A 57,671-nucleotide genomic window follows, 5' to 3' on the forward strand; every position below is an offset into this window, starting at 1 on the left:
GTGGCTGTATTGACCTTGCCTATGATTGTGTTGAGCGGTATCGATGATGAAGATCCAGAGCTGGCTGAGATGCGTCGCGATGAAGATAAATTGGTGCAAATGGCCAATAGTATCGAAGGCAACTTAACTGAGCTGTTTTTATTGTTCCATACCAATGATTAGTATCTTTTACAGCAGCACTGACCTCTAGTCGCCGTTTGGTTGACTATTGTCTATGCTGCTAGATGCTCATGATAATCCTATTAAGTCACCGATAAGGTCGTACTATGACTGTGCAACTCTCTAACCTCGAGCACTTGCCTAACTATCAGATCACCGAGCGCCTCGATGTGGTGTACGGTAGTACCGTGCGCTCAAAGCATGTCGGCAAAGACTTGTTTGCTGGGCTAAAAAACATCGTCGGCGGTGAGTTGACGGCTTATACCGAGCTGTTAGAAGAGTCGCGCCAAGAGGCGATAGACCGTATGATTATTAAGGCCGAAGCGTTGGGTGCGGATGCCATCGTTGGTCTGCGTTTTTCGACATCTAGCATCGCTCAGGGTGCCTCTGAGTTGTTTGTCTACGGTACCGCTGTCAAAGCCGTGCCTATGTCACAGCAATCCTATCAAAATCCGCCAAATGATGGTCAACAGCCCACCATGCAAAATCCAGCACCTGTGCCGACGGATGATTTGCCACGTTTCAATCCTTTTGGTTAATGAACCGAGCTTCAAAGCATTGATGCTTTTTACGATAAGAGACGTGCCATGAATAACTCCCTCACTCAAATGCTCATCAACTATGCGCCGTTTATTTTATTGTTCGCCGCTGGTTGGTTTTTTGGGTCGCGTCATGAGCGTCAGCATTTAGCGCAGCTGCGTGTTGCAGAGCAAGCGCTTGGTGATATTGTGGTGTCAAGCGAGCGTTTTTATCGTCCCACACTTGCCGCTCATAGTGAGGGCGAGTTGGTACTGGGCAGCGTGGTCATCGGCCAAGATTACTTTAAAATGATTGTCGCGCGCGTGCTCAGTCTGTTTGGTAAAAACCTGACCACCTACGAGACGTTACTAGATCGTGCCCGCCGAGAGGCTATCGTACGTATGCGTACTGATGCCAAAGCCAAAGGTTATAACCATATTTATGGTTTACGCCTTGAGGTCACCAATGTCAATCAATTGGGCAGCATGGTAGAAGCCATTGCTTATGGGACGGCGGTTATCAGTAGCGACACAGCCAGTAGTACGACAACGGTCCCTCCTCATCTCACTACCTAGAACCCTGGCTATCTAAACTGCCTATCCCCGCTTATGTTATCCATTGTGAAAGATCCTTTCTTTATTTGACTGATGAGTAGTTGAATAAAGCAAATAATAGACTTTGACAGCGATATACTTACTTTTCTTGTACTCGTGTTTTTAGGATACGTATAGAGACGTCTCGTCTGAAAATAATACAGTATGAAAAACTCGATGGTATGAGAGACGAGTTGTACGAAAACGCTAATGACGTCGATGGCTTTTATCCAAACTATCAGCAGGATTGGCTGGTAGCCCATCACGGCATTGTCATAAACCGACCCAAAAGCGGGTCTTATCTACATGGATGTAGTTATGGAAGGTCTTGAGATAGTCACGTTAGTAAATTCAGTCGTCATTCCCATTTCTCTATTTTTTATCATGATGGGTATGGGGTTGAGTCTTGTTGTGAACGACTTCAAACGCGTTCTAAAGTTTCCCACAGCGGTTGGTATAGGTCTCACCAATCAGCTAATCATGTTACCGATCATTGGGTTTTTGTTAGCCAACATTATGCCGTTGTCGCCAGAGTATGCAGTAGGGGTGATGCTTCTTGTTCTGTGCCCAGGCGGCACAACCTCCAATTTGTTCACGTATTTGGCCAAAGGCGATGTTGCGCTGTCGGTTACCATGACGGCTATTGCTAGTGTCATTACGGTCTTTACGATTCCTGTGGTGCTCAGTTACTCCTTGATTCATTTTATGGGGGCAGGTAGTGAGTTTCAGTTACCAGTCGTAAAAACCATGCTTACCTTGATATTATTGACCATCGTGCCGATCTGTATTGGCATGATTATCAAGCGCTTTGCTCCTAAAGTCGCTGAAAAGTCACAAGTGTATGTGTCAAGATTTGGTGTGGTGTTTTTGGCGTTTTTGGTTTTGTTTTTAGTTTATGTCCAACGAGATATCATTGTTGGCTCCTTTATCGAGGTAGGGCCAGTATCCTTGTTACTAAATGTCTCAACCATGGCGCTGGGTTATTACACCAGTAAGTGGTTCGGATTGAATTTGGCACAAAGAACTTCTGTGACGCTAGAAGTGGGACTGCAAAACAGCACCTTGTCTATATTTATGGCGTTGACGCTATTGTCCAGCTACCCAATGTCGGTCACGCCTGCTATTTACACGTTAATCATGTTCCTGACGGCTGGCATTTTAGTCAGAGTGTTTAGTGCTAAATATAATAAGCGGAAGAGGTCTGAAGTAGAGAGTAGCGTTTTGGCCGCACGTCGACTTTAGATAAAGCTGGCATATACTTAGCGTAATTACCGCGATTGGTCGAGCCGTCATCTTGACCCGCCACATTGCCCCATAATAAGTTTATAACGTCTAAACTTGTTATGGGCGATAAGTGCTTCTATGGTCAGGGACTTTGGACGTCATAACCTCAATCAAACCCTAAGGCCGTCGGCCGTGTACGTGGGTTCTGGCGTCCGCTCTGTCATTGGCGGTTTGTTCTTTTACTTTTTCGACGTCAAATAAGAAGGTGCGGTTTTTGAGTACCGCGACAAACACCACGCCACCTATCGTATTACCGACCAATATCACTGCTAAAAACAGCAAATAGCGCCATAAGCTAACCGTGTTGCCATATAACAGGGCTGAAAATATCTCGATGTTACCAATGATACTGTGGTGCAGACCCAAAAACCCAATACTGCCAGTGATAACAGTGACTAAGACGATGCGGCTTAGGGTGTCGCGTGCTGAGGTCACAAGCCATGCGGTGACGCCCATCATCCAACCGGCCAATATGGCACTGCCAAATATGACCCACCATCGAAACCCCAAAATGTGCTCGGCATAAGCGTCAATATCACTCGCGCTAAACAGCTGCATATTTAAGCCCAAGCCAATCATCAAAGCGGCAAATAAACAACCGCCAACGACGTTACCCGCGATAACAATGCCCCAAAGACGTAGCAGCTTGTTTAAGGGTTCGATGCCATTGAGGACAGGTAGGCTCAAAAGAGAGGTTTGTTCGGTAAACAGTAGCGACTGACCAATCACCACAATGATAAAACCGATGGGATAAAGGAGCGAGGCAATCACAAGCGCGTAGTGATTGGGCAGCACGCCACTGAGTAGAGCAAAAGCGGATAAAATCATAAAAAAACTGATGCCAATCTCTAAGCCTGCGGTCAAGGCACTGGTAAATAGTGATCCCAGCGAGCGCCCAAAAGTTTTTTTGGCGTCCATTGCCTGCTCAACCAATATACTGGCATGGCTTTTTGCTTGACTCAAATTGTCATCGTGGGCGACCTTTTTGATGGTTTCTTTGTCTTCTTTGCTGATCTTTTCAGAGAAATCCTCATCTTCTAAATGCTCAGTGGCTTCGGTGTCTTCTAGAACGTCGGTATCATCTAGAGCACCAGCATCACTATCGCTTTTATCCCTGTCCTCTTTATCCCTATAATCGAAATCAGATTTATCTTGTGGCATAACGTCAGCGTTATACTCATGATTGCTAGCATCGTCAATGGCGTGCTTGTCGTCGACACTGTCAGTCTGAGAGTGGGTTTTATGCTCGGTATCTTGGGGCACGGTCAGCTCGCTGTTTATCAGATAATGCTGTTAGTAGAAAGACATCCACTATATTCTATAGCGTGACTCACATTTTATAGCATGGCGACGACTTATTTTGTTGAGTGTTCAGTCGATTGGGGTTGTTAATTGTTTAATGCCGCTTTGTCACGCTGATAAATTGCCATAGCATCTAACAAAATCTGGCTATCTGCGTTAAAATCACGGTATTAATTATTTCGCCTATTATGCAAATTTTTGTTTAACCCCATTCATTATTAACAAAAGACAATTTTACTATGAGCACTCCTAATACCAAGGCCAACCTGACCCAATCCATTCAAGCTGCCTTAAGCCAACTTGAGCACGCTTACAATCCTGCGGAGATCGAGGCCGGCATGTATCAAGGCTGGGAAGAAAGCGGTTACTTTAAGCCAAGCTTTGATAAAGACGAGTCGTTCTCTATCGCGCTGCCACCACCGAACGTCACAGGCTCGCTGCATATGGGCCATGGGTTCAATAATGCCATCATGGATGCACTCACGCGTTATCACCGCATGGATGGCGACAATACCCTCTGGCAGCCGGGTACGGATCACGCGGGTATTGCCACGCAAATGGTCGTGGAGCGTCGCCTTGAAGCGCAAGGGTTAAAACGCCGTGATATGACACGCGAAGATTTCATCGATAAAGTGTGGGAGTGGAAAGAAGAGTCGGGCGGCAATATCACGAGCCAAATTCGCCGTTTGGGCAGCTCGGTTGATTGGTCGCGTGAGCGCTTTACCATGGATGATGGACTGTCCAATGCGGTAAAAGAAGTGTTTGTCCGTCTGTTCGATGATGGTTTGATTTATCGTGGTAAGCGCCTCGTGAACTGGGACCCAAAATTCCAAACCGCGCTGTCTGATCTAGAAGTCGAAAACCACGACGAAAAAGGCAACTTATGGCATTTCCGCTATCATTTCACGGATAAAGACATCACCACTCAAGATGGCAAAAACTATCTGGTGGTCGCGACCACGCGTCCTGAGACCTTGCTTGGTGATACGGCAGTGGCAGTCAATCCTAGCGATGAGCGGTATGCACATTTGGTTGGCAAAACCATTACGTTGCCCATCACTGGTCGCGTCGTGCCTATCGTTGCCGATGATTATGTCGAAAAAGACTTTGGCACAGGCTGCGTGAAAATCACCCCAGCGCATGATTTTAACGATTATGAATTGGGTCGTCGTCATAATTTGCCGTTGATTAACATCCTCGATGAGCGCGCCAATATCTTACCCGCGATGGAAGTTTACCCTGATCTGCAAACGCGTGAGCCTAAGCTTGAGACCACACCTAGTGACCATTTAGGTAACAGCTATGCAGGGCTTGAGCGTTTTACGGCGCGTAAATTTTTAGTGGCGCAAGCAGGCGAGGAGGGCTGGCTAGAAGACATCGAAGACTATGCCCTAAAAGCGCCGCGTGCAGAGCGTGGCGGCACCATCGTTGAGCCGTGGCTGACCGATCAGTGGTATGTGGCGGTGAATAAACTGGCCCAGCCTGCGATTGATGCGGTAGAAGACGGCAGCATTGAGTTCGTCCCAGCCCAGTACAAAAACATGTATATGGCATGGATGACCGACTTACAAGACTGGTGTATCAGCCGTCAGCTGTGGTGGGGTCATCGCATCCCTGCGTGGTATGACGACGCAACGGGTGAGATCTATGTGGCGCGTGATGAAGCCGAGGTGCGCACTAAGTACAATCTAAGCGACGACGTGACATTGCGTCAAGATGATGATGTACTCGATACGTGGTTTAGCTCGGGTCTATGGACATTTAGTACGCTTGACTGGGCAGATGTGAACGCTGATCCGCGTGTGCTAGAGACCTTTCACCCAACCAGCGTGCTCGTGACAGGTTTTGATATTATCTTCTTTTGGGTGGCCCGCATGATCATGATGACCATGCACTTTGTGAAAAACGAAGATGGCACGCCGCAAGTACCGTTTAAGACCGTCTATGTGCATGGTCTGGTACGTGATAGTAATGGTCAAAAGATGTCAAAGTCAAAAGGCAACGTCTTAGATCCGATCGATTTGATCGATGGTATTGAGCTAGAAGCATTGGTCGAAAAACGCACCAGCAATATGATGAATCCCAAAGACGCGGCTAAGATTGAAAAGCAAACCCGTAAAGAGTTCCCAGAAGGCATCCCCGCTTATGGCACCGATGCGCTGCGCTTTACTTTCACCTCCTTAGCCAGTACTGGTCGCGATATCAACTTTGATCTAAAGCGTGTCGAGGGCTATCGTAACTTCTGTAATAAAATCTGGAACGCCAGCCGTTTTGTCCTCATGAACTGTGTCGATGGCGAAGGCAGTGCCAAGCCTATCGACCAGACTGCAAACCCTGACGTATGGGAATTACCAGAAAAATGGATCATGAGCCGTCTGAACTCAAGTATTAAAGACATCCATCAGCACTTTGCCCAGTATCGTCTCGATATGGTCAGCCAGGATATCTATGAGTTTATCTGGAATGAGTACTGTGACTGGTATGTTGAGCTTGCCAAAGCCAGCCTAAATGATGACTCGGTGTCGGATGAGCGCAAAGCGCAAATCCGCTATGTGCTCCTGCACGTACTCGAGACCGCGCTACGCTTTACGCACCCAATCATGCCGTATCTGACCGAGCAAATCTGGCAGACCATCGCGCCGCTACTTGGTCGTAAAAACACCGACAGCATCGTGGTCGCGAGCTATCCACAAACCGATGACAGCCAGATCAGTGAGCAAGTTGAGGCGGATATGGCGTGGCTACAAGAGTTGATCGCGAGCGTCCGTAACGTCCGTGGTGAGATGAAACTAGGTAATGCGGTACGTCTGCCTGTGCTCCTACAAAACGTCTCTCATGATGAAGAAGCGCGTCTATCACGTATCAAAAACCAGTTTAAAGTGCTTGCTAAAGTCGAGAGCTTAGAGATCGTCAAAGAAGGTGATGAGGTGCCACTGTCATCATCAAGTATGGTCGGGCAGCTACGTGTCCTCGTACCAATGAAAGGGCTAATCGATCCTACGGCTGAGCTGGCACGTTTGGGCAAAGCGCACGAAAAGCTACAAAAGCAAGCCGACGGTATCGCGCGTAAGCTGGGTAATGAAGGCTTTGTCAGTAAAGCGCCAGTCGAAGTGGTCGATGCTGAGAAGGCAAAATTGGCTGAGTTAGAAGGGCAGTTGACCGCGATGACCGCGCAGATGGAGCAGTTAAAGGCGTTGTAAATAAAGCGTAAATATCTATAGTAATAAAAAACGCTGTCACACTTGTGATGGCGTTTTTTATTGTTCATCACTTAACATTTTTTACTCTCCGTATTGCCCAATATTTGTATGCTAGAATAAAGTTAATATTATTAGGCTAGTTTTCAGGAGAGTTCTTTATGGCATTTTTGACTTTACAAGAAGTGCGAAACAAAGCTCGTAGTAAAACATCTACTGGACTTGAGTCAAGAGAAGCTCTAAACAGACAGTTTCAGTTCGATAGTATTAGTCCAGATAAAACTTACGATATTTTCTTATCACATGCATTCCTAGATGCTGAAACAATCTATGGTTTAAAAATCATTTTAGAGGAAGCAAAGTTTAGTGTATATGTAGATTGGTACGAAGATTCACATCTCGATAGAAGAAAGGTAACTAAAAAAACAGCAGAGATAATCAGAAAACGTATGAAAAGTTGTAAGTCACTGATATGTGCCATTACCGAAAATTCTGGAGATTCTAAGTGGATGGTGTGGGAGCTTGGGTATTTTGATGGATTCAGAGGTAAGGTTGCAATATTGGGGCTTACCGAAAATAGTGAAGATGGTTTTCAAAGTCAAGAGTTTTTAGAACTATATCCATTTGTAGAGCGTCATGACCTTGGTCTGGTGATGAAAGACGATCCTACTAAGCCTGCTAAATTACTCAGAGATTGGGTTAAATTCTAAAGGAACATAACTAGTGAAAAAATACTGTTATCAGTTGATAATACTGGGAAAAGATTTTGGTATAAAAAATGAAATTATTGAGATTTTTCAAAGAAGAGTAGAAGATTTAGGTATAGATTGGAGTAGTTTTATTATTATTGATAATGAAAATTGCGAAGAATATACAGACTCTAGTCCAGCTTTCTGTATATATCTAGGAGCTAAAACAGACGACAACAACTTTACCGACTCAGATTTTTTGACTCAAGTAACTAAAGATGCTTCGCTATTATTACCTGTAGTACAAGGAACACTTGATAATTTTGGAGACTGTATTCCTGAGATCTTAAATAACTACAATGGTATCAATCTTAGCGAAGAAGATAGAAATCAAAAGATCGAACAGATTGTAAATAATATTCTCGAAGGATTCTCTTTACTTAAAAAGAATCGAAAAATTTTTATAAGTTATAAGCGGAATGAATCTACCAATGTAGCTATACAGTTGTATGAGAATTTAGAGAAACATGGTTTTGATGTGTTTCTTGATACTCATAGTATTAGGAAGTCAGAGCCATTTCAGGATGAACTATGGCATCAAATGGCTGACAGTGAAATAGTGATAATTTTAAATACATCAGACTTTCTAGGCAGTTATTGGACACAACAGGAGCTGGCTACAGCAAGCCAGTTATTATTAGGTATTGTGATAATCTCATGGCCTGAAAATTCTGATGTCATTGCTAAACATGCACAGATATCATACCCCTTAAAGGTACAAAATAGTGACTTCGAAAACAGCTATATACATAGTACGTTGAAAGAAAAACCTCTCTCTAAAATTATAGAAAGTGTTGAGAGTATTAGAGCTAGAACTTTGGCTTCAAGAAGAGATAACTTAATTAGCAATTTTATGAAAATGGCTGAGGAGGAAGGCTACCAAGCATATCTTGATAGTTACAAAATAATTTCTATGGTTAAAAATGATAAAGATATTATAGTGATACCTGCAGTAGGCATTCCCAAATCACTAAATTATGAACTCTCTTCAAGCTTTGTTGAAGAAATTAAAAAGAAGAAGTTTGAGAATATATTTATACTTTATGATGCAACCTGCGTTCGAGATTTTTGGTTGAGGCATTTGAAGTGGTTAGACAGTAGTTTAGTGATAAAGTCATTAAATATCTTAGAGGTGCCAACATGGATAAACAATTAAAACAGATTTTTTTATCTGCAAGTATTCCATTAGTGGAACGTAATCCTTCATATTATGAAACAGCCGATGTGATTGCTATTCGAGACTGTGTTAGTAGTTTAGCCAAAATCATTTTACCTAATTTTCGTCTAGTCTGGGGTGGCCATCCATCCATTACACCTTTAATAAGCTCAGTCTTAGAGAGTATAGATGTAAATATTAAAGAGCACGTACATCTTTACCAGTCAGATTATTTCAGACCAACGTTTCCTGTAGAGAATGAGTCATTTTCTGAATCTCTTATTATTACGGATAATATTGGTAGTTGCGATGAAAGCTTGGCTTTGATGCGCGAAAAGATGATTGTTAATAATGACTTTATTGCTGGTATTTTTGTAGGTGGCATGGAAGGGGTAGAAGAAGAATTTGAATTGTTTACCCAGTCTAATCCTAAAGCTATGGTACTTCCAATGGCAAGTACAGGAGCTGCTGCGTTAGGAATTTATGAGAATGGCAATTTTGATGATTCTTTGAAAGATGACTATGCCTATATAGCTCTATTCTATAGATTATTTAAGGATTATTTGTGATGGCTAAAAAGATTTTTATATCGTATAAACATAGTGATAATAGTGTTTACCCTTTAAACAATACGTGGAGTTTACAGCCAGCTACAGCACGTGACTATGTTAATATAATTGAGTTACACTTTAAAGATACTGGCGATCATATATATAAGGGTGAGAGGGGCAATGAAAGCCTTGCAGAATTCAAAAGAGATACCATTAGGGGTAGATTGGCCGATAAAATATACGATAGTACAGTCACTATAGTTTTAGTATCTCCAAATATGAAAGAATGGATAAGTTTAGAAAAAGACCAGTGGATACCGTGGGAAATATCATATTCATTAAGAGAAAAAAGCCGTAGTGGTATTCCAAGTAAACCTAATGCAATTTTAGCAGTCATATTGCCAGATAGACATAATAATTATGACTACGTAAAAGCTGCGAATTTTGGATTTAATATTCTAAGAGTTAACCAAAATAATTTAAAACATCACTATCCAGCGCAAAGACTTCGTAATGGATGTTCTAGTTCCTATATCTTACAGCCAACATGGAAAGAGTTTACAAGTAACTATAATGGCTGGATTGAAGCTGCTTTAGAAATAAGGCAGAACATAGATAAATATGAAATATCGAAGTCTGTTGATCAAATTATTTTAAACTCTAAAAATCGTTCCAGCTCTCGCTGATAGCGGTTTTTTAATATCAGTAATCAGTCTATTACCTTTAAAGAAATAACACGCTAACGTAAGAAACACCATAAACCATCTCACCATCGGACAACGCGCGCCTTTAAGCAACCTTGCTATTAAGACAGCGCGCCAATCACGCTCAATTTTATCTGCTAAAGCCCGATAGAGATGGACATGTTCTAAAGCCACTTACCCAACCACTAACCAAACATACCTATTTATTGCAAAAACCTCGTAAAAATAGTCTTGTAGCATCTGTGGTGATATTGCATGCTAAATGTCCTATATAGGGAGTTATCGCAGGCAGCATGTTAGCCGCTTAACCTCTATGTATTAATAGCCGCCATTTAACATCAGCCACTTAATACGATCCAATGACATCATTTATGAGCCAAAACAAAAAAGTGTTTTATTATCGCCCAAAGACCAATCAATCCACTAGTCCGACAGTACGTTGGACGTTTGTGACACTCGGTTGGATATTTTTTGTATTGGGGATCATAGGGGTGCTGTTGCCCGTGATGCCGACCGCGCCGTTTATACTGCTAGCAGCAGGGTGCTGGGCGCGTAGCTCTAAGCGCTTTCATTTTTGGCTGATTAATCATAAATACTTTGGTAAATTTATTCGTGATTGGGAGGATCGCCACGCCGTACCGCTGTATGCTAAGTGGCTGGCAACGATCATGATGACCCTATCCACCGCCATGTTATTTTATCAGCTGCCTGCTGACATGATATGGGTGGCATGGCTGGTAGCGACCGTCTGTAGCGGGGTAGCAGTGTATTTGTTCCGTTTACCAAATGCCTAAAATGGTTGCAATTAGGGCCAAAAATAGCGAAAAATCGGCTTCAGTTACATGAAATATGAGATAAGGCTTGCGATAAGCGGCTGTTCCCCTTATAATACGCTCAAGCTTAAGAGCAGTTCTGCACCAAATCATTACCTCGTAGTATTAGTTATAATCCTTCGTTTTAATATTTATCGTTCAGTAGCTATTTGCAAGCGTTACCGGTCACTAGGCCATTAAATAAATTTAAAAGTAGGATTATCAATATGTCAGATACTCAAAAAGGTACAGTTAAGTGGTTCAACGAAGCTAAAGGCTTTGGTTTTATCGCTCCAGAAACTGGCGCAGACGTTTTTGCTCATTACAGCGAAATCACTGGTTCAGGTTTCAAAACTTTGGCTGAAGGCCAAGAAGTTGAGTTCACTGTAACTCAAGGCCAAAAAGGCCCACAAGCACATAACATCGTTGCTATCTAATTTGTCTTTTATAGATGAATAATTAGATAAACAGATGTATAAAAAACGGACCTTCGGGTTCGTTTTTTTTGTCTGCGATTTAGGGGTAGCAGCCCATAGAACTAACAATGCCTACAACCATCGCGATGGTCGTAGGCATTGTTAATGTTGAATCATAACAAATAGATCAGTGGTAGTAATATACTAAATCAAGCTAACCGCAATATTGATCAAACCCCCACCAAGGATAAGCCAAGCAAACATCATGGCACCCAAAATCAGCGGCTTAATGCCAGCTTGTTTGATGGCGCTTAAGTGGGTGGTCAGACCGAGCGCAAACATGGCCATCGTAAGCAGCACATCATCGAGCATGACCATACTACGCACCAATCCTGCATTCATCGGTACCCAAGTGTGTACTAGCACGACCGCAATAAAGATAAAGGCGAACCACGGGACTTTGACCTGTTGTATACGCTTTATGAGTGAAGGCCGATCACTATCGTCAATATTGTCGCTATTGTCTGTGGTTAAGGCAAAAGACAGCACAAGCAAAAAAGGCGCCAGCATCATGACCCGTATCATCTTGGTGACGACCGCCGTGTCACCAACCTCGGTACTGATAGCGTTACCAGCCACCACCACTTGTGCCACTTCATGTATGGTTGAGCCAGTATAAATACCATACTGCTGAGTGTTAAGCCAAGGTTGCAGCCAACCCAGATGATATAAGAAGGGGTAGAGGAGCATAGCGATAGTACCAAAAACCACCACGGTTGCCACGGCGATAGTCACCTTATGCGCTTCCGCTTTGACGACTGGCTCTGCGGCTATCACCGCGGCGGCACCGCAAATACTGGCACCTGAGCCAATCAGTAAGGTTGTCTGTTTATCGACCTTTAGCCATCTTGTGCCTAGCCAATAAGTGAGTAAAAAGGTCGATGTCAATACTAGGGCATCCGTCATAATCGCAGGCATACCTACGCTTGAGACTTGTGTCAGTGTCAGCTTAAAACCATAAAACATGATGGCAAGGCGCAGTACCTGACCTTTAGCAAAGCCAACGCCCATATTTAAGCGATCAGCAAAACTAGGGTAGATGGTATTGCCCAATACCATACCCAGCAAAATCGCCAGCGTTAAAGAGGACAAGCCGACAACCCGTCCGTCTGTCCAAACCTCTAGGCTCATATCCAGCCACAAACAAAACAAACTGCCGACAAGTACCACCACTAACCCAGCCAAATGGCGGTTATTTGGGCAATAATGGGTCACTGTTTGGGCTAAGGCGTGCATGACTGTCTGTCCTATTGTCTAAAATCTAAATAAGCATAAGCTTATGAATAGACAGTATAAGCCACCACAAACTATAATAAAAACAGATTAATAAGATAGAAACTATCGAATTTTTAGGTAAAATATAATAAAAACAACTGAAGGTCGTATAAAACATGAAGAAAGCAGTGCAAACCTTACCGAAAATTACGCTAAAGCAGTTATCCGTTTTTGTCAGTGTTTACCAGACGGGTAGTACCAGCCGCGCCAGTGAAGCGCTACACCTATCACAGTCAGCGGTCAGTAGCGCCTTGACGGAGCTAGAATCAAGGCTACAAATGCCGTTGTTTGAGCGGGTCGGGCGCCGGCTCAATCAGCATCCCAATGCCCATCCTATTTACGTGCAGGCGCAAGCGATCTTAGGGCAAGCGCTGACGCTGGAGCACTATCATAAGTACCAAGCAGGGCAGATTCATATTGGCGCCAGTACCACTATTGGGAACTACGTGTTGCCGCCGCTGCTGGCTAAGCTATATAAGGCGCTACCAGATGCGAATGTCGATATGTATATTGCCAATACCCAAGAGGTGGTTAGTGAGGTTGAGCAATTAAATATTGATATCGCTTTAGTGGAAGGGATGCCGCGCCCAACAGACATGAAAGCCATTGAGCAACGAGCGTGGCGGACAGATACCTTGATGGTCTTTGCCAAACGCGATAGTCAGTGGTTGTCAGGATTGGCCGCGTATCATGCCGATGAGCACTGTTATGAGCTTAATATTGAACAGTTGGCACGGCTGCCACTATTGGTACGTGAAGCAGGATCGGGTACGCGGCAAATTATCGATGAGCAGTTGCTCAAGCATCTACCCCATGCGGAGGTCGTCAGGGCTATTCAACAGTCGGAGGCCATCAAGCACATGGTCAGTGCCGACATTGGTCTTGGCTGTCTGTCGCAGCATGTGATTGAGACAGAACTCGCGGCAGGAAAACTGATACAAGTAAAAGTGGCGGGTATCGATCTGTCACGGACATGGTGGCTGGTGTGGCACAAAGCCCGCCATCAAAGCCCCATTTGGCAGACGTTTATTGATATTTTGATAGCAGAGTGATGGTCAAAATCGCCTGTTAAAAAGCGTCCCATAGTCGGTGTCTATACGACGCTTTACACAGGTAAGCTTTGAGGACGCTTTACACAAGTAAGCTTTGAGAACGCTTCATAAAGGTAAGTTGTGATACAAGCAACTAGCTGAAGCGTTATGTCTTAAGAGATTTACATGTCAAGAGCTTTATATTTTAAGCTATTTTATACTTTAAGCTAATTGGAAACTGGTTTGTCCAATCTAACCACTAAGCTGTCACAAGGCACGTTTGGCAAGATATTATCCGCTGTGGCACCGCTCAGCCAGGCAACAATGCCATGGCGTTCATGACGACCAATCACCAATAAATCAACGTCGTGTTTGTGGCAGTAATTGACGATCCCCTCGCTATTCGAGATGGCGGTGGTCACTTCAGAATTGACGGCGTGTAACTGGTTGCGCTCCAAAAACTGCGCCAGTTTAGCCCGTGCTTCTTGGCAGCGCTCGTCATCAATTTCATCGTATAGGCTAGAAGCGGGAACCAATTCATAGCCAAAGCCAACCATGGTATCTTTGACAATATGCAGTACCGATAGCTTGGAACCGGGACGGTTTTCAACGATACGCTTGGCCTTTTGAGCGACGATATCGGCATCGGACATTAAATCGGTGACCAATAAAATATGCTGGTAACTCATGAGCGGCTCCTTGTAACAGATGATTCTAACTATAGCACTACTGATAGCCGCTGTTAAGTAACATCATTAAACTGGGACAAATGAATATATGTAGGTTGCAGGTGGCGTCTTTTTGACAGTAGGCCTTTCTTGCTTATCTTTTAGAGCGTGCCTTGACTTATCAAACGCTTAGCCCCATCTAATACCGTTAGGCAAATTCCTATTGTTCGATGGAGCACTGCCACGAAATATGTAGCCATTAAATAAGAATATTACCCAAAAAGTTACTTAAAGATCTTTGTACATTGATGGATATCGATGACGGATCAAGTGGCTTATTTTGTACTCACTATTTTTACGTTTTTATTCATTATTGGTTTTTAACCAAGTACACCATACGATGTGCCACTTTTTATCAGCGTCACGTGAGTATTGGTTGGGTTAAAAACGCTTTATAAGGAACACTATGACTGACACGCTATTTACTGCTGACTTGACCCTGCATCCTGCTTTTGAGCTGATTGAGCATCGCCATATTGAGGCGCTTTCGATGGATGTGTTGATCAGTCAGCATGTTAAAACCGGAGCGATGCATTATCATTTGGCACACCCAAGTGATGAAAATGCTTTTTTGGTGGGCTTTCGTACCCAGCCTATGGATTCAAAGGGCGAAGCACATATTTTAGAGCATGTGGCTTTGTGTGGGTCTGAGAAGTTCCCTGTCCGTGATCCGTTCTTTTCGATGATTAAGCGCTCGCTCAATACCTTTATGAATGCGATGACTGCTGCTGATTGGACCGCGTATCCGTATGCCACGCAAAACAAAAACGACTACTTTAACCTGCTGGCCGTGTATTTGGATGCGTCATTTTTCCCCAATATTCATCCGCTTGATTTTGCCCAAGAAGGCATCCGTGTTGAATTAGACAGCGAGGACAAGCCGCACTTTAAAGGGATTGTGTTTAACGAGATGAAAGGCGCGATGAGCGGTGAGATTGATCAGCTATATCACGCGGTTGCCCATCATGTGTTTCCAACGACCACCTATCATTATAATTCGGGCGGTGATCCTGCGGATATTCCCGACTTGACGCACCCTGAATTAGTAGCGTTTCATCAAAGCCATTATCATCCCTCAAACAGCGTGATTATGAGCTTTGGTAATATCCCTGTCGCTGAGACGCAGGCGAAGATTCATGAAGATGCTTTAATCCAGTTTGAAGCAGGCAAAAAACACGTGTCGCGTCCAGAGCAGCGTCTGTCTGCACCGATTAGTGCAACCGACACTTATACCGCTGACGAAGCCGGTCCCGATCAAACGCACCATGTCGTTGCTTGGCTGCTGCCGTCTATTACCGATCCCAAGCAGCGTTTGGCGCTACGTTTATTAGAAGGGGTATTGGTTGAACATGCTGGTTCACCGCTGCGTGCTTATCTTGACAGCCATCCGCTGGGTAAAGCGCCAAGTCCGCTGCTAGGACTCGATGACAGTCATTATGAAATGGTTTTTTATACCGGACTACGTGGTTCAAACCCTGAGCACGCCGAAGCGGTCGAGCAGGGCATTATAGACTTGCTTGCTGACGTTGCTAGCGCACCAATTGATGATGAAACGATTGAAACCATCTTGCATCAGATAGAGATTGATCAACGCCATATCGGCGGCGATAGTGTTCCTTATGGTCTAAATTTAATGCTAGAAGGCTTTAGTACGGCTATTCATGATGGCAATCCTATCGACGTCTGGGAAGTTGATGAGCATCTACAATGGTTGCGTGAGCAGGTCGTCGATCCGCAATGGCTGCCCAATTTAATCAAAACGCATTTGCTTGAAAACAACCACCGCGTCCGTGTCACATTGACACCAGACAGTGAAAAATCAGCGCGATTGGCCGCAGCAGAGCAAACTCGCCTTGATACCATCGCGATGGATTTGACCGCTGATGATAAAGATATTTTGCATAAGCAGGCGTTGGATTTGGCTGCGCGCCAAGCTGCCCCTGATGATCTAAGCTTGTTACCAAAAGTGGGTTTAGAAGATGTACCAACGGACATTAGCTTTAAGCAAGGCTCGCAAAAAATGGTGCGCTTAAGTGGTCAAGACAGCACCTTGTTTGAGTATGAAGCAGGCACCAATGGTATCTACTATTATCAAGTCATCGTCCCATTGACCGATGCAATTGGTGAGGCTAACAACGATCAGTTACCAGTGAATGATGTCATTAATCACCCATTACTGCCTATTTATTTAAGCTTGTTGTCAGAGCTTGGTACCGACTCACTCAGCGCGCATGAAATGCAAGCCAAGCAAGCAGCGCACTCGTCAGGCGTGACAGCGCGTATCAGCCAACGTACCAATGTCGATGACAGCCAGTCTATTAGCAGCTATTTTGTGGTGGCAACGCGGGCGCTGAACCGCAAACCTGAAGCGATTGATCTGCTAAAAGAAGTCATGGAGCACAGTGTCTTTACTGAGCATGACCGTATTAAAGAGATTTTGCAGCAGCGCCAAGCGGGCTGGCAATCTAACCTTGCGGGCTCAGGGCATTCTTATGCTATGCAAACGGCCAGTCGCGGCATGAGTCGTCAAGCACAGCTAGAGTATGTACGTAGCGGACTTCCGGCACTCAATGCGTTGAAAGATTTCTTAACCCATGCCAGTACTGACGATGCCCAATGGGATAAGCTTGCGACAGGCTTGATGGATCTGCATCAGCGTCTCATTAGTCTGCCGAAACACGCTGTGATTATCTGTGAGGCTGAGCAAAGCGAGCGTTTGAGTAACTTAATTTTGGAGAGCTGGAAAGACAGTCGTGCCCCAGCGCTGGCAGAAAAACTAACCAACACTGATAATGCCATTGACGCCAATATCCCAAGCGAGTTTGCAGACTTACACCTAAATGATGTTGAGGGTGAGTCAGTAGCGGTTGAAGATTTAGCCTGGCTGGTACCGACCAACGTTTACCATAACGCCAGCGCTTATACAGTGCCAGCGGCTGACCATCCTGATACGGCTGCCTTGATGGTATTAGCGCCTTATCTACGTAATGGCTATTTGCACAGTGCCATTCGTGAGCGCGGCGGCGCTTATGGCGGCGGTGCTGGTTACGATGCCAATGCTTGTGCCTTTAAATTCTTTAGCTACCGTGATCCACAGTGTGCTGAGACCTTTGCTCACTTCGATGCCAGTATTGAATGGTTGTTAAATGAGCCGCAAACGGACGAGCAGTTAGAAGAAGCTATCTTAGGTATTATCTCAGGTATGGATAAGCCTGGCTCTCCAGCGGGTGAGGCGATCAAAGCGTGCTTTGCCAACTTGCATCATCGCGGGGCAGACTGGCAGCGTAAAATGCGGGCAGCAATCTTGGCGGTGACCGTTGCTGATTTACAGCGTGTTGCCAAGCAATACTTACAAGGGCAAAAGCACGTGCGTGCGGTCTTAGCGCCATATGACAAAGAAGCTCAGGTAAAAGAGCTTGGCTTTAACGTGTGCAAAATTAAAAGCTAAAAATCTACGTTGATTTGTGTGGTATAAAAAACCGCCGCTTTCAAGATAAATAGTGAAAGCGGCGGTTTTTATTTTTCATCGTGATTTTTTATTGTTCACTTTTAAGCCATTACTTTGTTATCAGATAATTTGCGACAGCTTGGAAAGCAGGTATTGATGTCGGATCATTTTTGCCATTGCTGGCATCAGGATGCGAGGCAAAACGGACGATGACCATGTCGGCCGCTGGGTCCACATAAATCCTTTGACCATGGACACCGCGAGCCGAATAGACGGGGGTGGGATTGTCATATGACCACCACATGCTTTTATAACTGCCATTTTTGAGCTGTTTATAATCGGCTTTGGCAAAGGCATCCTTGTCGCCGCCAGCTTCGATATGCTCTACTACAGCGGCTGGGAACAAGCGCTTGCCATTAATGACGCCTTTATTTAGCATGAGGCTACCAATGCGTGCCATATCGTGCAAGCTTGCACTGATACCGCCGCCGGCAAACGGCGTACCTTTAGCATCAACGGTCATGTAGGCGCTTTGCTCTGCGCCGATTTTTTGCCAGATGCGCTCAGAGAGTAAGTCATCGACTGCTTTGCCAGTGGTGCGTGCAATGATCCACCCAAGCGTGTCGCTGTTGATGGTCTGATAACTAAAGGCATCACCATGCTCGCCTTTTTTCTGAATCGTTTGTAGGTATTCAAAATAGCCATTAGGACCGGTGTAGCCCTTAGGCTTTGGTAGCGGACTGGCGGCTTCTGAGTACTGCCAAATATCAGCATTGGGATCGGCGTAGTCCTCGCTATAGTCCAGCGCTGTCGTCATATCCATGACTTGGCGCACGGTTGCATCACCAAAGCCGCTGTTCGCCAGCTCAGGAATGATAGAGGCCACCAACGTTTTATCATCAAGCTTGCCTTCGGTTACAAGGATTTCTGCCAGTAAACCCGTCATGGATTTGGTCATCGACATCGCAGCATGTTGTCCTAGCTCATTGAGGCAACCGTTTTGGCGCTCATTCATACACCACCTTGCCATGATGCAGGATCATAATACCATCTGTATAGTTGGCATCTAATGACTGTCGCCATGTCATTGGGCGATTACTGCCAGTGGGGATAAAGGGGATGGCATCGATGTTTTTATCCAGCTCATAGCTGAGCTTGGACGGCGCACCGATACCGCGACTGACTTCGGTAGTCGGCATCAGCTCACGGATATGACAGACTGTCCAACGTAGCTTTGGAAAACTAAAAAAATCAGAGGATGGCTGCGCTATCAGCTTATCAGCTGGTGGCGGAAAGCCTTGCATCCACCCAAGCGTTTTTGGGTCTGACTCTTTGGCAGTGAGACGTGAGTCGTCTGCATGGCTTATGGTACTGATACTGGTCAGGGTCACGGCGATGGTCAGCGGTAACAGCGGTAAGGCGCGTTGCAACAAGGTCAGCATGATATTCTCACAAGTCAGATTGAGCCGTTAACGTCAGGCAATAAAAAAACCATTCTAAGAGACAACACTAAGCATGTAGCATAATTCTTATGAATGGCTTTTACCAACGACTTTTGTAAGGTATTTTGTACTTATAGTACGATGTTAATAGCGTTTGATGCTTTGATCTTTGCCGATGTAGTCTTGATGAATGGGGAACTTATCTAAACTGTCGAATTGCTGACGGTCTTCAAAATAGCTTTTTAAGGTGCGGCGCACGGCCTCAAAGGCAATACTGTCCCAAGGAATGTCTTCTTCTGTGAATAAAGCACAGTCCAGGCTTTCAGAGCCAATACCGTAAGCCCCGTCTTTTAGCTCGGTTAGGTAGATACTATAGATTTGACCGATATCAGGAATGTCATACAGGCAGTAGAGGTGAGGATTGATAACGACCGCCTCTGCTTCTTCATAGCTCTCACGCGCTGCGCCTTCTGCCATGGTTTCACCATTCTCCATAAAACCGGCAGGCAGGGTCCATAAGCCGTATTGTGGCTCAATGGCACGCCGACACAGGAGCACACGGTTTTTATGGACGACAAGTGAGCCACAAATCACTTTTGGATTTTCATAATGGATGTAGTGGCAATTTGGACATACCAATCGCGGTATATTATCTGTGGCTGGTATTTTGCGTTCTGCTTCATGACCGCATTGTAGACAATAGCGCATATCAACTGCCTTATGTAATGAGAAAAAGTGATGGGGTTATTTTAAGCGTTATAATGCTTCTTCTATTTATATAAGTTCTATAAGAAGAGTGAGACGTTAGCTTATCAGGCTTTTATCTGACAAATAACTGGCTTTAAGCTTAAGATAACACAAATTCTCACCGTACTGACATGGATGACAAAAACAGCACATTTTTACGATATTAGTGTTTGGTATTTTTGTCAGATAAGGGCGCGTACAACAGGCAGAGCAACTCAGTCACAGAAAGTATATGCAGTCATCGCCGGTTTGCGCTAGGCTTGAGTAGGCGCAAATACTGATGACCAATAGCGAGGCAATCTTTGCGAGCAGTCATCGATTCTGCTCTGCATTTTATTGAATGAGAAAATGTTATCCACTAGCACTTCCTAAATAGTATTCAATAACCTTAACTACTTGACCATGATATGTTTTATTTTTGAGGTTTAGGTGATAGATAGTTTATCGTAATGAGGTTAAACACGGATAAAAATACAGGGCAATTATAATGCTACTCCCACCGCAATCTATAAGTTTTGATGAGTTATCAGTCGCTGTGCCCACGTTTATACGTTATCCTACGCTCAGAAAACTGGCTGAGCGAGTACAGCACGAGACGTTAAATGCCGTGACCAGCCCAGCGTTATATGACGCCCACCACACATCGCATAGTGCGCGCATCTTAGACAGCTTATATCAAACACCGATTGCAGACGCGTCGGTATTGGTGGCGATTACTCATGAACGCCACCCGAAGCTGCTCCTGACGCGCCGTGCTGCGCATATGAATAGCCATGCTGATGAGGTGTCTTGTGCAGGGGGTAAGTATGAGATAAGTGATGGTAATAATGTCATCACAGCGCTGCGCGAAGCCTGCGAAGAGACGGCGCTCCCACCCAACAAAGTCCAATTGCTTGGTCAATTGCCCATACAAACCTCCAAAAGTGGCATGAGTGTACGCCCAATTGTGGCACTCATTGCGCCAGATTTGATATTGGTGCCCGAACTAGGAGAAATCTCACGCATATTTTGGGCAGATTTTGAGTCGTTACTCACTCAGCCTACGGTAGAGTATGCGGTAGAATACACGATGCAAGACCAGACTGCGACCCTGCTAACGCCCAGCTGGCAAGTAGATGGTGAGACAGTGTGGGGTCTGACAGGACGAGTCATTGCAAGCTTATTAGAAACTGGCTTTGATCGGCAGCTTGAATGGTATTACCGTATACAAAATACCCGTCTATAGAGAATATAAATTGATAGTCGATCATGCCAAGCCATGAACACGCCTGCCTAGTGTGGCGTTATGATAATGGCTGTGGATGCTATGGATAATGCCTAAGAACCCTCTATTTATTTATAACAATATTCGGACTGATGGTCCCTCCAAATAAAAACAGCGTTCAGAAAAGGCATTCTGCTGGTATAAGTTTTCCTCGTGTACTGTGCCGTTGCGGGCAGAAGCTTTAAAACATCATCCCACAGCCCTGTATTCTGTTACTTATACTCACAGCATTGTGCTTTTACTTATAATAATCATCGTTTTTCTTTAGCCACCAGTTCATATTGTCTTGGCGTTTGGCGCGAAACGCTTCTAATTTTTTATCAATACTTTGATTGTGCTGCCGGGCAGTATCAAGCGCAAACAAGATGGGCACGGAAGACAGTACGCCAAACCGTATCTTTGATTTTGGTAAATCCAAGCCATCACCAATGTCATCACCGACCAAAGTACGCGTCACGCTGGCATTGACCATCTCAACGAAGCGCCCTCGGCGATTGTCCTCACCCATGAGCTGGCGCGGTAAGTCGTGCAAGGCTTTTGCCAGTGGCTGCCCCATTTTAAAATTAAGCTGCTGAATGGATAGATACGTATATAGCCACTCCCAACACGCCGCTTCAACCTTCGGCAAGCGCTGTAGATCAACGCCCATCCAATAGCTGGCAAGATTCCACAAATGCAGAATACCTTCAGCTTCTTCCTTGCTAATGCGCGCACCAAGCAGTCGTAGCCCGCGCATGATCAGCAGCGAAAACTGCAAGTGGGTGGCAATCATATCAGTCTGGTTAATTGGTACACCCCAATAGGCCGTGTTCCAGCTGCCATCAGGATTGTGGTGCTGATCGGCCTCTGTTAGGTCACCTTTGGCTGCATTGCCTTTCCCGTTGAGGAGGTTTTGACGCACTAAGGTGTGAATTTGCCGCACCTTGATAGACTGACGCCAGCCTTCAGAGCCAATGGCCACTACTTGCTCGATAGGTTTGCGTCCATGGCGCGTGCTCATATTCGATTGAGGGTGCTCAGAGACAGCTAAGATATAAGCATAAGTACGCATCAGGCGCGGCAAGGCATCATGCATCAAAGCGCCAGTTTGAATCAATGGCAGCGAGAGGGCAGGAATACTGTACCCTGCCATCAGGGCGACGTTACGCAAGAGCCAAATTAGCATCAGCGGGTAGCGTCGATAGGCGACTGCACCGATCTGGGCAAGCTTAGGATCGAACCAATCAGGATGACTGCCAAACTGCTCGGTTAACGCGCAAAAAGAGGGGTTGTTTTTGAGGGTGTGATTGAAGCCGTTGTTAATAATAATTTGCTGTAAGGGTTTTGCAAAACGAACGCCCTCAGCCGCCAAAGCATCTGCCAGCGGGTCGCCAATATCGTAACCGGCGACCATCTCATTTAATAATGCTTGAGAGATGACAAAGTCTTTTGGCAATAAATAACGTTTGATCCGCTTTAGTACTTGCAGGTCGCTATGGTCGTCAATAGCGGTGGTACGATCATGACGCTGATAGGCATCTGTCGATTGATGGTGCTGATGATCAGTGTCGATACTTTTGGGCATGATGTTATTCTGATCCATGTTTATCAAGTAGCCATGTTGATCAAGTACTCTTATTTATCAAACAGCCTTTATCCTCTTGTATTATAAAACAAAGAGCTACTTAGCCATTGATACGCTGGCAAGTAGCTCATTGTACGCTTAGTGTGGACGAGTTAAATCGACTGACGTACCACTGATATTGTCTTTTAGGCTGAATTTAAGCATGAGGTAACCGGCTATACCAGAGACGATTGAACCCATGATAATACCTAAGCGCTCATCGAATAGTGTTGTGTCACCAGCAAATGCCAAGCCGCCAATGAATAAGCTCATGGTAAAGCCGACGCCGCATAATAAGGCTGCACCATATATCTGTTTATAATTCATACCTCTGGGCATGGTTGAGATACCAAGCTTAAATATCAACCAGCACATGATCATGACGCCCAGCTGCTTACCGATAAACAGACCCGCGGCAATCCCAAGTGGTACCGAATGGAATAGCTCGGCCACACCTGCACCTTCGAGCGATATACCCGAGTTGGCAAACGCGAATATTGGCAATATACCAAATGCCACGGTGTTGTGTAGGTCGTGTTCCAACTCTTCAAGTGGCGAGTGCTCAGGATCCGTACGGTCAAACATCGGAATAAATAGCGCTAAAACTACCCCTGCTAAGGTGGCGTGGATACCGGATTTGAGTACCGCAATCCACATGATAACCCCGATGAGCAGATAAGGCGTGATGCTGGTAACGTTGCGGCGATTGAGAAGATATAAAAACGGCAGACACAGTCCCGCTACTGCTAATGACTCTAGTGATAATTCACTGGTATAAAACAAGGCAATGATCAAAATCGCGCCAATATCATCAAAAATAGCAATGGATACTAAGAATACTTTTAAGGAGTTGGGTACGCGGTTACCTAGTAGGCTCAAGATACCAAGGGCAAAGGCAATGTCAGTCGCTGCTGGAATGGCCCAACCTTTCCAAAACTCAGGCTCATTATAATTAAAGAGCAGGTAGACCGCCGCTGGCATAATCATGCCACCTACTGCTGCCCCAGCTGGTAGTATGATCTGTTTGACGTTAGACAACTCACCGATCAACACTTCACGCTTAAGCTCAAGCCCCACTAAGAAAAAGAAAACAGCCATCAGACCATCATTGATCCAGTGGTGAGCGTCTTTGGCAATGGCGAAGTTACCGATTTGAATGGCAACAGGTGCGTGGATAAAGCCTTCGTACCACACACTAAGAGGGGAGTTGGCAATGATCATTGCAGCAATGGCGGCCAGTGCTAAGACAATACCGCCTGCTGCCTCAAACTCAAAAAATGCCTTAATCCTTCGTATTGCCATATCATCCTCATTTACTCATACAATTTATTAAATTAACTCAAATATCTACGCTGCTGCTTATACTGATGTCGCAGATAGACAGGAACAGTTTCTCACACTCTTATTAATATAGACAACAAAATACATCAACCCAAGGTCACAAGCTCACCTTGTTATCTCAAGAATAAGACTATTATAAAAGTGCGACCGCAGGCAAAGCTGTTGTAAGTCGTTATTTTTTTGTTCAACAATCGCTTAGGGCGCGTTTTAGCAAGCCATTAGACAAATCTAGCAGACTTTGTTACGTTTTTGGTTTTTTTTACGGTTTTATCTTTATAATGAGCGACGTTATATACCGCTCGGTTAGCTCTCTGGGACGTATCAGCCGTACTATTGCCTCATCAATAGTACATTCTCAACCGAGTACTCTAGAGGTTTTTCCTTATTTATCATAACTTTTGAAGGTCAGCGTCATGGACATATCCCTCTCCTTAGAGATCATTGCACTGCTTACTGTGGTGGCAGCATTGGCAGGCTTTATCGATGCCATCGCTGGTGGTGGCGGCTTGTTGACCATACCTGCCATGCTGCTGGCCAACATTCCACCCGTGCTAACGCTTGGCACCAATAAGCTACAAGCGGCTTCAGGTGCACTAGCCGCGTCCATTACGATGATTAGAAAAGGTGTGATCAAGCCGCAGCGTATAAAGGTGGCTATTATTGGCGCTTTTATTGGTTCGGTTATCGGTACGATCGCCGTACAGATGTCACCGCCAGATCTCCTTGAAAAGCTGATTCCATTTTTGATTGCGGCTATTGGTATCTATACGTTGTTTGCGCCTAAACTTGGTGAAGTAGAGGCCGCCCCGCGCATCTCAGAAGGCAAATGGCAAAAGGTGGTTGCGCCATTAATCGGCTTTTATGATGGTTATATTGGCCCAGGGACAGGGATGTTCTTTGCACTCGGCAATGTTGCGTTGCGCGGGCGTCAGATTATCGAAGCGACAGGTGCTGCTAAGGTGCTAAACCTATCTACTAACATTGGCTCGTTGATATTTTTTATCTTAGGCGGCAATGTCTTGTGGAAAGTGGGTCTGGCGATGATGGTGGGGCAAACGATAGGGGCGTATTTTGGCTCACACATGGTCGTCAAAGGGGGGAGTAAGCTGATACGTCCGATGATTGTGCTGGTTTGCCTAGCGATGATTACTAAGTATGTGCTTGGCTAAATCAAACGTGTTTAGCTAATAGCTCAGGCATAAAAAAACCTCAGTCAATCTGACTGAGGTTTTTTTATGCCAATCTTTATTCAATATGCATGACTAGCGACGGCGATCGACATCATCGTATTCACTACCCATGATGCCATCACTAAAGACATTAGAGAACTCGCGCTCATTATCTTCATCGATATGACCGTCAAATACGTCTTTGGCACCTGCATCAGGATCGTTATAAATCGCTGTATCCATTTTATTTTCTGATTTTGCCACAATGGCCGTCACTGCTGCATCACCACCAACGTTCACCGCGGTACGCAGCATATCAAGGATACGATCCACGCCTAAGATCAGACCGATACCTTCGATAGGCAGACCGACTTGGGCAAACACCATAGACAACATAATCAGACCAACACCAGGGACACCAGCGGTACCGACAGAGGCCAGTACTGACATAAGGATAACGGTTAGATATTCGGTCACGCCCAAATCAACACCATAAATATTGGCAATGAAAATGGTCGCCGTCCCTTGCATGATGGCGGTACCATCCATGTTGATGGTCGCACCAAAAGGAACGGTAAACGAAGCCACTGAGTTATTGACTCCCATACGCTTGGTGACAGTACGCAAGGTAATAGGAATCGTAGCGTTAGAGCTTGAAGTACTGAATGCAAAAATCTGCACTTCACGCATTTTTGCCAAAAACGTCTTGATGGACAAGCCTGAAAACAGCTTGAGGACAATCATCATGGTAATGAAAAAGTGGAAAGCCAGTGAGCCAACCAGCACTGCAACGTAACCAAGTAATGACCAAATAAGATCTAAACCAAGCTCAGCCATGGCTTTAGTTAAGAGAGCAAAAACACCGTATGGTGCTAAGTTCATAATGATGGTCACCATTTTTAGGATGACTTCATTAATAAGCTCTAAACTCTGTACCAACCCTTTGGCAGGCTTACCAACCATCAAAATACTGATACCGATTAAGATCGCAAAGAAAATAATCGATAGCATGTCACCATTCGCCATCGCGCTGATGGGATTAGATGGAATGATATTGGAGAAAACATCTAGTAGGGGCGGCGCTGACTTGGCTTCGAATGCAGCTTCCGTTTCGATATCCATACCTTTACCGATACCAAATAAAATACCAAGGCCAATCGCAGTGGCAATCGCCAACGCGGTTGTCATCATATAGATGAGAAAGGTCTTGGTACCAATACGCCCAAGCAAGCGAATATCACCAATACCGCAAACCCCGCAAATCAGCGAGATAAGTACTAACGGAACAACCAACATTTTTAGTGAGTTAACGAACAGTTTGCCAATAATCGCGAAAAACCCGTTCGTAATATAGGTACTAACAAAACCGCCTTCAGCGTTTAGTCCTGAATAGTTTATAAATAAACCCAGTATGATACCGAGTACCATGGCAACAATAATTTTGCCCGTCAGTCCCAAATTTTTCCACATAACTTCTATCCTTTTGTACGCAACGCCTAGTGTCAGGTCGGGTACGAGCTCAATACATCAATTATTGCGGGCTCTATACCTGATTTTGTTACGTCTGTAAATTTTTTGTCTGTCATTTTATGTCAATTTCTCGCACAATATAAAATAATTGTTAAGGAGACTGCAACGTTTTTTTATAATTTAGATGAAATGAGGTCACTAATTAAGCTGTTTGTGCGACATTTTTTAGTGGTAAAGAGCGGACAAATGGCACTAAATATTATTAGCATGGATCATTAAAAATGGTCGTTTATAAAAAAAGACCGCCCAAACTGGACAGTCTTTTTAAGCTGAATTATAAGAAGGTACTACATAAAATGTGTAGCGTGTTTAAAAGTCATCATTATCAGCATCTTATGTAAATCCTATTTTTCTCTATACTTTTTTATACCTTATCATTTTCATCACGACGTAGACCATCATGCCACTTGCTATCACTGGTAGAAGATCTTTCTACTGTGTCTTGAGTCACCTCTACGTTTTCAGGTCTTTCTGTATGGTCTAAGTGTTCAGGATTATCGGCGCTAGATCTATGTAGACTGTGGTTGTTACTCATGCGTTCATTTAAGTGTGACTCTGCGTCACGATGACGATGGTCAAGCGCTTCGGCATCAGGATTGGCGTCAACAAAGTCGGTCTGGGTGCGCACTTCTTGAGCCGTATCTTGCTCAGAGACCATTTCTACATCACCATCACTCTCATAACCGTGATTGGGGTTAGCGTCACCAGTCTCATCATTAGTGGCAGTGGCAGCCATGTTATCAGATGCGCTCCCATCAGTCGTCGCAATCCCGTTTCTGGCTTGCGCCTCATTTTTTAGCTGCGCATAGTCCGTCAGTTGTTGTACTGCGTTATCGAGGCTGTGTGGATTATCACGTTCTTGTGCTTGCGATAGATGCTTGTCGAACACATCGGTCAATAGAGAATCAAAGCGCAAAGCATTGTATTGAATGAGCACTTCCGCTTCTTCTTCGGTAATGTCACCGTTTTGGCTGGCATAGACCACGTGATCTTCAAACGTAAGGCCTTCAAAGCTGTCTTTATGCTCCGCTTTTTTAAACTTCTGCCATAAAGGTTCTATATCGAGCAGTGTTTGATAGGCATGCTCCATGCGCCCCGTGACATCGTCTGCTTCGGTATTGTAATAAACCATGGTTTTGAGATAGTCACGGAATGGGTTGGCCGCAAAATCATCCATGAAGGTATCACCCAGTTTGCGTTTTAGCTCATCGTCTGGCGGCGTAAAGATACGACCACTTGGGAAAGTCACAAAGCTGACCAAGCTGGCTGCCATGCGATTTGGGAAGTTGGCAAAGAGTGACAAAAAGGCTTCTTGAATCGTATAAAAGCTATTTTGTAGCGCCACTTCGGCATGCAAGCGTTCAGCGTCTGACTTAGTGCCATACTCATAAAACTGCAAAATAGCAGTGCTAATAAATAAATGACCATGAATGTCGGCTAAGCGACCAGAGAGCATCTCTTTACGTTTTAAATCACCGGCCAGTAACCCTAACGCCATATCGGCCGTCAAAGCAAAACTCGCACTTAAGCGATTGATATGCTTATAGTAGGGACGGGTAAAGCCATCCGCAAAACTTGGTGCGTGATTACTGCCACCGACATACCCTGCGACAAAGGCTTTTGCCCCGCGGTTAAAGGTATAGCCCAAATGTTTAAAAAAGAGCGTATCGAATTTCTTAGTGGCACTTGCTTTGTCGTCACTTTGTAGCAGTTGCAGCTCATCAAATAGATAAGGGTGGCAGCGCATGGCCCCTTGCCCAAAGATCATCAGTGAGCGTGTCAAGATATTGGCGCCCTCAACGGTGATAGACACCGGAATGGCTTGATAAGGCGTCGCCAAGAAGTTACGTGGACCCATCTGTACAGCACGACCACCAACGACATCCATCCCATCATTGACCACACTGCGCATGGTTTCAGTCGCATAGTACTTAGCCATTGCGGTCATCACCGATGGCGTACCCCCTTGGTTTAGCCCGCAAGTAACCAGATGACGGAACGCTTCTAGCATATAAGTGTTACTGGCCATACGGCTGGTGGCATCCTGTACGCCTTCGAACTTACCAACCGAAATTTTAAACTGTTCGCGCACTTTAGCAAAAGCCCCGACAGACAAATACGTCATTTCACTGGCTGAGGTGGATAGCGCAGGTAAGGAGATACCACGGCCAACGCCTAGGCATTCCATCAGCATGCGCCAACCGCGACCTGCATTTTCAACGCCGCCGATGATGTAATCTAAGGGGATAAAGACGTCTTTACCATCGACGGTACCATTCATAAATGGTGAGCCGATAGGATTGTGACGTGGGCCTATAATAACGCCTTTGTGGCTGGCAGGAACCAGCGCACAGGTAATCCCATAATCGGTCTTTTGAGGATTACCAAGCAGACCTTCTGGATCGTGCATTTTAAAGGCCAGACCAACCACAGTGGCGATAGGTGCTAAGGTGATCCAACGTTTGGAGAAGTTCATGCGTAGGCCAAGCACTTGCTCGCCTTCATGCATGCAGTAGCAGACCACGCCTGTGTCAGGAATAGCGCCTGCATCGGAGCCTGCCTCAGGGCCTGTCAAACCAAAGCAAGGGACTTCATCGCCTTTTGCTAAACCCGGCAACCAACGTTGTTTTTGTTCATCCGTCCCATAGTGCATCAGAAGCTCACCAGGGCCGAGTGAGTTTGGTACCATACAAGTCACAGCGGCAGTCGGTGAGCGCGACGCGATCTTACTCATGACACGGCTTTGCGCATAAGAGCTAAATTCTAGGCCACCAAACTCTTTTGGGATGATTAAGCCCAAAAAGCCATTGCTTTTGATAAATTGCCACGCTTCAGGTGACAGTTTTTTATCTTTATGCTGGATCTTCCACTCATCGAGCATGGCACAGAGCGTTTCTACTTCGTTATCAATAAAGCTTTGCTCTTCTGCTGACAGTTCTGGATAAGGGTATTTGGCAAAGGTATCCCAGTTTGGGGCCCCCATAAACAGCTCTTTTTCCCACCAGCTGGTTCCAGCATCGAGCGCCTCACGCTCAGTGTCGCTCATACTAGGCATAGCGCCGCCTAGAGCCTTATAAACAGGCTTAGTAATTAAGGATTGGCGTAGAGGGGCGATGAGTAGAACCAAACAGAGTAGGGCGATGGGTATGCCTAAAATGAGTGACCAAGGACTGATGATCGCGGTTACGATGACGGTAATAAGGGCGACAATGCTGCCAGTGACGCGTGACAAGGACAACAAAAAGATGGCCAAGACCATGGCTAACTGAATGATGACTGCCAAAATAAATAAGCCAACTGCCATGACTATCTCCTTTATAACGCTGAACCAAAAGCGTAAACATGTATGAATAAAAAATTTTGGACAAATATAGTTGTTTTTTTTCTGACGTTTGAGTGACTTATGACCAAGTTAAAACAGATGTCGCTGTTAATGTTATAGCACGTTGTACAACTGATTTTAAAGGGTTACATTGCCTGCTACCGTTGTACTGATAAAGGGCTCATAAAAACCAACTCCATAAAAGACAAAACTGGCTAATAATATGAAACAGTTGTCGGTGACTATCAAGAGCTAAAGTGCTACGCTGTGTCGACAATATGTATCAAGATGCCCTAATTAAAAGGTGCCAAGCCGCTTTCAGCATAAGACAATGTTTCATTACGTCCGACGATAATATGATCAACAAGCGCGATGTCTAATAAATCACAGGCTTTTTTTAGCTCGCTGGTCAATATATTGTCTGCAGTGGAGGGCTGAGCATCGGTGTGTGGGTGGTTGTGAGCGATAATTAGCTGACTGGCTGCGTGACTCAAAGCGTGGCGTAGTACGTGCTTAACACAGACTGAGCACGATGAGATACCGCCTGTAAACAGTATCTCAAAGTTTAAAAGAGTGAGCGCGTTGTCCAAACAGAGCACAGCAAAGACCTCGCGATGCTCACCGCGCAGTTGCGTACTGATGTAATCTTTAACCACTTGTGAGCGCCCGAGTGCCTGACCGGTTTTGAGCTTACTGTCTAAATAGCGTGTCCCCATCTCAAGCGATGCTAATATCTGCGAGTATTTAGCAGGGCCGATACCATGACAAGACAGAACAATGTCCTGCGGGGCAGCCAAAAGCTCTGCCAAGCTGCCAAATTGCTCAATGAGATGACGAGCCAGCTCAATTGCTGATTGCGACTGGGTACCTGTGCGTAAAAATATCGCCAAAATTTCTGCATCGGTCAGATGGGCTGCCCCAAATCTCAGTAGTTTTTCGCGTGGTCGGTCGTCTTCATGCCAGTCTTTAATGGCCATTGTCGCTCCTTGATTAGGAATTGCTGGCAAATACCGCCGTTAAATATAGAAAATCTTACCCAATTTATCTCATAATTGTTACTATAAGCGCAATTTTATCTTTCACCTTTTTTATTGATGCCATGCTTATGTCCAATATCGTGCTTGCTATCACTGGCGGTATCGCCGCTTATAAATCTGCTACTTTTGCCCGCTTGTTAATCAAGGCGGGTTTTGATGTGCGCGTCATCATGACCACAGGCGCCCAAGCATTTATCACCCCTTTGACATTGCAAGCCTTGACTGGTAATGAGGTGCATATCTCACTACTCGATGAGCAAGCGGAAGCAGGAATGGGGCATATTGAACTGGCTAAATGGGCAGATTTAATCGTTATTGCGCCAGCATCCGCCAATACGCTCGCCCGACTCGCAATGGGGATGGCTGATGACTTATTGACCACTGTTTGCCTGGCCACGGCGGCCCCTGTTATTATTGCACCCGCGATGAACCAGCAGATGTGGGCGCATCCAGCGGTGAATCTGAACGTCCAAACCTTGCGTGATATGAATTATCAGATTATCCAGCCTGCAAGTGGTGAGCAAGCCTGTGGTGATGTGGGCGCGGGGCGACTACCGGAGCCTGAGCAACTATTGGCCGAGATACTGTTATTTAATGCCATGCAAACCACGCCGCAACTGCTGGCAGGAAAAAGGGTCGTCATTACTGCAGGCGCGACAGTTGAAGCCATTGATCCCGTGCGCTATTTGTCCAATCACTCTACTGGCAAAATGGGATTTGCGTTAGCGCGCGCTTGTGTGGCGGCAGGGGCAGAGGTTGTTTTAATTGCTGGCGGCAAAGTCACCCTATCCACACCACTGAATGTCACACGCATAGACGTGTTGTCTGCCAAAGAGATGTTGCTCGCGGCACAGCAATGCGTGGATGGCACACATAGCGTGCTATCGCTCTTGTCTGAAGAGGAACACGCTCATACTCACGACCATGAACATCATCATGGTGACTGTGATTGCGGTGACAATCATTATGAGCAGCAAAACGATGAGCATAAAGAGCAACATAGCCATCATGCGGCTGTCACCGATGACAACGCGCGTGCCGCTGATATTTTTATTGCGACAGCAGCCGTGGCTGACTATCGCACCGAAGAGGCAGCCCCCCAAAAAATCAAAAAAACGCAAGAGGCTATGACGCTCAGTTTGGTCAAAAACCCCGATATTTTGGCGACTATTTCGCTTGCTCATCCTGCACTATTTGTCGTTGGATTTGCCGCAGAGACGCAAGACGTCGAGCATTATGCTCGTGGTAAACTTGCGTCTAAAAACTTAGACTTGATTGCTTGTAATGACGTTTCGCGCAAAGACATTGGCTTTGCCAGTAATGACAACGCCATGCAAGTGTTTTTCTCTGAGCGTTACGAGCGTGAGGCGATCACACTGGAAAAAACCAGCAAGGATAAGATTGCTGAGCAATTGGCTAGCCTCATTGGTGAGACAATCTGGCATCGTCAAAATGGCTAGTTGTGTCGTTATGGTTATAGGCCGTCAGCCTAGAATGGTGCGAAAAACATGACCGGCCTAGCCGGTAGCGATAGCACACAGACGTTATTGTTACTTGCGATCTTTGCGCTGGCGTCACTGCTGCATGGCATTAGCGGACTGGGTGTGACTTTGGTGACGACCACTGCGCTTGCCAGCATGTATCCATTACCACATGCCATTGTCTTAGTTATTTTTCCATCGCTATTACTCAATGTGATGACATGGCTGGCGGGTGGCGGTCGCACGATTTGGCAAAACTTCACTTATTACGGTCGACGCTATTGGTTGCTTGCTTTAACCAGCTTACTCGGTAGTGTTTTGGGCGCTAAGCTACTGTTATGGGTAGATAGCGCTTATATCCTATTGGTATTGGCTGCGGTCATTGGTTTTTATGTGATGAGCAGCTTACTGGGTAAGCAGATTCGCTTACCTGATACCAAACCTGTGCTAGTTATCGTTGGCTTTAGCGCGGGCGTCGTTGGCGGGGCGACCAATGCCATGTCGACCATACTGATGATGTACTTATTGTCTGCAAGCAATGATAAAAACACGATCGCCAAAGTCGGCAATATGTGCTACTTCTTGGGCAAAGTCGCCCAAATCATCGTCTTACGTGAGCCTATCATGGCCCTGAGTCATGGCGAATGGCAGCTGATTGCTTTACTTAGCGTATTGTCTATCGCGGCTCTTTTGGTTGGCATTCGCTTACGTCGGTATTTACCGCAAGCACGCTTTCGTCAGCTTATTTTATTGATTTTAACTGTGCTTGGGATTCGTGTCGGCTGGCAAGGGATGGCGGCGATTTTGTCATAAGAATACAGTTAACGATTAAAAGGACAGTTAACGATTAAATAAATTCAATATGATGGTCGCGACGACACTGATCACGATCATGGTGACCACGGGAAAGTATACTCGCGTGTTGCCTGACGTGTGTTTGATATCGCCTGGCAGGTTACCTATCCACGAAAACGCACTTGGAAACCACAGCCAAATCACCCCGATAATAACCAGTACAATGCCCAATCCTATCAATATTTTTGCCATATAAATCTGCCTTATGACGTTATACATTCATTCGTCAGAGGTTAAGCCTCCGTACTAACCCGCCATCTCACCAAAATAAATCTGCTGTGCCAAACGAAACGTATTGCAATGCGCCTCTACCACATCTTCGATGTCTTCTGAGTAACCGCCTCCCATCACGATAGCGACAGGAATGTTGGCAGATTTCGCTTGACGCAACACGTATTCATCACGGGCTTTGCAGCCGTCTAGGGTCAGTGCCAGTTTGCCCAATTTGTCCGTCGCGAGCACATCGACAGCGGATTGATAAAATATCATGTCTGGCCCAAACTCATTGATTAAGCGCGGTAGCGTGCTTGTCAAAATCTGTAAGTATTCCTTATCGCCCGTCTCGTTATCTAACTCAATGTCTAAGTCTGATTTTTGCTTACGGAACGGGTAGTTTTTGCCACCATGCATACTAAAGACAAAAACGCGCGATTCATCCGCCATGATACTGGCGTTACCATTGCCTTGATGGACATCCAAGTCAATAATCAAAATCCTTTGCGCCTGTCCGCGATTTAGTAACAAATTGCTGGCGATGCACACATCATTGAAGACACAAAACCCTTCGCCATGGTCGGCAAAGGCATGGTGCGTACCGCCCGCGACATTCATTGCCACGCCATACTGCTGCGCATACAGCGCACATTCATAAGTTGCGTGGGCAATATAACGGCCGCGTTCTACCAGCGCTGGCGTCATCTCAAAGCCAATGGCTCGTGCTTCTTTTCTTGGTAGTGTTTGGGTTTTTAGTTGCTGCCAGTAGTCTGCCGTATGCGTGGACAAGATCTCATCTTCACTTAGGCGGTCAGGGGCAAAAAAGTTATCGGTACTGATCGTGCCTTCCGCCACTAGACGCTCAGGAATCATGGTGTATTTTTGCATAGGGAAGCGGTGCTTTTCAGGTACCGAGTAACGAAAAATGTCAGAGTAGGCAATTTTTAGCATAGTTTTACAAGACTTCTTTTTTAGAGGTGTTTGAGCGTTTGGACAATAAGAGACTGATGCGTCAGGGGGTGATAAGACAGCATAAAAGTGGCTGATACGTATTTTAAGCCAGGCTTTATTGAACGAACTGGGTTGGCAAAAAGAACGTGCGCGAATCTACCTGTTGGCGTAGCTCCAACATCAGTGTTTGTAAATCTTCGGCAGGATCTTGATGATTCACCAAGTTAAAAAATAACTCATGAGCGACCGTGGTCATGGCGATCACGCTTTGCAGTAAGTGTTCAATCGTGACGTCATTAATGCCGACTACTTCAACATCGATGGCATTTTTGTAGCGTATCTCGCCATCATTGACATCCATTTCTAGACTACCGATGAGCATGTCGTAATTGATTTGCGTGATCAGTAGCATCGCGGCGTTTTGATGACTCTCTGGTATCAAAAACGGCAAGATCCCATAAACGGCTAACAGTTTGTTTTTCTCTTGTACGCGAAACAAGTAGCCGCAGTTTAGTTGTCTATGACGCATCCTTAATGATAAATGATGCGATTGCTGGTGGTCATTGGTTTTGGGTCGATAATGAGTGTAGTGCCACTGTTTGCTGCTGAAGTACTGTTTTAGGATATCGACGATGGGGGTGTCGCTGTGCTGGCGATGTTTCGTGCGGTTAGAGCCGTCATTTTCAGAGGGCTGGCTGTTATTTTTAGTATCAGGGGCAGAGCCAGCCTCGGCATCGCCGTCAAAGGTGCTTTTATCGTCGCCACCTTTCTCACTACTTTTTTGGCTATCAGTGTCTGAGTGAGTCGTATCGGTGTCATTTGCTGATAACTGTGGTGGCTTATCTTCACCATCAGCAACAGACGTCGGCGCTGAGGCAGTCAGTAACCGTTTGAGTTTTTGCCATAAGCTGAGTGTATTACGTTGGCTCATAATAGGGTGCTGACAAATAAATGATATTAAAGACTGATATACCTTAAAACGGTCAGTTACTCGCTACTAGTCATTAAACTCTCTTTGATAGCGGGCTGGTTATAAAACGCTTGTAGCATCTCACGAATATGTGCCGTAAACCACGAACTGTCAAGCACATCCTGTACTATAGGCAGTAGCGCTGTACTAAGTTGCGTCATGGCCTGCTCGTCAATGTGTAAACTTGCGGCGATGGTAGCCATAGTATCTGCTTGATGATTACCATACCAAGTATCGATACTGGCTGCCACGAGGCTATGTAAGTAAGGCGACATGCGCAGGCGGTTATAGCTTTGCTGAATACTGGCTTCAATATGACGGATACTGCTGTTATCAGGGTCATCGCGCAAATAAGTTTGTAGATGGCTGACAGGCTGCTCTTTGATCCGTGCCCAACCCGTGACCAATAGTCGCGCGACTTCTTCATTTGATAAGTGTTCTTGCGCATTGGTTTCTGCTCGGCGCGCTAAATCCTTAATATTGCGGTGCAAATACGCCTGCAGCTTTTCGTCAAGATTTCTGTTAGTGGCCTTTTCAAAAGAGCTGCGCCCAAGTTTCATTAGCTTACCAACGCCGCCTGCTTTATCGAGCGTGGTTTCCATAAAGTCATTGATGGCGTGGTACAGCGTTTGTGTCAGCAAGTCTGCAAAGGTTTCATTGCCGACCAGTGTATGGATTAAGACATTGCGCTGCTGCTCGTGGCTACCTACATAATTGGCAAGGGTTTCAACCTGTGTGTCATCGACCAACTCAGACAATGGCACGTTGTCATTGACGGGGTGATAAATAACGGTATGCAAAATATCGCGAATGTCGGTGCGCACCACGTCACTGATTGGCTGATTGAGGAGCCAATCATTCACCAAGTGTTGCAAATGGTCACGGCTGAGATATTTATTTAACGACTGCTCACCAAACCACTGCCAAGCCTCCCCACTCAAAGGTTCCGCTTGCTTGCGTAACCACTCCTGCATAAAAGCAACTTGGGCGTCGATCAAGCGGTCTATGGTTAAGCTTGTACTTGCTAAGCTTGCTTGAGAGTGGCTGTTTGCAAGGTCTATCTTGTGTTCAGCATCTACTTTGGGTATTTGGTTTTGGCTATCTTTTGAAGTCTGCATAGGTTTTGAGGTCATAGTAATCGACAATTTGTTATACTGTGTGTTTGTAGTAAGCATAAAGTATTATGCCATGAACAGCGTATGTGTTTGTGATGAATATTGACTGCCGCTTGATAAATAACGAGAGGTTTTGATGACGGCTTTGGCTACCCCCTTACTGGTGCTTGATGAGCTGACGGTTCAGCGTGGTGAAATCCCGCTGTGTGAAGCGGTCACGCTCCATTTGTCTGCTGGTAGCATTTGTCATCTGATCGGTGCAAATGGTACGGGTAAGACGACGCTACTGATGCAGCTGGCTGGACTACTGCCAGTACTGACAGGTGAGGTGGTTTATCAAGGAGCGGCAACCTTGCCCATTCAGCCGTTATATGTGTCGCATCAACTGGGCATTCACCCCAATCTCACTGTTGCACAGAACCTAACGTTTTTGCTGAATCTGTATGGCCTCACACCAAGTCCTGCTGATATCGATGAGGCCCTCACTTGGGTGGGGTTGCAAGGGTTTGAGACCCTCAGCTCAAGCCATTTATCCGCAGGTCAAACCCGCCGTATCACTCTGGCGCGGTTATATTTATTGACGCCTGATGTGACACCGTTATGGTTACTTGATGAGCCTTTTACCGCTCTTGATGTCGATATGGTGGCACGGATGGAAGACAGACTGCGAGATTTTGCCAATGCGGGTGGGGCGATACTAATGACCAGTCATCAAGCGGTTGGTGTGGCCAATCAAGTGCTCGATTTGACCGAGTATATGGTTTAGGTATTTTATTTCGTGCCAACTATAATATAAGTGCGATAAGCAGAAGAGCAAATAGATGTCACAAACAGACAGTACGACACAAGCGATGAATAACAGCTCACACACTCTCGAAGTCACAGCGCGTGGTATCAGCTTTACGCAGTTATGGCGGCGCGAATGGCAAGTTAAGCAGCAAGGGGCCGTGCAGTGGCTGTATCCTTTGGTCCTGTTTTTGGTGATTATTACTTTGTTTCCGTTAGCGGTTGGCAGTGAGCCTGCATTATTGCAACGACTTGGGGTGTCTGCCGTGTGGATCGCCGCTCTGCTATCGCTCGTGATGGGGGTTGATGGGTTGTTTAAGCCTGCCCTTGATAATGGCACATTGGCGCAATTGGTCGTCGCCAAAGCGTCACTACCGTTATGGGTATTGATTCGCTTAGCGATTCACTGGATATTTAGTAGTGGTATTGTGGCAGCATTAAGTTTGCTCGCCGTTCCTTTATTCCAACTCAGTTGGTTTGAGGCGTGGATACTGATGGCCTCTATCGTTACGGGTAGCCCAATGCTCTTGATGCTATCAGCGGTCGCTAGTAGCTTGACGTTATCATTGAAAAATGGCGCGGTGCTGGTGCCTTTGATTGCGTTGCCCATGCAACTGCCCGTGTTGATTTTTGCGACGGGTGCGGTTGATTTGTTTGCCACCGGTCTTAATGGTTTGCCTATATTGGCCTTGTTATTGGCAGGTAGTATTGTGTCAGTCTTGGTCATGCCGTGGGTGATTGCGTTGACCTTAAAAATGGCGTGGCTTAATTAAACCGACATCAGCTGTTTTATTAAACCCCTTTGTATTAACAGCATGGTGAAAACTGGCAATTTTGCTATAATAGCCAAGCAAATACATAAAACATCCCTTGTAGATTCTATCCAGTGTTTAACGCCAGCAGGTTAGCAGGTAGTAGTGTCCATGATGGGCCCCACCTGCCGCCATAAGCTGCGCAATAGGTTTATTCCCATGCCCAACCTGAATAATGTCTCATCTCCTAGCCTGTGGCAACGCATTTGGCAAGGCTTTTTGACCACTGTGGGTACCAAGCAGTTCTTCCGTATTTTTGCGCCTTGGGTGAAGTGGTTAGCGATACTAGCTGGTATGTGTCTACTGCTCGGTAGTGTGTGGGGACTTGCTTTTGCGCCGCCTGATTACTTGCAGGGCAATAGCTATCGTATTATTTTTATCCACGTTCCAGCAGCCAGTCTTGCCATCTCTATCTATTTTGCGCTTGCCGTGTTAGGCGTTATCTATTTAGTTTGGAAGATTAAGACGGCTAGTCTGGTCGCACAAGCACTGGCGCCGATGGGGTTTTTGCTGTGTGTCATCAGTTTGCTAACCGGCTCCATTTGGGCAAAACCAACTTGGGGTACTTATTGGGTTTGGGATGCACGTTTGACGTCCATGCTGATTTTGGCATTTTTATATGCGGGTGTCATGGCACTGTTTGCCGCTTTTGAACATACCGCCAATCGTGGTAAAGCAGCGGCCATTCTATCGATTGTTGGCGCGGTGAATCTCCCTATTATCAAGTACTCAGTAGAGTGGTGGAATACCTTGCATCAAGGCGCGACTTTTACCTTAACCGCTGCCCCAAAAATGTCGGCAGACATGTGGATGCCATTATTACTAATGATTATTGGCAGCTATTTACTGGTCGCGACATTGGCAATTTATCGTACCAATACCTTAATTTTGTCGCGTGACCAAGGTAAAGCGTGGGTGAAAGAGTACATCCGTGGTCAACATAAATAACGGCTAGGAAAATATTATGCAGCCCTATTTTTATAGCGTCTCTGAGTTTATCGCCATGGGTGAGCATGGGGTGTTTGTGTGGTCATGCTGGGCCATTACGGTTGGCATGATGCTGGCTTTTATTGTTTATAGCCGCAGACAGCGACAAGCGCTTATCAAACAGCTCACTATCCAGCAGGCGCGTCAAGCGCAGCGCACTGCTAAACCATCGACGCCTGTCACCAAGCGTTCTCGTTAGTAAAATTAACTCAATATCATAGATTTAGCACATAAAATTGCCTTGTCTTATTTGTAGCAGTGTCACCTCATAAATGGCTATGGGACTTATTGATTTGTCCGAAAAATGCTATCATATAGCCATTAGAAGAGTACGATTAGAAAGACATTCCTAAAAAGTTTTTCTAATGGTAGTTTCTTTAATATTTTCTATTTTGCAGATGAGTGATTTGTAAAATAGGGACTCATCAATGAGGTAGTGGTATGAACGCAGTTCGGCGCAAAAAACTGATGTGGGTTATGTTTACGCTTGCAGGCGCGGCGATAGCCGTGGTGTTGGTGATTTATGCCATTGGGCAACAAACCGACTACTACTTTGACGCTACGGCCATTGCGCAAGGCGAAGCGCCACAAGACAAGCGTATCCGTGCTGGTGGTATGGTCGTTGCAGGTAGTGTCCAGCGCGCAGCAGACAATCCTCTGAACGTTGAGTTTGCTATTACTGATTTTCAATCGACAGTACCCGTGACTTATCAAGGGATTTTGCCTGACTTGTTTGCTGAAAATTCAGGCGTCGTTGCCACGGGTAAAATGCAGGGTGATACCTTTGTCGCAGGAGAAGTATTGGCCAAGCATGATGAAAACTATATGCCACCTGAGGTCGCCAAATCAATGAAAGAAAACAATCGCAGTGGTGCAGTTCCCCCTTCTGAGCAATATAATCCCGCTGAAAAAATTCACGAGACTCAAACGCTGCAACAGTAGTATCAGATTGTTTATCTAAATACGAAAAGGCCACCGACTCATCGGTGGCCTTTTTTAATGGTATTATATCGCAGTTAGCTATTAGTCATCCCATACAGGGCTATAGTCAGGATGTTCAATCTTGCGGCCATCCGAGCGCGCCAACCCGCCAATTTTATCTAGCTCTTCTGCACTCAACTCAACATTAACAGCGTCAAGATTACCCTGCAGGTGATCAGGGTTAGAGGTTTTTGGAATAGCAACACGGTGTTTATCCGACAAAATCCACGCCAGTGATATCTGAGCTGGGGTTACTTTGTGTTTATCAGCAATCTCTTTGATGATGTCATTGTCAAACACGTCACCACGTGCCAGAGGTGAATACGCTTCTAATAAAATATGATGGTTGTTTAAGAAAGTTTGTAACGTATTTTGCTTAATGAAGGGATGAAACTCAACTTGGTTCACCACAATTGGCACGTCTGCATGCTTTTTTGCTTCGATAATATTGGCGATATTAAAGTTCGAGACACCAATATGGCGCGTTAACCCTTGTTTTTGTAGCTCGCACAATGCAGGCATAGTTTCAGACAATGGCACGCGATCATCGGGCCAGTGTAATAGCAAAAGATCTACATAGTCGGTATCTAGGTTCTCTAGAGAACGCTTAGCCGCTGCCGCCAACTTCTCCGGTTGAAACTTCATATCATCAGGAAAGATTTTTGTGGTTAAAAAGAACTTGTCACGAGCGACCCCTGACTGTTTAATACCTTGGCCGACTTCTTTTTCATTGTCATATGCTTGGGCAGTATCAATATGCTCATAGCCCATCTCTAATGCTTTTTTAACGACATCAACGCAGTCCTGACCAGTCGACTGCCAAGTACCCAGCCCCAGTACGGGGATATTTGCTTGGCCAGCGGTACGAATATTATAAGTTTTAGTAGTCATATTATTATCCTTATGTTTTTATGATTTTGATTTCTTTTCGAATCAAAAACTGATTTTAACTATCAGTGTAATCAGTTCAGAATAAAAGTGTACGATCCATTAATGGTGTTCTACTGATATAAATTTCCCTCGCTGGCTGTTCGCAAGCGTGACAGAGGCTTCATAAAATTCATACCAGTAGAGCCGTCACATTTTTAAAGTGAATCGACTATAATAGCAAGCCAGTCATAGTAGCGCTCAATTTGACTGCGCTTCTATTTAGCTCATCCACTATAGGACTAACTAAGACAAAGAGAAAGGGTGGTTGACGGTTTCCTACAAAGGACAAACAGGCTGTAACGTCATTTTTGGTAATGGATAAATGATGAGACAAGCAGTTAATAAAAACAGAAATACAAAATTTGGCCCCATAAAAAACGCCCATTACGTTAAGCAATGGACGTTTATAACTATCATGAGACCAGTAAATTTAGAGCATTTTTGAACTAAAACCTTACTGAGCAGTGGTTTCTACAGGTGCAGTAGCGGCATCAGTGTTGGCGCTGTGATCTGTGCCCCAGATTTTTGGATATTTATACCCTGGGAAAGTCTCGTGAGCATATTTCTTAAAGGCTTCTGAGTTATAAGCGTTAGTCACATCTTCGACCCATTTTTTGCCTTGATCAGCAGACTTAATCGCTGACCAGTTAACATAAGCAAAGCTTGGCTCTTGGAATAGCGCTTCAGTCAGCTCGATACCCGCGTCTGTGGCATAGTTACCATTGATAACCGCGAAATCCACTTCATCACGAGCACGTGGTAGTTGCGCCGCTTCCAATTCAACGATGTCGATATCATATTTGCTGTTATCAGCGATGTCAGTTTTTGACGCAGTCAACGGGTCGATGTTGTCTTTTAGCGTAATCCAACCAAGATCATCCATCATCACAAGGGCGCGGGCAAAGTTACTTGGGTCGTTTGGTGCAGAGACGCTCATACCTTTATAGGCTTCGTTTAAGCTGCTCTTTTTACCAGAATAGATACCCAGGGGTGCGGTTGGTACTTGGAACACTTCGACTAGATCCAGGTTGTTTTCTTTTTTGAAGGTATCAAGGTAGGGCTTATGCTGGAAAATATTAATGTCTAAGTCGCCTTCAGCCAACGCAAGGTTAGGGCGAACGTAGTCTGTAAAGGCCACCAATTCAACTTCATAGCCCTGCGCTTCAAGCGAGCTTTTCACTTGGTTACGTACCATATCGGCAAAGTCACCTTCGGTAGTACCAATGACGATTTTTGTATGCTCAGGATCAATATCACTAGCGGCAGTTTCTGCAGTTGTGCCATTGGTAACTGCTTCTTTAGTAGCTTCTGGTGCTGATGAGTTGTTGCAACCGACCAAAACCAAGCTTGATACGCCAACAGCAGCAAATGCAGTCGCTAACTGACGGCTGATATCTGTTAATTTCATGGAACTTCCTTAATAAGAGACAGAGAATAGAGGGGAGATATGACGATTAAAAAAGCAACATTATAGAAACTAATGCTGCTCAGTTAAGGGGTGTTAAGTTAGTAACAAAATTAAAGGGTCACAGTAACAAAGTCAAGCGTTTTACTTAGGATGAATCGGCATTAAACCCTGAGTATTATTCATAATAAGGGCAGCTCAATGCCGCTTCTCACTTTGTACTGATAGGGCTTTTAGCGTTTATCCAAGCGATTGGCCATCCAATTGCCAGTGGCTTGAATCGCGATAACCATTATTGACAGTACAATAACGATAAAAATCATCACCTCAGTTTGATAACGATAATAACCGTAACGAATCGCCAAATCACCCAAACCACCACCGCCAATCATACCAGCCGCTGCTGAATAAGACAGCAAACTGATACACAGAATCGTCACTGATAATATCAGGCCTGAGCGTGCTTCATTCAGTAGGACTTTGATAATAGTAAAGGGACGCGCGCCCATAGACTCAGTCGCTTCGATAATACCACGCGGCACTTCACGCAAGTTTTGTTCCACTAAGCGGGCAAAATAAAATGAACCAGCGATAGCCAAGACTAAAGAGGCTGCGATAGGCCCGATACCGGTGCCAACAATGGCTTTGGTAAAAGGACTCATGGCGATCATCAAAATGACAAAGGGGAAAGCACGCATAAAGTTGGTGATGCCACCCAGCACACCGTACAAGGTTTTATTTTGCAAAAACTGGCGGTCACTGGATAAAAATAAGAAGACGCCAAACAGCCCGCCAATGACAATAGCGACCGTCGTTGAGATGCCGAGCATGATGAACGTGTCAATAAACGCATTTGCAATCTCTTTGCGTAGTGCAAACAGCTTGTCTACCGAGGCGGATAACTCAGTACCAGTTAACATATCTATTTCTCCTGCCTCATTAGTCCTCAACGACTAGGCCTTTGCCAATCGGGGTGGTTGCTTGAATCAGACCGTCTCTTACCTCTGCCACTTCTAATAGCTGTCCTTGATGCAGTAGTGCTGCGCGATCACAGAGTCTACGAATGACGCTCATCTCATGAGTCACAATCACAATGGTCACGCCAAGCTGTTCATTAATATCACGTAAGCAAGTCAACAAGCTGCGGGTGGTCGCAGGATCAAGGGCGCTGGTTGGTTCATCGGCCAACAGTACTTTTGGACTCGGGGCAATCGCTCGAGCAATACCAACGCGCTGTTTTTGGCCACCTGATAGCTGGGCAGGATAATGGCCAGCACGATCGGTCAAATCGACAATCTCAAGACAATCCATGACTCGTTTGTGAATATCGCGAGTAGGATAGCCTGACACCGTTAAGTTAAAAGCCACATTGTCAAAGACAGTACGGTTCGACATCAGGTTAAACTGCTGAAAAATCATGCCGATATTATGCCGAGCAATACGTAGCTCACTGGCAGACAAGGTGGTCAAATCGGTGCCATCGATAATGACTTGACCAGAATCTGGGCGCTCAAGCATATTAATCAGACGTAACAAAGTCGACTTACCGGCACCCGAATACCCCATTAGGCCAAAAATCTCGCCTTGTTGGATCGTCAAAGACGTTGGCTCAACAGCGGTAAACCAATGCGGCTTGCCATTTTCGTTTTTGATTGATCGGTCGCTTAAAAAACTTTTGGTCACATCGTTTAAGACAATCATGTCATTCATGGAGGGCTCAAAATTCAATAATTTTTTTAATAGTTATGAGTGTGTTGTTATGCGTCTCTTAGCGTGTCAGAGGCGCATTAAAAAACCACAGTCAACAACCCTATAATAAGGGGCGCTAATATAGCATATTATCGAGCGCTTTGGATATGCGCATCCGTGACCCGCTTATGACTAATAGCAATTAGTGAAAGGGAATTTGAAGAAGAGAGATGGCGATGTCAGCATAAAAAGAAACGCTCATTGGGTATGGTCGAATCTAAGTAATCTAAATAGCCTTGAACCCAGCGTGGATTATATACGCCACACCTCAAGTGAGATGACGCTGTAGCGGATGTATAGAAGAGATTTGACTTATAGGTAGCTGATTAATGGTGTGGGTCATGTTTGACTGGTATAACGACTAAAAATCTCGTATGACCATTTAGCGTATCGGTGATAATACGCCCTTGATGGGCGGTGACGATTTGCGAAACCAAGGATAAGCCGAGCCCCGAGCCTTTGTTTTTTTGCTGCAAGCGCACGAATGGGCTAAACACCTCTTCGCGTTTGTCTTCAGGAATACCAGTGCCTTCATCAATCACTGCCAGTACCGCATATTTTGGTAAAGGACGTACAGGTTCGGCTTTCGCTTTCTTCATGTGTTTGGCAAACAGTCCTTCTTTGCGGGGTGTACTCGTCGTCTCAGTATCATTTTGCGCGGTGTCTTTGCTGTCCTTTTTAGCGCCAGTTGCAGAAACAGCTTCTTTATCTGCTTTTGGCGCTTCACCACTTTTTTGCGCCTTGGCGTTCCTACGTATTATTCCCTCTGTAGACTTAGGCGCTTCCTCGCTATGAGTAGCACTTTCAGTATTGTTGGCAGCGGTAGAAGACAGGGTGGCGTCAGGAACCGCCTTCCAAATAACCTTTTTAATTCTGTCAGTCAAATCACTGGTAAAGCTGTGATGGGTAACCACCAATGATGAGTCACTATTGGGACGGGAGGAGTCACTCGTGCTTGTGGCAGTAATGCTTGAGGTGACAGCAGCGTTTAAGTCAGAGTGCTCATCGTGAGTGCTAGGAGCATGGGTCTCTGTTAATGTTGTCGTACTGTCAAGGCTATCGCTGTTAGCATCCGTATCTAGGCTAACCACTGCATGAACATCGCTATCAACAGCAACGCTTTCACCATTTTTATAAATAGGCGGAGCTGGCAGGGTGGCCATTGGTTCTGCTGCTTCAGATTTAACTTTATCTGTATGGGATGCGTCGTCTGAGTTTTTCGGGCTTTGTGGTGCCTCTTCGTTGCTATCAATTTGCTCAGTTTGCTCGTCATACGTTTCAAAGTCAGAGCTATTATAATCGACAAAGCTACTAGATAGCACCGTTTGCAATAGATAATCAGGAATGGTGCCGGCTTCCTCAGCCGTTTGCACACCGTATAGCAATACCGTGACTGGCGGTTTGCCATGGAGCATCGCATTGGTTAGTAAATTACGAATCAAATGGGTCAACATGGATGACTGACCATCAATGACAATATGCTCACCAATCAGGGTGGCTTCAGGGTAGTGCTGACGTTCTTGATTGACTAGATCATACAAGTCCAAGCGTTCAACTTGCTGCAACGCATGGCCAGCATCTAAACGGCTCACCAGTAGGATACTCTCCACCAAATCATTGAGTCCTGATAAGTCGCGATTAATTGCGTGGGCACGCTTATCAAATTTCGCTTTAGTATCAGAAGGTAGAGCGCCCGCCAGCATATCCATCATCTCAATCTGTAAACGGATACGCGTAATGGGCGTACGCAGCTCATGAGAAGCGTGCGCTAGTAGTAAATTATTGGCATCGATAAGATGTTCGATCTTTTGTGCTGCTTGGTTAAAACCGCGGGCTAATGAAGCAATTTCATCATTACCGCGGGCATTAACGCGTACCGTAAAGTCGCCATCGCCCAGTTGCGTCATCTGTTGGCTCATCTGATTGATGCGCCACGTGATGGTGCGAGCAATCCACCACAGTACGCCTGCCATTATGAGTAGCAGCAGTAGCGTACCCGTGAATAAATTCAACGCAGCCGAGAGTACCGGCTTTTTAGGTGGTAAGCGTGATTCATACAACAGGGTATAGCCAGTGCTGCTATAGACTTGGACTTGCTTGGTAGGGGAGACATCAGAAAATGAGGGGAAAACGCGTGATAGCAGCGATGGGGGCGCTGGCAGCTCTAGCGGTAAATCGCTATTGTCTGTTTGCATCAGCAACCGACCATCATTGTTGTATAAGCCCATCTTTGCTTGTAGAGACTCATCAAAGATATCAAAGCTTTTTTTGACCACAGCCAGCATAAAGCGTGACTGTAATCGATTGTCCTTACTAACAGAGACATTAAGCTCATGCAAAAATGGGTCAATTTGTCCCAAAATCTGTGTGGCCAGTATTTCTGAGCGTATGCCTGCATCTTTGTCATGAACCAGTTGAGTCAATAGCACCATCGCGACTGCAAATAAGATAAGTGCCAGCATGACGCTGGCAAATAGCTTGGCAAATACGGAGCGAAATCCCAACTGCTGCATTAAATAGTCTCTGTTTTTAAGCGTTTACGTCGGCTCACAGGTTTGTCTCATACCACGGGGTTAAGCGTTTGAGCACTTTCTCGGCTGTTTGGCTACTTTCTGGGATCAAACCTGATCGGTGGCAAACTGATACCCAACGCCGCGTACGGTAATAATACGTTTTGGCTGGCGTGGGTTGTCTTCAATCAACGCTCGCAGACGTGAAATATGCACGTCAATCGCGCGATCAATGTTGTCTGAGCTGTCATCATTGGGCATGGCTTGCCAAAGCTGCTCACGATTCAACACTTTACCAGAATGGGTAGCAAAGTAATGCAAAAGTTGGAACTGATGCGTCGTCAAACGTACTGGTTCATCGTCGATAGTGACTTCATGGCTGTCAGGGAAGACGCTCAAACGCCCAAACGTTAAGCTGTCTGACTGGCTGTCTGCTTGATTGGGCTGCTCGTGCCGACGAATAACCGCGCGAATACGAGCCAAAAGCTCACGTGGCTCAAAGGGCTTAGCAATATAATCATCAGCGCCCATCTCAAGACCGAGTACGCGATCCGTTGTATCCCCTTTCGCAGTCAACATGATAATCGGCACTTTATTGGTCATGTTGTTTTTATTGCCGCGAATTTTTTGACACACTTGCATGCCGTCCATATCAGGCAACATCAAATCAAGCACGACCAAATCAATGTCACGCTCTTTGGTGTCTAGTAAATCAAGCCCTTCTTGACCAAGTCCTGCATGATGGACATCATAATAATTCATTGTCAGGTAGTCACTGATTAACTCAGCCAAATCTGGATCATCTTCAATTAATAAAATCTGTTTGCTCATGGGTTGTCCTCTCGTTGTTGTTATAGTTTGCCAAAAGTCTTGTGCGCTTGATGTGTTAATCAGACAAGCACATCACTATATTAGCGGCTCAAGCATTGACATTATTTACTCATTTATACTCACTCTCGCAATCTGCAAACCTGTTTTCAGACTCCTAAGACCGGCAGTCATAAAGTACAAACGGTTCCAATACTCAGTATATGCTATATATCATACGGGCATAGTGCCTAATTACGCTGTTACAAAACAAGAGAGCCTTTGTTAATGTTTCTACACAATGTAACTGTCGATGTTTATTGCTATGAAACAATGACTTTTTTGCCTTCAGAATCAATGGGTAAGTCTGCCAAACAAATTAAGCTGTCATTACTAATACCCGCAATTAAATACTGGTTTGTTGTGGGATTATATTCAACCACTTCAATAGCTCGGCGCTTTAAACGCTGATCTTGGCCAATAACCCAGACATTCGCCGTCAAAGGTCTCAGCGGCTTGTAGGGCGGCTTTTGTAGTTCTGTTAAGTCGACATCATGAAGGGCGCGTTTGGGTACAATCGTACCCACATCTATTTGACCATAATTAACCCGCCCTGTGACCTTCATGTCTGGTAACAGCTTGTCATGATTTTTCTGATTTTCAATCACATCGACGTAGACTAAGAGTTTTTTAGGCTGACTGGTCGCTGTCAGCTTACTGACTTGTCCCGTAAACTTGTCTGACACACCTTCAGCGGTAAAGTTGACCGTCTGACCAACCGAAAGCTGAGGTTCCGCTTGAATAGGCAAGGTAGCAATAAAGTACAATTTCGTCTCGTCGCTAAGCTGTAATAGAGGGGTGCCAGCGTCTATATTTTGTCCCGCCTTCACATACAATTCTTCTACACGCCCTGAAAAGCTGGCTCGCACCGTGACCAATTTATAGGGAGAGGGTCTGTTCGTCGCACCTTTGCTACTATTTACCGTCCTATCGCTGGAGTCGACGTTTGCGTTATCGATGGTTGACGGCGCTTTTGATGGCTCATTGCCATCGGTCACGCTGTTTTTTATGTCTGTCTTATTATCATTACCATTGTCATCAGTAGTGGCTTGCTTAGGGCGGGAGTTGGCCTCTTTTTCTTGTTTATCTGCCAGCTTTGCGCCTTTGGTACCGTTGGTGTTATTAGCCACTGTATTTTCTTGGGGCGCGTTCTCGGTTTCTAGCGGCGCATCGTCTGCTGTACGCTCTGAGTACACTCCCGTGTTATCGCTCTCCAAACGTCGAACAATGAGTAAAGGCGTCTCTTTTTCTACCCATTGTCCCTCACTGATCAGTATTTCTTTGACGTTGATAGGGTGGGCGGCTGTAAACTTGGTTTGTTTGATGGGTTCGATACGACCTTGCAGTCCCACACTAGGCTGATAGCGTGACGGCTTAATACTCAATATGTGCTCTGGTGTCATGGTCACGCTATCATTAGTAATGACGATTGGCGTATCGACTGTGGCACTGTCTGTGGAAGTCACGGGTTCATCAGTAGGCGGCGATGGCTGACAGGCGGCAAGCAAGAAAGCACTGAGTAAATAGGTGCTGTTTTTTAAAAGTTTAGAAGCAGTCATCAGTCATAGCCGTCACCGTAAGAATCGTTATTTTATTATATAGTGAATTGTATCGAGGTGAAACAATTGCCCCATACTTAGGGTACTTACCAAGATTGGGATTCTAATTACTAATAAATAGGCAAAATCATTGCGCTCGCGAATAACAACCATTTTTATATTACTGGCTAGTGTGAACATTTATTTGTTAATCACTGGAAAAGGGTCAATAACTGTGCTAAAACGAACATAACAAATTCTATTGATACACTTTTATTACAAAATAAAATTATCCAGCAATGTGATTATCGTTTCTATATAATGCAGAAATATCATGCGGTTGATGGTTTTAGAAATTGAGAGCGCTACCGATGACTTATGTATGACTGTTTTCTGAGCGCGCGTTACCAACACTGAGTTAATGGGCGCTCAAAAAAGCGAAATAGTTCGGGCAAAAAACGCCGAGTAGGGCTCAATTTAGCAGAATTATCAATCAGAAAGTGCGTATAGTAACCCATGTTGATGCCGTGTTTGACAGGCAGAGATTGACAGATGACAGATTCACTGTCATAACACATGGCAATACAAATTTAGACGGCCGTATCACATGAAGAACACGCGATATGACGAGGTAAAATAACCGTTAAAATTTGTATTGATCGGTAGCATTACGAATCAATAGTCGTTTATAGGACAGTGATAATGGAAAATAATTTTGATGGTTTAAAAGTGATGGTGATTGATGACTCAAAAACCATTCGCCGTACCGCAGAAACCCTATTGCAAAAAGCGGGTTGTGAAGTAGTGACCGCGATTGACGGTTTTGATGCGTTAGCAAAGATTGTTGATAACAACCCAGATATTATTTTTGTCGATATTATGATGCCACGTTTAGATGGCTATCAGACTTGTGCGTTGATAAAAAACAACCCAGATTATGCCAGTAAGCCCGTGATTATGTTGTCGTCTAAAGATGGCTTATTTGATAAAGCGCGGGGCCGTATCGTTGGTTCTGATGAGTATTTGACGAAGCCATTTAGTAAAGATGAGCTGTTTGAGGCAATTAACCAGTACCGCTAGGACAAATAAGTAAATGTGTGATTAAATTCAGGCTGAACAATCTGTGTGATTTCGGTAAACTTTACAGGTTAGGCGATATGGCCTAGGTATTTGGGTTTATGAATATTTACGAATAATTGCTCAACGTTTCATCACAACCTTTAAGAAAGTCTCTTTGTCATTCATGTTTGACGAGTCATTTTACTTGGGTTGTTTCAATAATATAACAATATATCCTCTGGGGTATTTTTGAAAAAAGGGAACTCTTATGACTACTGTTTTAGTCATTGACGACTCGCCATCTGAAATGGCGAAATTTCGCGACATGCTTGCTCGACATAATTTTACAGTATTAGAGGCGACAAATGGTGAGCAAGGCTGTCAGATGGCCGTGGATCATCTACCAGATGTCATCCTAATGGATGTGGTTATGCCAGAGATGAATGGTTTTCAGGCCACTCGTAAAATCACTCGTGGTGAAACCACAGCCCACATTCCTGTGATTATGATCAGTACCAAAAATCAAGAAACAGATAGGGTTTGGGGCAAACGTCAAGGCGCTAAAGAGTACATGGCTAAGCCAGTTGATGAAAATGGATTGGTTAATATCATTCGCAAAGTAATGGAGTAGCTTGTGGCATCCAGGGGATTTATTGAGCTTCTGCGTTTAGCAGATTTGGCCCGCGCCCGCAAAAGTGGACGGCGCGGTGGACAAGAGTATGATTGGCAAGGTGTGGTATTTGAGATTGGCGGACAGCGACTGGTTGCTCCGATGGGTCAGATATCAGAAGTATTGGCCATGCCGGAGTACACAAGCTTGCCTTTAGTAAAACCCTGGATGTTAGGCATCGCCAATATTCGTGGTCGCCTATTACCAATAACGGACTTGTCTCAGTTTTTACAGGTTCCTAGCCGCTTAACGCAAATGAGCCAACGAAAAGTTATTGTCATCGATCAGGACAATCTGTTTTCAGGACTGTTGGTCGATCAAGTCATTGGTATTGAGCAGTTCACTCGGGACCAGTACCGAGCAGAAGCGATTGAGCCTAGCTCACCCTTTGCCCCCTATAATCATGGAAAGTTTGTTAAAAATGAGCAGGATTGGTATGTCTTTATGCCAAGCTTGCTTGCCCAAGATGTGCAGTACACCGATGCTGCAATATAGCTGTCAATAACAGAGTACGTAGCTGTTAGAACAATGACTAAATAATAGCGAATGACATGATACGGTTGGATGTCAGCATTCATACAGGCTTTGCTAATCACTGCTGCTTTTATAACAGTAAGATTGTCAAAGTCAGTCACGAGAAGACTTTGACGATTGTTTGAAAGGAAACGCACTATGAGTGATGTTATAAAAAAACCTGTCGCTGGTACGACCAAAAAAACAGCAGATGGCAAAGAGGCTAATAACACTTGGAAACTGTTATTAGGATTTTTTGTTCTAGTGAGTGTGGTCTGTTTGATTTGGCTAGTAAATTCGTTATCGTCAGTGAGCCAGTACTTAGTGGATTTTAACCAATCTGTTGTTTTACCGGCGGTTGTATTTGCCATCGGGGTTCTAGGGATTCTGTTTACTCTGTATCAGCTTCTTAAGCAGCGTGGTGGGTCCGAGCGATTACTGATTGAAAAAGAAACCCTACGCCGTCGTCAAGAAGCAGAGGCAGAGTCTGAGCGCGCCCGTCAGATTCAAGAAGAAAACGAGCGTAACCAGATAGCCATTCTACGTTTACTTGATGAATTGGGGGATTTGGCAGAAGGGGATCTAACGGTTAATGCCACGGTATCAGAAGATTTTACAGGGGCCATTGCTGACTCAGTGAACTTTGCGATTGATCAGTTGCGCCAGTTAGTACTGGTGATTAATAACACGGCTGCCCGCGTTTCGCAGTCCTCAGAGCAAACACAGATGAATGCGGTTGAACTGGCTGAAGCCTCTGAGCATCAAGCACAAGAAATTGCGGGTGTGTCAGCGGCTATCAATGAGATGACTGTCTCGATTGACCAAGTTTCAAACAACGCGTCAGAGTCTGCGACGGTTGCCCAGCGTTCAGTGGCTATCTCGCACAATGGGGCGGCGGTTGTACAGCGCTCTATTGAGGGCATGAACGTTATTCGTGATCAGATTCAAGAGACGTCCAAACGTATCAAGCGTCTTGGTGAGTCTTCGCAAGAAATTGGTGACATCGTTGGTTTGATTAATGACATTGCGGACCAGACCAACGTGCTGGCATTGAATGCTGCTATTCAGGCATCGATGGCGGGCGAAGCTGGTCGAGGCTTTGCGGTTGTTGCCGATGAGGTCCAACGCCTTGCTGAGCGCTCTGCTAATGCTACCAAACAGATTGAAACACTGGTAAAAACCATTCAGGCAGATACCAATGAAGCGGTTATGTCAATGGAGTCCACGACCTCTGAAGTCGTACGTGGGGCGCGTTTGGCGAAGGATGCTGGTGAAGCACTAGAAGAGGTACAAAGTGTTTCTAACACGTTGGCTGATTTGATTCAAAACATCTCAAATGCAGCCATGCAGCAGGCTGAATCTGCTGGACACATCTCGCACACTATGAATATTATCCAAGACATTACCTCACAAACCTCATCTGGGACGATGGCAACAGCGCGTTCTATTGGTGAGCTGAGCGAGATGGCGGCAGCGCTACAAGAGTCAGTAACAGGCTTTAAAGTAACGAATGACGATGAGTTGTTAGACAGTGACACGCTGAGTACGGAAAATACGTTGTCAGAAAGCGCTTGATAATAACGCTCAGTGCTAAGTCAGTACTGAACGGTTTATCGTCTTTTATTAATGTGTGCGTTAAAACGCTGTACGAGCCGTGATGACGTGCAGCAAAAATCATAGCAGGTGATGTGAATAATTTTACTCAACCAGATGGCGATCCCATTCAATCAGGCAAGAATTCTTTGGTCACAGACGCTAGGCAGGAAGACAGTCTTGATGTGCAGCAGTGGCAACGGTACATAGAGCAAGAAATTGGCTTTGTTCTACCAGATGTCCAGCTGCAGTGGTTGATAAATGCGATTGATCGTACGGCATTAGCGCATGGACTGACAGCTAATAGTTTATGGCATCAACTACCAAACAATACTATGTTACGTCAGCAGTTGTTAGATAAAGTGCTGATCCATGAAAGTCGTTTCTTTCGCCACATGCCGTCTATAGAGTTTGTCACAAAGTATGCGCGGCAGCATCAATTAACGGCCTCCGACCGTAGTAGTGACAATGGGCCTAGTGAGCTATTTCGTATTTGGAGCGTTGGTTGTGCAAGTGGACAAGAAACGTGGTCGCTTGCGATGAGCTTGGCAGCGGAGCCATTGACAAACTATGTGATATTGGGTACTGATGTCAGCCAACAAGCCATTTTACAGGCACGACTGGGGCAGTATGATAAGCGCCAGCAGCTCTTAATTCCCGCACGTTGCCAGCAGTTTGTTCAGCCATTGCGAGATAAGAGTGAGGCGCATCAGTCAAATTTTTATGGTTTATCTGCTGTAAAAAAAGCGACAAACAGTACGCACGCAGACTGGCAGGTTGCGCCAATATTGCAACAGCGCGTTAGTTTCGCTTTACACAACATTATTGAGAAAAAACCACCCACGTCGCATCTTCAGCATGTGATCATCTGTCAAAATATGCTGCTATATTTTCGTAAGTTTGATCAGCGCGATATTCTAGCGAGACTATCAGAACAGTGTGCGTTAGGTGGATATATTATATTGGCTCCAGGTGAGGCGTTGTTTTGGCGTCCTTCGAATATGCGCCGTATTGCGCACCCACAGGTTAATGTGTGGCAAAAAATCCACGCCTAAATTAGTGCCTAAACGAGTTAGGATAAACCGATGAAAAACCAGCCCAATGACATAGTGACGCTTGAATGGTTGTTACCTCTGTTTAATCAGCAATTATCACAGATATCTGAGGGCTGGCAATTAGGCGCTGATCGCACTAATGCCGAGCAGATGGTACAGAACTACCATCAGGTTGGTGGGGCGCTGACCATGATCCGCCTGCCTTTATTGGCAAGTCTCGCCAATAAACTGAGTTTGCTGGCAGAAGCAAGCAATCGCACAAGCAGCCACAATAGTAACTCTACTCATCGTCGTATCGGCCAACTGTCTCATGAGTTGTTGCAGCGAGAATTGAATCAATACGCACATACGAGCAGTTACCGTACCGCCTTTGTTAGTAACGCTACTAACAAGCTTACGCAGGCGTTGGCAAAATTAGGGATAGAGACTGACTCACCTGCTAGTCTTATCGATCATCAAGGTGAGCATTCATACCCTAACGCTGTCGATGACCATGTTACTGACGACCGTTTTATTGACGACAGTGTTATCGATAATATTGAGGTGGTAGTACCGACTAGTAGAGCCGCTACGCAGTTGGCTGACCATCACTATCAACAGTTATTACTGGTTTGGCGACAGCAAGTACAAGAGTTACTGGTTACCAATACCAATCAGGCCTCTTTATTAACGGTATTAGCAAGGGTCAGTCAATACTTATGGCAGACCACTCAGGATGGTGACTTACAACGCCTGTGGTATTTAACAGAATTGTGGCTCAATGATCTGACTCATAACGACACACCGCTGCCCGAACAATATGCGCCATTGTTAAGTCAGCTTGAGCAAATGATAGCGTCTTGTGTCCAGCATACTCAGCTGTCATCGAGCACTATTAAACATTTAACTACCAGTGTGTATGCTGAGTTAAATAGTCTGGCACAAAACAGTGAACACACGCAGTCTACGCTAAGCGGTGTATCGCATAGCGCACCGACGCCTTCACGTTTTTTACCACGAATACTAAGTGAGCTTGAAACGCTTATCTTCCATCTGGATAAGCCAGACACGCTTTTAACACCGTTGCAAAAAATAAAAAGTCAGCTTAAGGGGCGAGGCTGGACATACTATGTGGCACAAGTCGACACGGTGCTTACAGATATAGAGCATGCTTTATCGTCAGAAACAGGCTTTGCCCAAGAGCAGGGGCAGATTGAGCGTAAGCTTCAAGAGCTGTACAGTGCTATTTATAATACCGAACAGACAATATCTCTTAAAATAGGAAGCGCGGCCTCTTTTATTACGCGGTCCGATGTGTGCGAAAGTGTTGATACGCAAACGGCTGATAGTCAGGATTCAACTCCCGCTGGCGAAGGCTTGCGTGAGCTACGTATTGCGGTCGAAGACGTCAAGCAAAGCTTTAGTGCATATATACAGCGTCAAGATATCCATCTGTTGCCAACGGCTACAGACTTTACCCGTATTGGTGATGCTTTTGCTGATATGGGTTTACCCGCCATTCGCCAAACCATGAATGACATGGCCAGCATATTTACACAACTGGCAACTCACAAGATCGAAGCGCTCAGTTGGGATATGACCCAATCGCTAGCTGAGGGACTAACGTCTATTGAGCTGCTGCTTGATTACCTTGCGCAGCAAGTTTTCAACCAGCAGTTACTAACACGGGCCAATGAGCACACTGCTAAAGCCACACAGCTTCTAGATGTTTATATTGAAGCACCAGAGACGATCAACGACACTTTTCTGACGCAAAAGCCCGCCGCAACGAATGTACTTCGTTATGATGATAGTGGCGAGATTGCCCCTATTACTGAGTCAAGCACAGACAGTGAGAGTGTGGTAGGACAAGCGACTACCGACATTGGCAGTAATAGCGCTAATGACCAGGATAATAGTTCCGAGAGTGCTGCATTGATGCGCGCTCGTGAGCAAGTCAAGCCTGATAACTTTGAGATAGATGAAGAGATTCGCGACATCTTTATCGAAGAGGCGACAGACGTCATCACTGACCTAGAAGACTTCTTGCCTATCTGGCAGCAGGATGCACAGGACTTAACTCCCTTAACGGAAGTACGTAGAGGCTTTCACACCTTAAAAGGCTCAGGGCGTATGGTCGGGGCTTTTAGTATCAGTGAGATGGCGTGGTCAATCGAAAATCTACTCAATCGCCTTTTAGATAAGACCTTACCTGTCACAGATGAGGTAGTCAGTCTTGTGATAGAGACGACCAAGCGTTTGCCAGCGTTGGTCACAGATTTTGCAGCGCAGCATTTACCAGGTTTTGACCCTGCTGTTACTATTTTACAAAGTCACAATTTAATGACGCAGCAATCTATCAATGCTGGGCTACCCACCTCTGAGCCTGCACTTACTGATACTGAGGTATCAAGTTTGACGGCGGACTATGCTGAGTTGTCAGATTCTCTCGATACCGTTTATGAATCTACCAAAGACAGTAATGACAGTGAAAGGAGCAGTAAACCTGCGTCCTTATCTACCCTAGCGATACCAGCGGTATTGGACCCTTTTATGGCGGAGACGGATCAGTTGCCAGTAGATGCGAGCGATGCCGATCCTGATATTAAAGAGATATTTATAGAAGAAGCCAATGAAGTATTGGCAGACATCATACCTTTATGTGCAAATTGGCAATTGTCACCAACAGATTTAAGCGTGCTGGCGGATATCCGTCGCGGGTTCCACACCTTAAAAGGGTCGGGGCGTATGGTCGGGGCTAACTACACTGCGGAGCTGGCATGGGCAATAGAAAACATGCTGAATCGACTCTTGGATCGTAGTATTACGGTCTCAGCAGATATGTGTCAGCTTATTGCAGATGTGTTAGCTGCCTATCCTACGATGCTAACGGTGTTTGAAAATAACGGTCAAGAATACCCTGCTATGGTGCCACTATGGATTGCGTGCGCTAAGGCTTTCAGTAAACAGCGAGGGGATGAGTTCAGCTATTCGGCCTTGACCGAGCAAGCATCGAATGAGTTTGAGCAAGAGGAGAGTAACCAAGATTGGGTCGTGTCAGCTGATGTGGATGAAGCCGATCTTATTGATGACAGTAGCGAAGAGATAGACATTACGCTGCAGACGATTAACTCTGTCAATGAAATGATAGCAGAAGCACCCATTATCTTAGCGCCGCAAAGCGAAAAAGAAAAAGCATTTTTTGAGATTTTT

49 protein-coding genes and 1 pseudogene (2 of these 50 cut by a window edge) are annotated in these 57,671 nt (G+C 45.3%); 28 read left to right on the forward strand and 22 right to left on the reverse strand.

Features of this window, described 5'->3' with window-relative positions:
- The 4 genes from JFC06_RS02135 to JFC06_RS02150 form a co-directional block, all read left to right on the forward strand.
- Positions 1–162, forward strand: partial view of a UPF0149 family protein gene (locus JFC06_RS02135; RefSeq protein ID WP_198333811.1) — the 3' end only. The gene continues 396 nt to the left of window position 1, outside the view; only the last 162 of its 558 coding nucleotides appear in the window; the start codon falls outside the window, past its left edge; the stop codon is at positions 160–162.
- A gap of 104 nt (positions 163–266) precedes the next feature.
- Positions 267–698: a YbjQ family protein gene (locus tag JFC06_RS02140; protein ID WP_193006733.1), complete on the forward strand. Its 432-nt coding sequence runs from the start codon at positions 267–269 to the stop codon at positions 696–698.
- A gap of 48 nt (positions 699–746) precedes the next feature.
- On the forward strand, positions 747–1,253 hold the full coding sequence (locus JFC06_RS02145; protein WP_193006734.1) for a YbjQ family protein: 507 nt from the start codon (positions 747–749) through the stop codon (positions 1,251–1,253).
- A 336-nt stretch (positions 1,254–1,589) separates the two neighbouring features.
- Complete coding sequence (locus JFC06_RS02150; RefSeq protein WP_193006735.1) at positions 1,590–2,513, forward strand: bile acid:sodium symporter family protein; 924 nt, start codon at positions 1,590–1,592, stop codon at positions 2,511–2,513.
- A 159-nt stretch (positions 2,514–2,672) separates the two neighbouring features.
- Here the strand turns inward: JFC06_RS02150 and JFC06_RS02155 are convergent, their stop codons facing one another.
- Positions 2,673–3,818: a formate/nitrite transporter family protein gene (locus JFC06_RS02155; protein WP_193006736.1), complete on the reverse strand. Its 1,146-nt coding sequence runs from the start codon at positions 3,816–3,818 to the stop codon at positions 2,673–2,675.
- A gap of 278 nt (positions 3,819–4,096) precedes the next feature.
- Between JFC06_RS02155 and JFC06_RS02160 the strand changes: the two genes are divergently transcribed.
- From JFC06_RS02160 to JFC06_RS02190, 7 genes are all read left to right on the forward strand, one after another.
- Positions 4,097–7,057: a valine--tRNA ligase gene (locus tag JFC06_RS02160; protein ID WP_198333812.1), complete on the forward strand. Its 2,961-nt coding sequence runs from the start codon at positions 4,097–4,099 to the stop codon at positions 7,055–7,057.
- A 158-nt stretch (positions 7,058–7,215) separates the two neighbouring features.
- Positions 7,216–7,764: a toll-Interleukin receptor gene (locus JFC06_RS02165; protein WP_198333813.1), complete on the forward strand. Its 549-nt coding sequence runs from the start codon at positions 7,216–7,218 to the stop codon at positions 7,762–7,764.
- A gap of 13 nt (positions 7,765–7,777) precedes the next feature.
- A complete protein-coding gene (locus JFC06_RS02170; RefSeq protein WP_198333814.1) occupies positions 7,778–8,959 on the forward strand; it encodes a TIR domain-containing protein in 1,182 nt (393 codons plus the stop codon).
- A complete protein-coding gene (locus JFC06_RS02175) occupies positions 8,944–9,528 on the forward strand; it encodes an SLOG domain-containing protein (RefSeq protein ID WP_198333815.1) in 585 nt (194 codons plus the stop codon). Before JFC06_RS02170 ends, JFC06_RS02175 begins: the two co-directional genes overlap by 16 nt.
- Positions 9,528–10,196 carry a TIR domain-containing protein gene (locus JFC06_RS02180; protein ID WP_198333816.1) on the forward strand — a complete coding sequence of 223 codons (669 nt, stop codon included), beginning with the start codon at positions 9,528–9,530 and terminating at the stop codon, positions 10,194–10,196. The genes JFC06_RS02175 and JFC06_RS02180 overlap by 1 nt, the downstream gene beginning before the upstream one ends.
- Positions 10,197–10,585: 389 nt before the next feature.
- Positions 10,586–11,008, forward strand: a complete 423-nt coding sequence (locus JFC06_RS02185) for a YbaN family protein (RefSeq protein WP_193005230.1) — start codon at positions 10,586–10,588, stop codon at positions 11,006–11,008.
- Between the two features lie 245 nt (positions 11,009–11,253).
- The gene (locus JFC06_RS02190; RefSeq protein WP_010201661.1) at positions 11,254–11,463 is read left to right on the forward strand and encodes a cold-shock protein; all 210 of its coding nucleotides are present in this window, start codon (positions 11,254–11,256) and stop codon (positions 11,461–11,463) included.
- A gap of 183 nt (positions 11,464–11,646) precedes the next feature.
- On the opposite strand, the gene JFC06_RS02195 is transcribed toward JFC06_RS02190, so the two are convergent.
- The gene (locus tag JFC06_RS02195; RefSeq protein ID WP_198333817.1) at positions 11,647–12,738 is read right to left on the reverse strand and encodes a YeiH family protein; all 1,092 of its coding nucleotides are present in this window, start codon (positions 12,736–12,738) and stop codon (positions 11,647–11,649) included.
- Positions 12,739–12,893: 155 nt separating this feature from the next.
- Here JFC06_RS02195 and JFC06_RS02200 point away from each other — a divergent pair, with 155 nt between their 5' ends.
- The gene (locus tag JFC06_RS02200) at positions 12,894–13,829 is read left to right on the forward strand and encodes a LysR substrate-binding domain-containing protein (RefSeq protein WP_198333818.1); all 936 of its coding nucleotides are present in this window, start codon (positions 12,894–12,896) and stop codon (positions 13,827–13,829) included.
- 206 nt (positions 13,830–14,035) lie between these two features.
- Here JFC06_RS02200 and JFC06_RS02205 read toward each other — a convergent pair whose 3' ends face one another.
- Positions 14,036–14,497 (reverse strand): universal stress protein, encoded by a 462-nt coding sequence (locus JFC06_RS02205; protein ID WP_193005233.1) that lies wholly within the window; start codon positions 14,495–14,497, stop codon positions 14,036–14,038.
- A 445-nt stretch (positions 14,498–14,942) separates the two neighbouring features.
- Between JFC06_RS02205 and JFC06_RS02210 the strand changes: the two genes are divergently transcribed.
- On the forward strand, positions 14,943–17,984 hold the full coding sequence (locus JFC06_RS02210; protein ID WP_198333819.1) for an insulinase family protein: 3,042 nt from the start codon (positions 14,943–14,945) through the stop codon (positions 17,982–17,984).
- Between the two features lie 109 nt (positions 17,985–18,093).
- Here the strand turns inward: JFC06_RS02210 and JFC06_RS02215 are convergent, their stop codons facing one another.
- The 3 genes from JFC06_RS02215 to JFC06_RS02220 form a co-directional block, all read right to left on the reverse strand.
- Entirely contained in the window at positions 18,094–18,999 is a 906-nt protein-coding gene (locus tag JFC06_RS02215) for a serine hydrolase domain-containing protein (RefSeq protein WP_265088172.1), read from the reverse strand.
- Complete coding sequence (locus tag JFC06_RS12320) at positions 18,992–19,426, reverse strand: hypothetical protein (protein WP_265088171.1); 435 nt, start codon at positions 19,424–19,426, stop codon at positions 18,992–18,994. The genes JFC06_RS02215 and JFC06_RS12320 overlap by 8 nt, the downstream gene beginning before the upstream one ends.
- 144 nt (positions 19,427–19,570) lie before the next feature.
- Positions 19,571–20,134 (reverse strand): NUDIX hydrolase, encoded by a 564-nt coding sequence (locus JFC06_RS02220; RefSeq protein WP_198333820.1) that lies wholly within the window; start codon positions 20,132–20,134, stop codon positions 19,571–19,573.
- Between the two features lie 526 nt (positions 20,135–20,660).
- Between JFC06_RS02220 and JFC06_RS02225 the strand changes: the two genes are divergently transcribed.
- Entirely contained in the window at positions 20,661–21,398 is a 738-nt protein-coding gene (locus tag JFC06_RS02225; RefSeq protein WP_198333821.1) for an NUDIX hydrolase, read from the forward strand.
- 277 nt (positions 21,399–21,675) lie between these two features.
- Here JFC06_RS02225 and JFC06_RS02230 read toward each other — a convergent pair whose 3' ends face one another.
- Both JFC06_RS02230 and nhaA read right to left on the reverse strand, forming a co-directional pair.
- Positions 21,676–23,019, reverse strand: a complete 1,344-nt coding sequence (locus tag JFC06_RS02230; protein ID WP_198333822.1) for an oxygenase MpaB family protein — start codon at positions 23,017–23,019, stop codon at positions 21,676–21,678.
- 120 nt (positions 23,020–23,139) lie between these two features.
- Entirely contained in the window at positions 23,140–24,342 is a 1,203-nt protein-coding gene (nhaA, locus tag JFC06_RS02235; RefSeq protein ID WP_193005239.1) for a Na+/H+ antiporter NhaA, read from the reverse strand.
- A 452-nt stretch (positions 24,343–24,794) separates the two neighbouring features.
- On the opposite strand from nhaA, the gene JFC06_RS02240 reads away from it, so the two are divergent.
- Complete coding sequence (locus tag JFC06_RS02240) at positions 24,795–25,550, forward strand: TSUP family transporter (protein WP_198333823.1); 756 nt, start codon at positions 24,795–24,797, stop codon at positions 25,548–25,550.
- Between the two features lie 93 nt (positions 25,551–25,643).
- Here the strand turns inward: JFC06_RS02240 and JFC06_RS02245 are convergent, their stop codons facing one another.
- The 3 genes from JFC06_RS02245 to radC all read right to left on the reverse strand — a co-directional run bounded on the left by JFC06_RS02245 (position 25,644) and on the right by radC (position 31,379).
- Positions 25,644–27,020, reverse strand: a complete 1,377-nt coding sequence (locus JFC06_RS02245; protein ID WP_193005241.1) for a dicarboxylate/amino acid:cation symporter — start codon at positions 27,018–27,020, stop codon at positions 25,644–25,646.
- Between the two features lie 424 nt (positions 27,021–27,444).
- Positions 27,445–30,384, reverse strand: a complete 2,940-nt coding sequence (locus tag JFC06_RS02250) for an acyl-CoA dehydrogenase (RefSeq protein ID WP_198333824.1) — start codon at positions 30,382–30,384, stop codon at positions 27,445–27,447.
- Positions 30,385–30,695: 311 nt separating this feature from the next.
- Positions 30,696–31,379 (reverse strand): RadC family protein, encoded by a 684-nt coding sequence (gene radC / locus JFC06_RS02255; RefSeq protein ID WP_198333825.1) that lies wholly within the window; start codon positions 31,377–31,379, stop codon positions 30,696–30,698.
- Between the two features lie 128 nt (positions 31,380–31,507).
- On the opposite strand from radC, the gene coaBC reads away from it, so the two are divergent.
- Together coaBC and JFC06_RS02265 are read left to right on the forward strand one after the other, a co-directional pair.
- Positions 31,508–32,899 carry a bifunctional phosphopantothenoylcysteine decarboxylase/phosphopantothenate--cysteine ligase CoaBC gene (gene coaBC / locus JFC06_RS02260; protein WP_198333826.1) on the forward strand — a complete coding sequence of 464 codons (1,392 nt, stop codon included), beginning with the start codon at positions 31,508–31,510 and terminating at the stop codon, positions 32,897–32,899.
- 48 nt (positions 32,900–32,947) lie between these two features.
- Complete coding sequence (locus tag JFC06_RS02265; RefSeq protein ID WP_198333827.1) at positions 32,948–33,733, forward strand: sulfite exporter TauE/SafE family protein; 786 nt, start codon at positions 32,948–32,950, stop codon at positions 33,731–33,733.
- Between the two features lie 27 nt (positions 33,734–33,760).
- On the opposite strand, the gene JFC06_RS02270 is transcribed toward JFC06_RS02265, so the two are convergent.
- The 4 genes from JFC06_RS02270 to JFC06_RS02285 form a co-directional block, all read right to left on the reverse strand.
- Positions 33,761–33,967 carry a DUF2905 domain-containing protein gene (locus JFC06_RS02270; protein WP_198333828.1) on the reverse strand — a complete coding sequence of 69 codons (207 nt, stop codon included), beginning with the start codon at positions 33,965–33,967 and terminating at the stop codon, positions 33,761–33,763.
- Positions 33,968–34,021: 54 nt separating this feature from the next.
- Positions 34,022–34,939 (reverse strand): histone deacetylase family protein, encoded by a 918-nt coding sequence (locus JFC06_RS02275; RefSeq protein WP_198333829.1) that lies wholly within the window; start codon positions 34,937–34,939, stop codon positions 34,022–34,024.
- A gap of 115 nt (positions 34,940–35,054) precedes the next feature.
- Complete coding sequence (locus tag JFC06_RS02280) at positions 35,055–35,870, reverse strand: YbjN domain-containing protein (protein WP_193005248.1); 816 nt, start codon at positions 35,868–35,870, stop codon at positions 35,055–35,057.
- 56 nt (positions 35,871–35,926) lie between these two features.
- Complete coding sequence (locus JFC06_RS02285) at positions 35,927–37,027, reverse strand: hypothetical protein (protein WP_227670093.1); 1,101 nt, start codon at positions 37,025–37,027, stop codon at positions 35,927–35,929.
- A gap of 133 nt (positions 37,028–37,160) precedes the next feature.
- On the opposite strand from JFC06_RS02285, the gene ccmA reads away from it, so the two are divergent.
- The 5 genes from ccmA (at position 37,161) to ccmE (ending at position 40,551) form a co-directional block, all read left to right on the forward strand.
- A complete protein-coding gene (gene ccmA / locus JFC06_RS02290; protein ID WP_198333830.1) occupies positions 37,161–37,790 on the forward strand; it encodes a heme ABC exporter ATP-binding protein CcmA in 630 nt (209 codons plus the stop codon).
- A gap of 55 nt (positions 37,791–37,845) precedes the next feature.
- Positions 37,846–38,583 carry a heme exporter protein CcmB gene (locus JFC06_RS02295; protein WP_198333831.1) on the forward strand — a complete coding sequence of 246 codons (738 nt, stop codon included), beginning with the start codon at positions 37,846–37,848 and terminating at the stop codon, positions 38,581–38,583.
- A 198-nt stretch (positions 38,584–38,781) separates the two neighbouring features.
- Positions 38,782–39,570 (forward strand): heme ABC transporter permease CcmC, encoded by a 789-nt coding sequence (ccmC, locus tag JFC06_RS02300; RefSeq protein WP_198333832.1) that lies wholly within the window; start codon positions 38,782–38,784, stop codon positions 39,568–39,570.
- A gap of 16 nt (positions 39,571–39,586) precedes the next feature.
- Positions 39,587–39,808: a heme exporter protein CcmD gene (gene ccmD / locus JFC06_RS02305; protein ID WP_193005252.1), complete on the forward strand. Its 222-nt coding sequence runs from the start codon at positions 39,587–39,589 to the stop codon at positions 39,806–39,808.
- A 242-nt stretch (positions 39,809–40,050) separates the two neighbouring features.
- On the forward strand, positions 40,051–40,551 hold the full coding sequence (gene ccmE / locus JFC06_RS02310; RefSeq protein WP_193005253.1) for a cytochrome c maturation protein CcmE: 501 nt from the start codon (positions 40,051–40,053) through the stop codon (positions 40,549–40,551).
- A gap of 81 nt (positions 40,552–40,632) precedes the next feature.
- Here ccmE and JFC06_RS02315 read toward each other — a convergent pair whose 3' ends face one another.
- From JFC06_RS02315 to JFC06_RS02345, 7 genes are all read right to left on the reverse strand, one after another.
- Entirely contained in the window at positions 40,633–41,481 is an 849-nt protein-coding gene (locus JFC06_RS02315; RefSeq protein WP_198333833.1) for an aldo/keto reductase, read from the reverse strand.
- A gap of 493 nt (positions 41,482–41,974) precedes the next feature.
- Positions 41,975–42,928: a MetQ/NlpA family ABC transporter substrate-binding protein gene (locus JFC06_RS02320; RefSeq protein WP_198333834.1), complete on the reverse strand. Its 954-nt coding sequence runs from the start codon at positions 42,926–42,928 to the stop codon at positions 41,975–41,977.
- Between the two features lie 230 nt (positions 42,929–43,158).
- Entirely contained in the window at positions 43,159–43,845 is a 687-nt protein-coding gene (locus JFC06_RS02325; protein ID WP_198333835.1) for a methionine ABC transporter permease, read from the reverse strand.
- Positions 43,846–43,864: 19 nt separating this feature from the next.
- Entirely contained in the window at positions 43,865–44,635 is a 771-nt protein-coding gene (locus JFC06_RS02330; RefSeq protein ID WP_198333836.1) for a methionine ABC transporter ATP-binding protein, read from the reverse strand.
- Positions 44,636–45,000: 365 nt separating this feature from the next.
- Entirely contained in the window at positions 45,001–47,187 is a 2,187-nt protein-coding gene (locus JFC06_RS02335; RefSeq protein ID WP_193005258.1) for a sensor histidine kinase, read from the reverse strand.
- Between the two features lie 105 nt (positions 47,188–47,292).
- Positions 47,293–48,015, reverse strand: a complete 723-nt coding sequence (locus tag JFC06_RS02340; RefSeq protein WP_058025471.1) for a response regulator transcription factor — start codon at positions 48,013–48,015, stop codon at positions 47,293–47,295.
- A gap of 299 nt (positions 48,016–48,314) precedes the next feature.
- Positions 48,315–49,610 (reverse strand): efflux RND transporter periplasmic adaptor subunit, encoded by a 1,296-nt coding sequence (locus JFC06_RS02345; RefSeq protein ID WP_198333837.1) that lies wholly within the window; start codon positions 49,608–49,610, stop codon positions 48,315–48,317.
- Positions 49,611–50,291: 681 nt separating this feature from the next.
- Here JFC06_RS02345 and pilG point away from each other — a divergent pair.
- From pilG to JFC06_RS02375, 6 genes and pseudogenes are all read left to right on the forward strand, one after another.
- Positions 50,292–50,669, forward strand: a complete 378-nt coding sequence (pilG, locus tag JFC06_RS02350) for a twitching motility response regulator PilG (RefSeq protein WP_045453505.1) — start codon at positions 50,292–50,294, stop codon at positions 50,667–50,669.
- Between the two features lie 247 nt (positions 50,670–50,916).
- A complete protein-coding gene (locus tag JFC06_RS02355) occupies positions 50,917–51,279 on the forward strand; it encodes a response regulator (RefSeq protein WP_193005260.1) in 363 nt (120 codons plus the stop codon).
- A gap of 3 nt (positions 51,280–51,282) precedes the next feature.
- Positions 51,283–51,813, forward strand: coding sequence for a chemotaxis protein CheW (locus tag JFC06_RS02360; protein WP_193005261.1), 531 nt, complete (start codon positions 51,283–51,285; stop codon positions 51,811–51,813).
- A 519-nt stretch (positions 51,814–52,332) separates the two neighbouring features.
- Positions 52,333–53,406 (forward strand): annotated as a pseudogene (locus JFC06_RS02365) (methyl-accepting chemotaxis protein); the annotation flags it as partial.
- Between the two features lie 113 nt (positions 53,407–53,519).
- Complete coding sequence (locus JFC06_RS02370) at positions 53,520–54,479, forward strand: CheR family methyltransferase (protein WP_198333839.1); 960 nt, start codon at positions 53,520–53,522, stop codon at positions 54,477–54,479.
- Between the two features lie 30 nt (positions 54,480–54,509).
- Positions 54,510–57,671, forward strand: the start of a protein-coding gene (locus JFC06_RS02375) for an Hpt domain-containing protein (RefSeq protein ID WP_198333840.1). The gene runs 3,768 nt beyond the window's last position; the window shows 3,162 of its 6,930 coding nt (coding positions 1–3,162); its start codon is at positions 54,510–54,512; its stop codon lies off the right edge, out of view.

It is taken from the genome of Psychrobacter namhaensis (assembly GCF_016107545.1).
Classification (GTDB): domain Bacteria; phylum Pseudomonadota; class Gammaproteobacteria; order Pseudomonadales; family Moraxellaceae; genus Psychrobacter; species Psychrobacter namhaensis.

Coding starts and splice junctions, on each gene's coding strand:
- JFC06_RS02140 (WP_193006733.1), top strand. CDS start 267: ATGACTGTGCAACTCTCTAACCTCGAGCACTTGCCTAACTATCAGATC.
- JFC06_RS02145 (WP_193006734.1), top strand. CDS start 747: ATGAATAACTCCCTCACTCAAATGCTCATCAACTATGCGCCGTTTATT.
- JFC06_RS02150 (WP_193006735.1), top strand. CDS start 1,590: ATGGAAGGTCTTGAGATAGTCACGTTAGTAAATTCAGTCGTCATTCCC.
- JFC06_RS02160 (WP_198333812.1), top strand. CDS start 4,097: ATGAGCACTCCTAATACCAAGGCCAACCTGACCCAATCCATTCAAGCT.
- JFC06_RS02165 (WP_198333813.1), top strand. CDS start 7,216: ATGGCATTTTTGACTTTACAAGAAGTGCGAAACAAAGCTCGTAGTAAA.
- JFC06_RS02175 (WP_198333815.1), top strand. CDS start 8,944: ATGGATAAACAATTAAAACAGATTTTTTTATCTGCAAGTATTCCATTA.
- JFC06_RS02180 (WP_198333816.1), top strand. CDS start 9,528: ATGGCTAAAAAGATTTTTATATCGTATAAACATAGTGATAATAGTGTT.
- JFC06_RS02185 (WP_193005230.1), top strand. CDS start 10,586: ATGAGCCAAAACAAAAAAGTGTTTTATTATCGCCCAAAGACCAATCAA.
- JFC06_RS02190 (WP_010201661.1), top strand. CDS start 11,254: ATGTCAGATACTCAAAAAGGTACAGTTAAGTGGTTCAACGAAGCTAAA.
- JFC06_RS02195 (WP_198333817.1), bottom strand. CDS start 12,738: ATGCACGCCTTAGCCCAAACAGTGACCCATTATTGCCCAAATAACCGC.
- JFC06_RS02200 (WP_198333818.1), top strand. CDS start 12,894: ATGAAGAAAGCAGTGCAAACCTTACCGAAAATTACGCTAAAGCAGTTA.
- JFC06_RS02205 (WP_193005233.1), bottom strand. CDS start 14,497: ATGAGTTACCAGCATATTTTATTGGTCACCGATTTAATGTCCGATGCC.
- JFC06_RS02210 (WP_198333819.1), top strand. CDS start 14,943: ATGACTGACACGCTATTTACTGCTGACTTGACCCTGCATCCTGCTTTT.
- JFC06_RS02215 (WP_265088172.1), bottom strand. CDS start 18,999: ATGAATGAGCGCCAAAACGGTTGCCTCAATGAGCTAGGACAACATGCT.
- JFC06_RS12320 (WP_265088171.1), bottom strand. CDS start 19,426: ATGCTGACCTTGTTGCAACGCGCCTTACCGCTGTTACCGCTGACCATC.
- JFC06_RS02220 (WP_198333820.1), bottom strand. CDS start 20,134: ATGCGCTATTGTCTACAATGCGGTCATGAAGCAGAACGCAAAATACCA.
- JFC06_RS02225 (WP_198333821.1), top strand. CDS start 20,661: ATGCTACTCCCACCGCAATCTATAAGTTTTGATGAGTTATCAGTCGCT.
- JFC06_RS02230 (WP_198333822.1), bottom strand. CDS start 23,019: ATGGATCAGAATAACATCATGCCCAAAAGTATCGACACTGATCATCAG.
- nhaA (WP_193005239.1), bottom strand. CDS start 24,342: ATGGCAATACGAAGGATTAAGGCATTTTTTGAGTTTGAGGCAGCAGGC.
- JFC06_RS02240 (WP_198333823.1), top strand. CDS start 24,795: ATGGACATATCCCTCTCCTTAGAGATCATTGCACTGCTTACTGTGGTG.
- JFC06_RS02245 (WP_193005241.1), bottom strand. CDS start 27,020: ATGTGGAAAAATTTGGGACTGACGGGCAAAATTATTGTTGCCATGGTA.
- JFC06_RS02250 (WP_198333824.1), bottom strand. CDS start 30,384: ATGGCAGTTGGCTTATTTATTTTGGCAGTCATCATTCAGTTAGCCATG.
- radC (WP_198333825.1), bottom strand. CDS start 31,379: ATGGCCATTAAAGACTGGCATGAAGACGACCGACCACGCGAAAAACTA.
- coaBC (WP_198333826.1), top strand. CDS start 31,508: ATGTCCAATATCGTGCTTGCTATCACTGGCGGTATCGCCGCTTATAAA.
- JFC06_RS02265 (WP_198333827.1), top strand. CDS start 32,948: ATGACCGGCCTAGCCGGTAGCGATAGCACACAGACGTTATTGTTACTT.
- JFC06_RS02270 (WP_198333828.1), bottom strand. CDS start 33,967: ATGGCAAAAATATTGATAGGATTGGGCATTGTACTGGTTATTATCGGG.
- JFC06_RS02275 (WP_198333829.1), bottom strand. CDS start 34,939: ATGCTAAAAATTGCCTACTCTGACATTTTTCGTTACTCGGTACCTGAA.
- JFC06_RS02280 (WP_193005248.1), bottom strand. CDS start 35,870: ATGAGCCAACGTAATACACTCAGCTTATGGCAAAAACTCAAACGGTTA.
- JFC06_RS02285 (WP_227670093.1), bottom strand. CDS start 37,027: ATGCAGACTTCAAAAGATAGCCAAAACCAAATACCCAAAGTAGATGCT.
- ccmA (WP_198333830.1), top strand. CDS start 37,161: ATGACGGCTTTGGCTACCCCCTTACTGGTGCTTGATGAGCTGACGGTT.
- JFC06_RS02295 (WP_198333831.1), top strand. CDS start 37,846: ATGTCACAAACAGACAGTACGACACAAGCGATGAATAACAGCTCACAC.
- ccmC (WP_198333832.1), top strand. CDS start 38,782: ATGCCCAACCTGAATAATGTCTCATCTCCTAGCCTGTGGCAACGCATT.
- ccmD (WP_193005252.1), top strand. CDS start 39,587: ATGCAGCCCTATTTTTATAGCGTCTCTGAGTTTATCGCCATGGGTGAG.
- ccmE (WP_193005253.1), top strand. CDS start 40,051: ATGAACGCAGTTCGGCGCAAAAAACTGATGTGGGTTATGTTTACGCTT.
- JFC06_RS02315 (WP_198333833.1), bottom strand. CDS start 41,481: ATGACTACTAAAACTTATAATATTCGTACCGCTGGCCAAGCAAATATC.
- JFC06_RS02320 (WP_198333834.1), bottom strand. CDS start 42,928: ATGAAATTAACAGATATCAGCCGTCAGTTAGCGACTGCATTTGCTGCT.
- JFC06_RS02325 (WP_198333835.1), bottom strand. CDS start 43,845: ATGTTAACTGGTACTGAGTTATCCGCCTCGGTAGACAAGCTGTTTGCA.
- JFC06_RS02330 (WP_198333836.1), bottom strand. CDS start 44,635: ATGAATGACATGATTGTCTTAAACGATGTGACCAAAAGTTTTTTAAGC.
- JFC06_RS02335 (WP_193005258.1), bottom strand. CDS start 47,187: ATGCAGCAGTTGGGATTTCGCTCCGTATTTGCCAAGCTATTTGCCAGC.
- JFC06_RS02340 (WP_058025471.1), bottom strand. CDS start 48,015: ATGAGCAAACAGATTTTATTAATTGAAGATGATCCAGATTTGGCTGAG.
- JFC06_RS02345 (WP_198333837.1), bottom strand. CDS start 49,610: ATGACTGCTTCTAAACTTTTAAAAAACAGCACCTATTTACTCAGTGCT.
- pilG (WP_045453505.1), top strand. CDS start 50,292: ATGGAAAATAATTTTGATGGTTTAAAAGTGATGGTGATTGATGACTCA.
- JFC06_RS02355 (WP_193005260.1), top strand. CDS start 50,917: ATGACTACTGTTTTAGTCATTGACGACTCGCCATCTGAAATGGCGAAA.